This window comes from Faecalispora sporosphaeroides DSM 1294 (genome assembly GCA_000383295.1).
Lineage (GTDB): Bacteria > Bacillota > Clostridia > Oscillospirales > Acutalibacteraceae > Faecalispora > Faecalispora sporosphaeroides.
In genome coordinates, this window is the sequence record KB911067.1 from 57,672 (window position 1) to 115,342 (window position 57,671).

A 57,671-nucleotide genomic window follows, 5' to 3' on the forward strand; every position below is an offset into this window, starting at 1 on the left:
TTCTCAACGGTTCCAAGTGCTTTAACACCAACGGCCCGCTGGCCGACTATTACGTAATTTACGCGCTGACAGACCCTTCTGTGGGCACAAAGAGCATGACCTGCTTTGCAGTGGAGCGCAGCACGCCCGGCGTCTCCATCGGACATATTGAAAACAAGATGGGCATTCGTTCCGCGCAGGTTTCGGAAATTCTTCTGGAGAATGTGCGTGTGCCCGCCGCGAACATGCTGGCCCGGCCCGGCGAAGGCTTTAAGCTTGCCATGAAGACGCTGGACTGCGGGCGGATCGGCGTAGCCGCGCAGGGCCTTGGCATTGCGGAAGGCGCCTTTGAGATTGCGCGCAAATACATGACGGAGCGCGAACAGTTCGGCAAACCCATCAGCAAGCAGCAGTATCTCGCGTTTAAAATGGCGGAGCTTTACACCAAGATTCAGGCGGCGAAGCTGCTGGTGTACAGTGCGGCTCTGGCCCACGACACGGGCGCCCGCTTCACCGTAGACGCCGCAATGGCGAAGCTGACGGCGACCGACGTTGCGATGGAGGTTACGACCGAAGCGGTTCAGATGCTGGGCGGCAACGGCTACATGCGCGAGTATGAGGTGGAACGCATGATGCGCGACGCAAAAATCACCCAGATTTACGAAGGGACCAACGAGATTCAGCGCCTGGTGATCAGCGGCCAGATTTTCCGATAATATTTGCCTCAACGCAATTTCATTCGGCCTCCTGTTCTCCTACAAACAGCGTTTCCGGTATTGCAGCGGTACCGGAAGCGTTGTTTTGCAGCGTTTTGTGAACCGTTTTCAAACGAAGCTTCTCCTTTTTCGGGTATCCTGCCCGAAATGGCAAAATCAGTTGAAAAAGATCCTGCAAAACGGTATACTTTTCTCAATGAAATCTTCCTTTTTGGGGTAGCTTTCTACATTCGGCGGGCTTTTGAGGGAATTGCCGGGCTTGGCGTTGCTTTAAATCGACCGCCTAAAAACAGGAGGACATTCCGCTGCCATGAAATTTCAAAATTGCATCAACTATCTGCTGACCATCTCTCAGCACGAGGTTTTTCAAAACTTTTTCGCCCGTTTGTCGCCCATGGGCATTACCCCGGGGCAGTATGGCGTTCTGAATTATTTATGGGAAAAGGGCCCGACCACCCCGAAAGAGATCGCGCGCTACCTTCGCCTGGAAAACTCTACGATTTCCGGCGTTTTAGACAGAATGCAGCGCCGGGGTTTGATCGACCGGGTGGTGGACCCCAATAACCGCCGCAGTATTCTGGTGGTTGCCATGCCGGCCGCCCAGGCCATCAAAGACGATGTGCTCAAGACGGTGGACGAGCTGAACCTTGAGATTTTACAGGATTTCACACCGGAGGAAAAAGAGGTTTTGATGAAGGCTCTGTGCAGGATTGGCCGCATTGAGGACGAGGAGCCAAATGAGAACAGAGGACGGCCGTAACCGAAACATCATCGTCTGTGTAAAACTGGTGCCCGATTTCGGCAAAAACGACAGGGAGCCTTGCGGCCCGGCCATGAAAAGCCAGGCCGTTCAGCTGAACCCCTTCGACGGATATGCCCTGGAAGCCGCCGCCCGCCTGCGGGATGCGGACGAAGGGGTGCGCATTATCGCTTTGAGTGTGGGCCGGTCGGGGGAAGACGAGGCCCTGCGCCGCGCGCTCTCGATTGCGGCCGACCACGCCCTTCTGGCCGCAGTTCCGAATCCGGACGCTCTGGACGCTCTGTCCGTCAGCCGTGTGCTGGCCGCGGCAATCCGGCGGCTGGAGGAAACGTTCGGAACGGCAGACCTGATTTTCTGCGGACGGCAATCGACGGACGGCCAGTCCGCACAAGTGGGGCCTCAATTGGCGCAGTGCCTGCACTGCGCCTTTATTGGCCGGGGATTGGAGGCGGCGCTGAACAAAAACACACTGCGGGTAAAACAGGAAGCCCGCGGCGGAACTCAAATCGCAGCGGCGGAGCTTCCCTGTGTCGCCGCGTTCACAAGCCCCGGCTGGAGCCCGCGCCTTCCCACGATAAAAAGCAGCGTTTTGGCCAGTGCCGCGGTGATTCCCACACTGGAATTTCCACAGCCCCCTCCCCCCGCCCTGATGGTGCGGGCAATGCGGCCGGTTCCCAAAAGAAGCGGCGGGATCACGATTCGGGAAAGGGATGCGGAGAACTCCGCCCGCAGACTGTTCCGGCTTTTGAGCAGCTCCGGCGTGTTGTGAGGATGTGATCCAATGAAAAAAGACATCTGGGTTCTGATGGAGCCGGGTCAGGCCGACGGCTATCGGGAATCCTCTCTGGCCTTGCTGCACCCCTGCCGGGCCCTCGCCGACACGCTGGGGGGAACCCTTACCGCCGTGGCTCTGTTCGGCGGCGACGTGGCGAAAGGAGCCGCGATCGCCGGCGCATACGGCGCGGATCGCCTGCTGCTGGCGGATCGTGAGGCTTTGGACCCAGCGGCTGCTTTGGCCTCGCTGGCGGAAAAGGAACACCCCTGGGCCATTCTGGCGGTATCCGCCTGCGAAACACGGGAATACCTGCCCCGGGCCTGCGCCCGGATGGGAACCGGCTTTGCCGCCGACTGCAGCGGATTTGCGCTGGACGCAAAGGCCGACTGCCTTGTCTGGACCCGCCCCGCTTTCGGGGGGAGCGTTCTGTGCGACGTCGTGTGCCCGGTGCGCCGCCCGCAGATCGGTACGGTTCGTTCCGGTATTTATCAACAGAGATCGATTCCCCGCGCTTTGCCCGCCGCGGTCAGCCGTTTCACTCCCGCACAGGGCGATTCCCCCCGCGTGCGGGTTTTCAGACTGCTGCGAAATCTTGCGGAGGATGGAATCGATTTGGAAAACGCGGATATCATAGTGGCCGGCGGAAAAGGGGTGGGAGGGGCACAAGGCTTTCGGCCCCTGCGCGAGTTGGCTGCCGCTCTGGGCGGTGCTGTGGGGGCTTCGCGCTCTGCCGTTGACCGGGGATGGATCTCCGGCAGCCATCAGATTGGGCAGACGGGGCATACGGTTGCCCCAAAGCTGTACATCGCCTGCGGCATATCCGGTGCGATTCAACACCTCACCGGCATGCTGGGCTCCGGAACCATCGTGGCCGTTAACGTCGACCCGAACGCCGCCATTTTTCAGTATTCCGATTATTCAGTGGTCGGGGATTTGTTTGAAGTGCTCCCCGCCCTCACGCGAGAGATACTGCGTCACTGAGGCTCCTTTTCGGCCGGCTGATTTTTACAAGGCAAAAGCAAAGCGTTTTTATTTTTTTCAAAAAACGCTTGTAGTGTTCCCACACTTTGTTATACTGAAAATACGGTACCGTAAATATCAAATCAGACGAGGAGATTCTTTATGGAGTTAACAGTAAAACAAATCGGGATTGCCCGCGCAGACGAACACGGCTTTCGGATCGAACTGAACCCGGAGTACAGAGAGGCCATAATCGGGCTGGAGGGCTTTGCGTATCTGAACATTTTCTGGTGGTTCGACCGCTGCGACACCCCTCAAAGCAGATCGGTACTGACACAGGAGCGGCCTTATGCCAAAGGGCCGGCACTGCTGGGAACCTTTGCCACGCGTTCGCCGGAGCGCCCGAACCCCATTGCGCTCACCTGCGCGCAGGCGACGTATTTGGACCCGGAAAAGGGGGTCATCGGCCTTGCCTATTTCGACGCGCTGGATCAAAGCCCGATTCTGGACATTAAGCCCTACACGCCCAGCCTCGACCGTGTGGAGTACCCGGACGTTCCGGACTGGTGCGCTCACTGGCCGAAAAATGTAGAGACCAGCGGAGATTTCGACTGGTCTGCCGAATTCAATTTCTGAGAAAATCGGCAGCCGCACATCTCCTGAAAGGCTTTGTGTTCTCTTGCAGAACACAGCGGATTCCACCATTGCACTGCGTTCGGTGGAAAACCGTCTTGCCACAGCAAAAGGCCCGCGGAACTTCCGCGGGCCTTTTCGCGCTTATTTCTGCGCCGGAAGAGAGGGAGCGTGCGCTTTCCAGCGATCTTGTTTGAAAGGCTGCGTATTAGCGAAGGCCCTGCGGGAGCGCCGCAGGGCCTTCGCTGTTAGCAGAATCGAAACGGTTACCGAATGGTGAGGAGAACATCACCGGCACCGACGGAATGATTTTTCTCAATGTGGATTTTTTCCACAACGCCGCCCGCGGGGGCAAGCAGCTCGTTTTCCATTTTCATAACCTCCAGCAGGATCACCGGCTGGCCGGCCGTTATGCTGTCGCCCTCACGCACCATAATATCCAGAATCTTTCCGGGGAACTCTGCCTTCATCGTTGTTGCTTCTGCACTCATTGTCAAAACTCCTTTTCCAACTCTTATTTTTACTGCTGCAACAGAGATTTTTTATATTGGGAATCAATCTGCGCACACGGGGGCTTTCCATTCTCTGCCGTCTGAGGGGGGACGCCGCGGCAGGGGAAATCCCCAGATTTCGGAAAGCCGGGCCCGTATTCTGCACCGTGGTGAAAAAACCAAGCCAAGGCGCGGCTGCACTGTTCCTGCTTTGCCCCTCCCGCACCGCGGGGAGCCGTCAGGCGTTTACCGGGCGGCGGGCTCTGGCGAACGCCTGGAGTTTTTCATAAAACATCCGCAAAAGCTGCTGCGCCTCTTCCACACTGACCCGCTGGAAATGGATTTTGGTGCCGGCCTGCGCCTGCGCCAGCAGGGGCAGGTCCGCCGTTGCCACGGTGGCGATTTTGGTATACCCGCCGGTGGTCTGCCGATCCGCCATCAAAATAATGGGCTGGCCGCTGCTGGGCACCTGAACCGCACCCATCACAATGCCGTCAGACACAATATCCGCTCCCGCCTTATGGGTAATCTCCTCCCCCTCCAGGCGGTATCCCATCCGGTCGTTCGCCGGGGTGACGACATACTCGGCGCTGAAAAAGCTGGCGATGCCCGCTTCGGTAAACAAATCCTCCTGCGGCCCGAGAACGGCCCGCAGAGTGATCTGCGCGGGGAAGTTCGGAATCCATTCCTCACCGGCGGCCCACAGCCTTGCCTCTCCGGACGGCGCTTTGAGCGGCACCATGTCGTCCCGTTTGAGCATGCGCCCCTCAAATCCGCCCACCTGCGCTTTCAGGTTGGTGGATTTGCTGCCCATGATGACCGGAACATCCAGCCCACCGGCAAACGCGATATAGGCGCGGCACCCGCCCTGAATGCCGGCAAACGACAGACGGTCGCCCTCTTTTACCGGGATGGTCCGCCACATGGGAACCGGCTGGTCGTTGAGCTTGGGCTGCATCATGGCGCCGGTCACCGCAATCCGCGTGCTGCACTGAAATTCCAGCACCGGCCCCATCAGGGTTACTTCCAGCACCGCTTCCTCCTGCGGGTTATCCACCAGCAGGTTGGCGGCGCGGTGGCTGTAGCTGTCCATTACGCCGGACACCGAAATGCCCGACTGCAAAAACCCGAACCGGCCCGCGTCCTGAACGGTGGTTAGGGCGCCCGGTGAAATCACTTTTACTGCGTTCATTTCTTCGCCTCCTTTTTGGGGTACAAGCGATACTCGTACCTGCCCTGCGCCACCTGCTGTTCGATCTCGGCATATTCCTTTTCGCTGACGGGAACAAATTTCAGGTAATCCCCGGTGCGGTACAAAATGGGAGGATTGCGCTGCGGATCGTACAGCAGAATTGGCGTGCGGCCGATCAGCTGCCAGCCGCCGGGGCTGGCCAGCGGGTAAATGCCCGTCTGCTGCCCGGCGATCCCGACCGAGCCGCTGTTGATTTTGGTGCGGGGCGTTTTCAGGCGCGGCGTCGCGATGCGCTCATCCATCCCGCCCAAGTAGGGGAAGCCCGGGGCAAAGCCCAGCATGTAAATCAAATACTCCCGCGAGGAGTGAATCCGAATCACCTCGTCGCGGCCAAGGCCGCTGTGCCGGCATACAAAATCCAGATCGGGGCCGCAGTCCCCGCCGTAGAGCGTAGGGATTTCCATCACGTTGGGCTTTGGCAGCTCCATTTTTTCAAGGCTGCCCTCCAGCTTTTGAAGCGTCTCCAGCATGTCGCGGTACGGCACGGCCAGCGGATCGTACTGAACCAGCAGAGAGCGGTAAGTGGGGGTTAAAGACACAATTCCCGGAATGGCGGCCTTTTCAATCGCCAGATACATTCCGCGAACCCGTTCATTGATCTGCGGGGAGATTTCGCTGCCGAACTCAACGACCAGCGCCGAGTCCCCCGCAATGAGATATTTCGCCTGCGAATACATAACATTCCTCCTGTTCGATTCAGATTAAAACAGGCTGCCCAGCCCGACGATTGCGAAGTACGCGAACAGAATCGCCGAAGCAATGCCGGTTGCGGTGAGCCAGATGGGATGGCGATAGTTCTCGCCCACAATGTCCTTTCGGTACGCGGCGACGAGGCTGATCACCAGCGCCAGCGGCAGTATGAGCGCGTTGAGTGCGCCCGCGATGATCAGCAGCGTGGCCGGCTTACCGATCAGCAGCATGACCAGCGCGGCGCAGGTGATGAAGGCGATCGTCACGGCCTTGTTGTGATTCGACACCGTCTTGCTCAGCGATTTGACAAAGGAAAGCGAGGTATACGACGCGCCGATAATCGAGGTGATTCCGGCGAAGAACAGCAGCAGGCCGAAAACGCGGTAGCAGATTTCTCCGCCGCCCTGCAAAAAGGCGTCGGCCGCAGGGTTCGTGGGGTCGAGCGAAACGCCTTTGACTACCACGCCGAAAACCAGGAGAAACAGGAAGAACCGGCTGAAAGCCGCGATCCCCAGGCCGCCGCAAGCGCTCTTTACGATTCTTTTCTCGTTTTCCTGCCCCACAACGCCGCCGTCGATCAAACGGTGCGCGCCGGCAAAGGTGATATAGCCGCCCACCGTGCCGCCCACCAGAGTGAGGATGGAGGGGAACAGCGCCGGCACCCCTGTGCTGGGCGCAAGAGTCTCTTTTAGCGCCATGCCCACGGGGGGCTGAACGACAATCATGACTCCCAGAATGATGAGGATTTTCAGGATGCTGAGAATCTTTGCGATATTATCCACCGCGCTCTGCGCGTTTTTCACGGAAAATACGATGACGGCAATGACGCCCGCTGTGACGTAACCGGCCCGCAGATCGAGCCCCAGCATAGCGTTCAGGCCGAGAGCCGCGCCGCCGACGTTGCCGATGTTGAAAATCAGGCCGCCAACAAATACGAAAACGGCCAGAAAATACCCCAGACCCGGCAGCAGCTTGTTCGCCACATCCTGCGCGCGCATGTTGGCCACGCACAGAACGCGCCACACGTTGACCTGCACGATCAGGGACAAAAGCAGCGAAGCAATAATGACGAAGCCGAAGCTGCCGTGAAAATCATTGGTGAATTTTGCGGTCTGTGTCAAAAAGCCCGGCCCCATTGCCGAGGCTGCCATCAAAAATACGCCGCCGATGGCCTGACTGCGCTTGGTTTTGGTCTTGGTTTCACCGTCCATTAACAAATCCTCCTAAACCCGGTTATCATTCTGTACAGGCCCGCAGATCGGCAATCTCAATTCCCTCTTTGGTCAGGCTTTCACGAATATGTTTTACAAACTCGACCGCCTCGGCGTTGTCGCCGTGTACGCAGATCGACTGTGGTTTGAGTGAAATCTGCTCGCCGGTGATCGCCGTCACCACATTGTCCCTGGCCATGCCGATGATGCGCCGCACACACTCATCCACATCGTGAATCACCGCACCGGGGGTTCCTCTGGCGACAAGAGTGCCGTCTGCATTGTAGGCGCGGTCCGCAAACACCTCGCTGGCACAGGTCAGGCCCACCTGCTGTGCGGCCTCGAGCATTTTACTGCCGGAAAGGCCCAAAAAGATCAGCCTGGGGTTTACCTCGTAAACCGCTTCCGCCAGCGCCAGCGCGAGCTTCATGTCTTTGGCGGCCATATTGTACAGCGCGCCGTGCGGCTTCACATGGGCAAGCGGCACACCGCTCGAAACGCAGAAGGCGTTCAGCGCGCCGATCTGGTATTTCATATAAGCCTTGGCCTCCGCGGGGGTGACATTCATGCCGCGGCGGCCGAAGCCCATCAAATCGGGGAAGCCGGGGTGTGCCCCGATGCTGACGCCTTTTTCTTTCGCCAGGCGCACCGTGCGTTCCATCACGCAGGGGTCACCCGCATGGAAGCCGCACCCGACATTCGCGGAGGAAATAAAAGCGATGACTTCTTCGTCACGGCCGATGGTATAGGCGCCGAAGCTTTCTCCCAAATCGCAGTTCAAATCAATTCTGCTCATTTTTCTTTCTCCTTTTGAAAAATTTTATGTAATTCAAATATCTGCCGTTCAAATGTTATAGCAATAAATGTGCCAACCTGTTGTTTCGCGTATTTTTCTGTATTTTGCTGCAAATTCAGTTCTTTTTTCGCATCGAAAATAAAGAAGACCGTGCGAATTCGCACGGTCTGCCTGTTCAAAATCGCACATGGTGCGATTTTGAACACTTCTATTTCACTCATCTGAACGAATCTAATCAAAACGCAATCTGACTTTTTTAAAATAAAAGGACTACCGGACCGTTACATCCGATCGCGAATTTTCGGTTTCTTCCATGCCGCTCTATCACGAATGAATTTCTACTGCTCCAGCCGGCGGCGCAGAGAAAACCGGCTGTACCCCAAAAGCTTTGCCGCCTGAGAATAATTGTTCCCGGTCAGCCGCAGGGCTTTATCGATATAGGCCTTTTCGAGCCGCTCCAGTTCTTTCTGCAAATCGATCGGGCTGCTCAAATCCCGCATGGGCCAGAACTCTCCGCTTTGCGGCAGAGCTGCCTGCGGAGCGCCGCTTTCCTCCAGCAGCTGGCCGGTATGCTCCAGCACATCGCCGCCGCAGAACAGCACGGCGCGCTCGAGCACGTTGCGCAGCTCGCGCACGTTCCCTTTCCAGGAATACTCCTTGAGCTTGTGCAAAAAGGCGGGGGAAATCTGCCGGATATTTTTGCCCAGCTTCTGGTTAAAAAAATCCAGATAGTACCGGCACAGCGGCTCAATATCCTCGGGCCGCTCGCGCAGGGGCGCCAGATAAAGCTGAACGACGTTCAGCCGGAAAAACAGATCGGCCCGGAACGTTTTTTCTTCAATGGCCTGTTCCAGCGGGCGGTTCGTCGCGGCGATGACCCGCACATTTACCTCTACGTCGCTCAGCCCGCCGACCCGGCGGAATTTGCGATCCTCCAGAAAAGTGAGGAGTTTGGCCTGCATCGGGAGCGGCATATCTCCGATTTCATCCAGGAACACCGTTCCCTCGTTCGCCAGCTCAAACAATCCCTTTTTTCGGGCCAGCGCCCCGGTAAACGCGCCCTTCTCGTGCCCGAACAGCTCGCTTTCAAACAGGCTTTCCGGCACAGCGCTGCAATTGATTTTCACCAGCGGAAAATTCCGGCGCGCGCTTTTCTGGTGAATCTGCGCCACCACCACGCCCTTGCCGCTGCCGGTTTCGCCGCGCACGAGAAGGTCTACGTTGTCTTTGGCGCTGAGCAGCTCCACCTGCCTTTTGATCTGCCGCATCTGCGGGCTGACCCCGATCAAATCGGGCGGCCCGCCCGAAAAAAGCAGCTCCAGCTTGCGGCGGCTTTTCAGCTGATCGAGCGCGCGGCGAATGACAATATCGATGGCGTCGATATCGAACGGCTTCTGCACGTAATCGTACGCGCCGCGCCGAATGGCCTGCACCGCCTGCGAAACGGAGCTGTACGCTGTAATGATGATAATCTGAATGTCCTCGTCCAGCTTTTTGATGGTTTCGATGTATTCCATGCCCAGCACGTCCCCGAGCCGGTTGTCCAGCATCACGACGTCGGGCTTAAACTCCTCCGCCAGCCGAAGGCCCTCCCCGATGGTTTCGGCCTCCTGCGTCAGGTACCCCAGGTCTGTCAGACCCTCCCGCAGCGAGATGCGGATGAGGTATTCGTCGTCAATAATCAGTATTTTACTTTGCATCGGTTTGTTTCCTTTCTTCCGCACTGCGCTCTAACGGCGGAAGGTGATCTTCGCTTTTGTTCCCTGCCCAGGCGCGCTCTCCATGTGAAAGGCGGCGTCATTCTGCCGCAGAAGCTGCGACACGATCGAAAGGCCCATTCCGCCGTCGCGGTTTTCCCCGCCCGGGCGCTCCGCCGCCATCCCCGGCCCATCGTCGATGATCCACAGGCAGACGCGATCCTCCCGCATATCGGCCCTCATCAGAATCTCTCCCCCGCTTTTCATCGCCTTGATGCTGTTGTTGATCAGATTGATGAGCACCTGCTTCATGGCGCTTTTATCGGCATACAAAAGAATATCCTTCGGTACCTCGCACCGCAGATGAATGTGGCTGTTTTCCGCAATTTTGGAATACAGCAGCAAAATTTCCCCAAACAGCTCGTCCACGGGGATCAGGTCTTTTTTCAGCTCCCGCTTCCGGCCCAGACTGCACAAATTTTCTACCAGAAGATTAATGCGGTCAACCTCGCCGACGATGGTTTCGCACAGAACCCGGTCATTCTCCTGCGTTACATGGCGCTCCACAACCTGCACCCCCACGCGGATTCCAGCCAGCGGGTTGCGGATTTCGTGCGCAAGCTCCGCGGCCAGCTTTCCGGTATAGATCAGCTTTTCATCCTGCACCGCCTGCTCCTCCATCAGTTTGCGGTAGGTGATATCGTCCACCGTGCAGAGCACGCCCCATGATTTCTGATTTTCATCCATCAGCCGCCACACGCCGAGCTCCACATCCAGCCGGTGATTTTCTTCGTCCGTCAGCTGGATCGGATCGTAAAATACCTTTTGGTTTTCGAGGCATTCTTCTAAAAGGGCCGACAGCGGTTTTCCCTCATGCCGGTACTCGGTTTTTGCCAGCAGATTCTGTGCGCGGCTGTTGCTCAGCAGGATATTCTGATCCTGATCGTAAGCGATAACGGCGAGCGGCAGGCTTTCCACAATGGTTTGATTCAGATTCTTTTCCCGGCGCAGATCGGCCGTGTAGCGCTGAAGATTCCGCAGCATCCCCTGAAATGCGCGCGCCAGCTGGCCCAGCTCGTCGCCGCGTTTGGTGAATTCCACATCCACGTCCCACGGCTCCTGCGGCTGCTCGCTGACGGTGCGGCAGGCGTAGCTCAGCCGCCGAATGGGCGTTGAGATGTTGTCGGCGATCAGAATACTGGCTTGCAGCACCAGAATCAGCTGGGCGATGATTGCCAGAACGGTATACTTCTGCTCATGCAGCAGTTCTGTCGTGAACACCTGCGGGTCGACCGTGTACGATATCTTCCAGCCGAGCCGGTTGTCACTGCTGGAATACAGCACCTCACCCGTTCCGACCGGGGTTCCGCCGATAAAAGCGCCGTCCCGGTCTTCAATCAGAATGTGGAACTGCGGGAGCTCCCTGTATTTTTCCCGCAGCTGCTGCACCTGACCCATCCGCACGGAATAATCGATATCGAATTCCATCAGGGCAATGTTGTTCTCCGCCAGATTCCGCTCTTTTGCCAGCTTTGTGCTTCGGCTCGTATCGTACAGAATCACGCCGAATATGGCGGTGGAGACGATCCCCAGCAGGAGGAACGGGAGCAGTATTTTTCGCTCAATATCAAAGATCGGTCTGCGGCGCATCGGCGGCCCCCTCCTTCCAGGTCAAACGGGACGTAAGAAAGAATCCCAGCGAGGACAAAACGGTTCCCGGGAACGCCGGGTGAACCGGCAGAATCTGGCGGTAGTACAGCGGGTAAAACGCCGCGATCGCCAGCAGCCCGACCAAAAGCGCCGCCCAGGCGCCCTGACGCGTGGCCTTCGGGTATAAAAACGCGCCGTACAGCGCCGGAAAAAAGATCACGCCGAAAATCCCCCAGATGTCGCCGCCGTAAGACAGCAGGCTGGCCGGAGGGTGCGTGGAGAACAACAGCGACAAGGTGCCGCCGATCAGCACCCCAAGGCGCGTCAGCAGAATCGTCGTATACTCCCGCGGCGGCTTAGGGCACAGGGGACGGATCACATCGTAGGCAAACGAAGTGGAAAACAACAGAAGCTGTGAATTTGCGACGGAAACGCACGCCCCCAGAATCGCAAACAGGAACAGTGTATTGAGGGGCGTGAACAGACGGTCGTTCAGGACGTACACCACCACGTCGTCCGCGTTCGTCACAGCAGCCAGCGACGGGAACAGCACGCGCATCCCCAGCCCGATCGTGAGCAGGGCAAAATAGAAAACAGCCAGGTAGCACAGCGCGCTGCGCACGGTGCTGCGGGCGGAACGCTTGTCCTTCGCGGAAAGCATACGGATCATATACTGGGGATTGCTGGCCAGCCCCAGCCCCCACCCAAAGAACATGGTGGTGCTCATGCGCGGGGTAAACTTCTCCCCGTCGAACAAGCGGAACAGATCGCCCGGCTGGTTGACCGAAACGCTGCCGCCGTGCGCATAGCCGGAAACCTCCCCCGCCTTCTGGAACAGCTCGGAAAAGCCCCCGGCCTGCCCCACCACCAGCAGATACACCGAAACGGTGCCCACCGTCAGCAAAAGGATATGCGCCACATCGATCCGCGTCACCGCGCGGTACCCCCCAAAGGTGGAGTACAGGATGAACAGATAGATCATCAGCGTCGCCACGTTGTAGGGGATATTGAACAGACCGGACGCCACCAGGCCGAACCCCTTGATGTGGATGATGATGTACAGCGTATAGGTCACCATCATGACCAGCGCAAATAAAATCTGAAGCCATTTGGAACCGTATTTTTTGCCGACCAGCTCGGGGATCGTCAACACATCGCAGTCATATAGGCGGCCGCTGATCATTTGCAGCAGAAAGGCCCCGAAGAACCAGGGCACCACCGAATACAGCAGCGGGGCCAGCCCGCTTTCAAACACATTGCCCGTAAAGCCGAGGATCGTCGCGGCGGAAATCCATGTTCCGATAAAGGTCAGCGTGCTGCGGAACAGGCTCAGCTGCCGGTTCCCCAGGTAAAAGTGCCGCAGGGTATTCTGCTGCTGCGTTCTGCTTTTCCCCACGATCAACAGAACGATGGAGTACAGGGCAAAACACCCCAGATAAAGAATCTCCTTATCCAAATTCACCGCTTTTGTCTCCTTTCCTCTTGATGAGAAGCTCCGCGGAGGGCCCCGGACTCTCTGCCGAAAATCAACAGACGCTTTTATATTAGCATATTGTCCCAAAAAAGCAACGCGGGACTTTCGATCTTGTTCCAGAAAACGAAAGCGGTTTTAATCAGAAATCAATTCGCTGCGCCCGGTAGATCCGGTATCGCAACTGAGCCCAAAAACCGTTTTATTTTCCAGCTGTGATTCATGCGACGCTCTCTTGTGTTGCTCATTGATCGGAAACGGCAGCAAACCACCCCAAAGTTCACAGGGAAATACCGGTGGTTTTTATAATATTGGCACAGAAAAAAACAGTATCATTTTATAAAACGCAAGTTTTGACATGAAAGGCCGCGGGATACAAACCAATTTACAGATTTTTACCTGTGCTATACAATTAAAATCCCGTTTTACCTCTTGGCCTCCATATGATAAAATAAATTCAAATACAGGGCAAACCCTCCAATAAAAAACACAAACGGCAAGCAAAGAAGTTGGCTGAATCGGTCACCGCTTTGTCTGCCGTTTTCTTTTTTGCCCAAAAATAGAGGCCTGCACTGTACTTTTCGCAAATGTTACCGATTTTTGCCCCTCTCTGGCAGCAAAGGCCATACGGCGGATTTTCTCAATACTCTTCCGGTTTTCGACCTTCCCAAAGGAAAAACAGAATCATCCTTTTTTGCTTTGCACCCAAAAATGGCAGAAAGAGTTTCTTGACATCATTTCAAAAACGTAGTACCGTATTAAATAATCAATTCATATATGATTAGAATGAATAAAATCAGGTCAAACCCAACTCCAAAACCCTTTCTCTTCCCTATTTGAAAAATCCGCCGCTTTTCCTCTCTATGAGATGGCAAAACCGCGGCCCGCCGCGCAAAATTCCCTTTCGCTCCGCACGGCAAAACCCTATTCAGCCCCCAGCCGCGGTTTTCCTCAGTCATTTTAATTTTGAGAGAAAACGCCGGAAATTACAAGTAAATCGCTGTGGGTATCAGGGTAAAAACTGCTTGAATTCCCTGTGGTGTTTGTTAAAATGGGACTCATAAATTGGTAATCTATCCAATTTAGCCAACTTTGTATCGCCCGGAACAAAAAGCGGCAGACAAAGGCGTTGGCTGAACCAGCGATCTCTTTGTCTGCCGCGCTGTGATTTGCCAGTTAAAAAACATTCTGGCCAAGCTTTGCTTTCGCAATGGAGATAAACTGCTGCATGGAGCGCGACACAACCGCGCGGTCCAAATAACAGATGGCCAGACTGCGGCGGGTGTCTCTTTCATTGATGGGGTAAATCCCCGGCGGCTCTTCCGCCGAGGCCTGCCGCGTCAGGTCCTGCAGCATTCCCGTGGGCGACAGGGTGATCCCCATGCCGGCCCGGCAAAAGGCGATGGCCGTTTCCAAAAAATCCGTTTCGGTTACGATGCGGGGCGTGATCTGATGGAGGCGAAACAGCTCGTTGCAGGAGTCGCGCACACTGCCCGACCGCGGAAGGACAAAGGGACACTCTTTGAGCAGCTCGATCTCCGCAGAGCGGGAAAGCGAACGCGCAACCTCCTGCGCGTTCTCGCGGAACATATTTTCCAGAGACGCCATGGGCGCGTAAATGCTGATGGTTTCCTCCAGAACCGGCACAGCCACCGTGTTGTTCGGGTATGGCGGGCGGGTCATGATCATGTCTACCTTGTGCTTGTGCAGCAGCTCGCTTAAATCCGAAAAATTCCGCTCGTAAAGCTCCAGCTTTACATAAGGGCACTTCTTCATCAAATCCGGAAAGATTTGCGGCAGCAGCGTGCGGGCATAGGAGGACGCGATTCCGATGCGCAGGTTCTGGCATTCCCCTTCGGAGAAATTCCACATTTCCTGCTCCAGCTGGCGGTGCAGAAACAAAATCTCATCCGTGCGCTGGTACAGCTGTTCCCCGGCTGCCGTCAATGTAAGCGGGCGTGTTCGCTCGAACAGAACGACGCCCAAATCCGCTTCCATCTGCGCAATGTGGGCGCTCAGGGTCTGCTGCGAAATGTAAAGCTGCTTTGCCGCAGAAGAAAAACTGCGGGAATCGGCAACCACCATGAAATAGCGGAGCTGCAAAAAGCTGATCACAGTGCTCTCTCCCTTTTTGGATTGTTTAAGAATACCTCTGCCTCAATGGAAAACAAAAACCTCGGTGAAAGGCGGCTGCTTTTTCCCTGGCCACGGCAGAGGGAAGAAACCAACTGCATGATACCATAACTCCGGCACGTTTGACAACCCAAAGCCGCCGCCCGGACCGGCGGCATGAGTGATGAAACGCAGAGAACATTTTGGAGAAAGAAAGGTTGTTTGATCAATGGCTTGGACGAAACGCGATCGTTTTCGGGCTGTGATGAGCGGGGAGCTGGCCGACCGTGCGCCGGTTACGGCATACCGCCACCACACAGAATTTGAACACAGCGGGCCGCGCGTCATGGCGGACCGGCTGCTCGGGTTCCAGCGGGAATACGACTGGGACGTGATGAAGATCAACCCACGCGCCGTTTACTATTACGAGGCGTGGGGAAACGAGTACGATTATGAACACTACAACGACGTGGTTCCCACACGCACCAAAACGCTGATTCACGATTACCGTGACCTGGAAAAAGTTTCGGTGCTGCCGGGGGATCAGGGCGTCTTTGCGGAGCAGCTGGAGATGTGCAGAATGATCGTACAAGACAGCGGCGGTGACGTTCCCATTATTCAGTCGGCGTTCACGCCGATCGGCATTCTGCTCAACCTGTGCGGGATGCGCAGCGTCGGGCGCTACCGCCCCTCTCCCAGAGAGGAAAGCCCGCTGATCGATTTGTGCCTTGAGCACCCCGACGAAGTGAAGCGCGCACTGAAGAACATTGCCGAAACCATGGCCGATTACTGCTCAAAGCTGCTTGCCACCGGAATCGACGGCGTGTTTTACGCGTGTCTCGGTATGGCGCGCAGCGGCTACTTTACCATGGAAGAGTGGAAGGAGTTTGTCGAGCCGTATGACCTGATGGTTCTGGAGGCTTTGAAGGGCTCTCAGGTGATCATTCACACCTGCGGCATTTACGGCAACCCCGAGCGGTTTACCTCGTGGCCGATCAACATGATCCACTGGGCCTCCAGCGCAACCGGCTGCCCGCCCATTTGGGGCAGCAAAGCTTGGCTGAACGGCAAAATCGCGATGGGTGGTGTGGATGAGCGCCCCTTTGGCCAGAACAAGGCCGACGAGATTGGCCGGCTTGCCCGCGCCACTTTGCAGAAGATGCGGGAGGAGCCGTTCCTGCTGGCCCCGGACTGTTCCGTCTCTGTGCACACACAGGACGACGAGCTGCGCGCATTCCGCGCCAGCGTAGAAGAATCTCTGCGCTGACCGGCGCACAGCAAAGAAAAAGAGAGGATTGTGATTTAAAATGACCTATCTTCACGCCGGCAGAGCGATCATCGGCGACGGAAAAACCGTGTTGACCCCCGCGTGGATCGGCTTTGACGGAAAATATATCACTTACGTGGATTCCCGGCAGCCTGCGGACGCCACGCCGGAAAACACCCGGGAGTTTGACAAAGCCGTTACCCTGACCCCGGGCCTGCTGAATATTCACGACCATATCAGCCGCAAATCGCTGCGCTTCCCCACCCCCGGCAAAACCTTCGGCGAATGTGCGACCAAGCTGATGAGCAATGATCTGCCCTACCTGATTCTGCACAGCTATGTCAATATGCTGAGTTACTTGAAAGAGGAGGGCATCACCTATGTGCGCGACCAGGGTCTGACCGGCTACACCTGCATCAACCTGCGGCAGGCCATCGACGAGGGGCTCGTCATGGGGCCGTACATCAGCAGCTGCGGCATGTCCATCAGCATCACCGGCGGCCACTGCTACCGCCAGAGCATAGAGTGCGACGGCCCCGACGCGGTGCGCCGCGCCGTGCGCATTCAGTGCAGCAAGGGCGCCGACGTGATCAAATTCATGGGCAGCGGCGGGCTGGAGCATTTCCCACAGGAGGACCCGAGCATCCCGCAGTTCACGCTCGAGGAACTCCGCGCCGGTGCAGACGCCGCGCACGATCTGGGCCGCGACTGTGCGATCCATGCCTATTCCAACGAGGGAATCCGCCGCGCGGTGCTCGCCGGAATCGACCATATTGAGCACGGATGCATGATGACCGAAGACCTGATTGAAGAAATGGCCAAGCGCGGCACCCGCCTGAACCCGACCATGACGGGCATCCGCGGCGCGGCGAAGGCCGGCCCCAACGCAAAATACTGGGACATGCTGCAGGAGCGCGTGTTCAGCCGGCAGGAGCAGGGCATGCGCTGGGCAAAGGCGGCAGGCATCCTGATCGGCGCGGGCACCGACACCGCCGGAACGCTCCGCGACGAAATCGCCATGATCGCAGACACGCTCGGCGAGGGCCCGGTGGAGGCGATCGGCCGCGCGACCGGTACAAACGCAATCATTGCGAAGCGCGGCGACATGGGCCTCTTGGAGGTCGGGCGCCTCGCGAACATCGCGGCGTTCGACGGCGACCTGACAAAGAGTCTCGACGGCCTCGCCTGCGTGGTGCAGACCTGGAAGGACGGAACCCCCTGCAAATAACAGTACCCCTATGCCGGAGAGGATGAAGCAACAGCAATGATGCAGGAAGATCTGATCAAGCGGGCCGAACAGCGGGTTGACGAGCTGGCCCCGGAGATACGCTCAGTCAGCCATACTATTTTTGAAAATCCGGAACTGGCATTTCAGGAATTCCAGTCCGCGGAGCTTCTGGAAAACACCGTAAAGGCACATGGCTTTACGGCAGTCCGCGGAACCGGAGAGCTGCAAACGGCCATCCGCGCGGAGCACAAGCCGCGGAGCGACGCTTTGAACATTGGGTTCATCTCGGAATTCGACGCCCTGCCGAACGGCCACGCGTGCGGGCACAACCTGATTGCGGCCTCCGGCGTTTGGGCGGCCATTGTGTTCGACGAGCTGGTGCGCCAGTGCGATCTGCCCGCCAACAGCATCTTTCTCGGCACCCCCGCGGAAGAGGGCGGAGGCGGCAAAATCAGGATGCTCGATGCCGGGATGTTCGACGGGATCGATTACGCCATGATGATCCACCCCTGCGACTCCACCATGGTGGAGGACTGGTCGCTGGCCGGGCAGACAATCACCTTCCGCTTTCACGGGCGCAGCGCGCACTGTGCCGCCAGCCCATGGCTCGGCGCGAACGCGCTGGCTGCCGCGACGGAAACGGTGAACATGGTCAACGCCTGGCGCAGCCAGTTCCGCGATTACAGCCGGGTTTTCCCCAATATTACCCATGGCGGAGAAGCCACCAATGTGATACCGGACTTTGCCGAACTGAAATATAATATACGCAGCGACGACGTCACGTATCACCGGGAGCTGGTGGCCATTGTGGAAAACTGCGCCGGGTGCGCCGCAAAGGCGTTTGGCGTATCGGTAGAGAGTGAAAAAACCTTTGCCTACGAGCCGGTTCGCAACGACAAGACGCTCGAAACGCACATGGCGGCCGCATTTGCGCATCTGGGCGAAGCCGTCGTCCCACGTTACCGCGACCACGGAATCGGCAGTACGGATATGGGCAACGTCACCCAGCGTCTGCCGGCGATCCACGGGCACCTGTTCCTGGCAAGGGAGGCCACGCACACCGCCGCGTTCCGGGAGGCCGCGGGCGGCGCGCCGGGGGATACATATGTGGTCAAAGCAGTCAAGGCCATGGTGCTCACCGCAATCGGCCTGATCACCGACCGACAGGTTCTGAACCGTATGCAATAGCCCCGAACCCCATCCATCCTGTTTGCCGACGCTGTGCGGCAGCATGTGATATGAGCAAGAAAATAAAGGAGAAATGTTATGAAACGAATTTTAGCAATGCTCTTAACCTTTGCGATGCTCCTCGGCGCCACTGCCTGCGGCAGCTCTTCCGGCAGCGCGTCCGGCGCGGCAGCCGCATCGGAATCCGGCAAAGGAAAAACAGATCTGGTCATCGCCACGGCCGCCGAGGCGGTCACACTCGACCCTCAGGGCGGCTGGGACGGCAACTCCCTGAACGTCATGCGCCAGCTGTACAACGGCCTTGTCAAGCTGAACGACAAAATGGAGATCGTGGGCGATCTGGCGGAAAGCTGGGAATTCACCTCCGACACCTCGGTCACCTTCAAGCTCAGGCACGGCGTGAAGTTCCACAACGGCGATGAGATGAAGGCCAGCGACGTCGTTTACAGCATTGAGCGCGCCCAGAAGAGTGCAAAGGTAAAGACCTTTACCGCCAACATTGCCTCTGTGACGGCGGACGACGACTACACCGTCACCATTAAGACGAGCATTCCCTATGCGCCGCTGATGTCCAACCTGTGTCACACCGCCAACTCCATCGTCAGCCAGAAGGCGGCGGAAGCGGCGGGCGATAAGTTTTCCGCTTCTCCGATCGGCACCGGCCCGTTCAAGTTTGTGAAATGGGATTCCGGCGACAAGATTATTCTGGAGAAAAACGCGGATTATTTCGCGGGAACGGTAAAGCCCACCTCTCTCACCTTTAAGCTGATGAGCGAGGGTTCGGCCCGCACCATCGCGCTGGAAACCGGCGAGGTCGACCTGAACCTGACGGTGGCGGCCTCCGACGCAAAGAGGATCAGCGAGGAAGACAGCGTAAAGCTCGTGACCAGCATGAGCCCCAAGATCGAATATGTCTCTATGAACCAGAAGGAAAAGCCGTTTGACAACGCGCTTGTCCGCCAGGCAATCAACTACGCGATCGACCGCAAATCGCTCAACACAGTGGCAACCGCCGGCTACGGCGAGGTAACCGACTCGGTGATGAACAAGCAGATCAACGGTTACACCGACGACGTCGCCCATTACGACTACAACCCCGAAAAGGCGAAGGAGCTGCTTGGGCAGGCCGGCTATAAGAACGGCTTTGAAACCACCATCCTCGTTTCGGGCGATACCCGCAATACGGAGGCCCAGCTCATCCAGGCAAACCTGGCCGACGTGGGAATCAATGTCACCATCGACACGGCGGAATCCACCGCGATGCTCGAACAGATCAACAACGGCGACTACAAGATGTTTATCATGAGCTACAACAACACTACCGGCGACCCCGACACCAGCCTGTACATGCTCTTCAACTCCAAGGTTCCCGCTTCCTCGGGCAACCGTTCGTTCACCAATATTCCCGAAGTGGACCAGAAGCTGGAAGCCGCCCGTGTGGAAACAAACGCCGACGCCAGAATGAAGATTTACGCCGAGCTGCAGAAAACGCTGACCGAGCAGGCCGTTTGGGTTCCCCTGTACTGCGTGCCGAACCTTGTCGGCATCCGCAGCGGTCTTTCGGGCTACACGCCGCACCCGCTGGGCAACGACGTGTTTGATCAGCTTTCCTACGAATAAGGACTTTCCTCCTGATGCGAAGCTTTTGTAAAACAGACGAAAGGCGGCTCCTCCCCCGCCTGGAACGGGGAAAACCGGAAAAGCCATTCTCTTTGTTCGGCGGAGCATTCGTACAAGAAGTCCTGTTGAAATAGCAAGAGTCCGAGTGGGGCGCTGCTGCAAATTCTCTTGCCGGCAGCGCCTGCTCGGAAATCGGGCGCTGTGCGGCGATATGGTCAATCCACCTGAAAACCGCCCGGTTTTCAGGCTGCGATGCCCGCAGCGCGCCTTTTGGGTACTGATGACTGTGAACGGCGACAAACTGCCGGCTGTGCCGGCTGCAGTTCCCTGTGTGCTTCAAAACGGTTCCGTTTTGAAGCTTGTTCCGTATACAAAGCCGATCCGCATCAGTAGTACACGCCTGTGGATTCAAAACAAAAGTGAGGGAGTGCCGTGCATAAGTATATCTTCAAGCGCATCCTGATGATGATTCCCGTCGTCATCGGCGTATCGCTATTGGTTTTCATGGTTCTAAAGATGACGCCGGGTGACCCCGCGCGCGTTGTGGCCGGGGCGGAAGCGGACGAAGCGACCGTCGCGCAGATTCGGGAGGAGCTGGGGCTGAACAAGCCGGTATTGCAGCAGTATGTGGATTACATGGCCGGCATGCTGCACGGCGATATGGGCAACAGCTACACCACCGGCAAACCGGTATTTTCAGAAATTCTCTCCCGCATGCCCACCACCTTTACCCTGGCGTTTGCCGGCGTTCTGGTGGCTGTGCTCATCGGGATTCCGCTGGGGATCATCTCGGCGACAAAGCAGTATTCCATTCTGGACAACATCAGTACCCTGCTGGCTTTGACCGGCGTCGCCATGCCGAACTTCTGGCTGGGGCTGATGCTGATTCTGGTGTTCGCGCTGCAGCTCGGCTGGCTGCCCAGCGGCGGCGCCACCTCGTGGCAGGGCTACATTCTGCCCGCCGTCACCCTGGGCGTGGGGGCAACGGCAAACTTTATGCGCACCACGCGCTCAAGCATGCTGGAGGTGATCCGGCAGGACTATATCCGCACGGTGCGCGCCAAGGGCGCGAACGAGCAGCGGGTGATTCTGCGGCACGCCCTGCGCAACGCGCTGATCCCCGTCATCACGGTGATCGGCCTGCAGATCGGCACGCTGCTGGGCGGCGCGGTGGTCAACGAAACCGTGTTTTCGCTGCCGGGCGTCGGCATGCTGATGATCAATTCCATCAACAAAAAAGACGAACCCGTTGTGCTGGGGTGCCTGATCACCTTTGCCGTCGTGTTCAGCCTGGTGAACCTGTTCGTCGATATTCTGTACGCATACATCGATCCCCGGATCAAATCCCAGTACCGCTGAAAGGAGGGCCCAGCATGAAAAATTCCACTGCCGCGGCGACCGAAAAAGAGCAGCTTAAAAAGCGCAAGCGCAGCCAGATGACGGAAATCTGGCGCAGAATGCGCCGCAACCGGCTGGCGATGTTCGGCCTTGTCATTGTTTCGATTCTGATTATTGTCGCCGTCTTTGCAAACCAGATTGCCGATTACAACACCGTGGCCATCAAGCAAAATGTCGTCGAGCGCCTGCAGGGGCCCAGCGCAGAGCATTGGGCCGGAACCGACGAGTTTGGCCGCGACATCTTCGCCCGCCTGGTACACGGCGCCCGAATCAGCCTTCTGGTCGGGGTGGTCGCCGTTTGCATCGCGCTGGTGACGGGCGGAATTCTCGGGGCAATCGCCGGTTATTTCGGCGGCACGGTCGACAACGTCATCATGCGCATTATGGATATTTTCCTGTCGATCCCGATTTTGCTGCTGGCCATTATGATTGTGGCTGCGCTGGGCTCGAGCATGCTGAACCTGATGATCGCCATCGGCCTTGCCAGCATGCCCACCTTTGCCCGGATCGTACGCGCCTCTGTTCTGAGCGTGAAGGATCAGGAGTTTGTGGAGGCTGCGAGAGCGATCGGCGCCAAAAACGATCACATCATCCTCCGCCACATTATGCCGAACTGTCTTTCCCCCATCATCGTTCAGGCAACGCTGCGCGTGGCGACCGCGATTCTTTCCACCGCTTCGCTGAGCTTTATTTCGCTCGGCATTCAGGCCCCCGCCCCCGAATGGGGCGCCATGCTGGCCAGCGGGCGCGCCTACATCCGTGACGCGCCCCACATCGTCATCATCCCCGGCCTTCTGATCATGATCACGATCCTGTCGCTGAACCTTTTGGGGGACGGCCTGCGCGACGCACTGGATCCGAAGCTCAAACGTTAAAGAGGTATTGCCATGAACAACCACAACATATTACTGGACATTCAGAACCTGAGCGTTGAGTTCCGCACCGACGACGGCGTCGTAAAGGCGGTCAACGGCATGAGCTTACAGATTGAGCGCGGCAAAACGCTCGGCCTGGTGGGCGAAACCGGCGCCGGAAAAACGACCACCGCACTCTCCATCCTGCGCCTGATTCCGGACCCGCCCGGCGTAATCACCGACGGGAGCATCACGCTGGACGGCGAGGACATTCTCGCCGCGGGCAAGCACCAGCTGGAGAAAATGCGCGGCAGCCTTGTCAGCATGATCTTTCAGGACCCCATGACCAGCCTGGACCCCGTGCTGCCCGTGGGCGAACAGATTGCGGAGGTTTACATTCTGCATGAGCGCATCAGCCGGCAGGAGGCCGAGAAAAGAGCAGGAGAAATGCTCGAGCTGGTGGGTATTCCCGCTTTGCGCGGGCGCGATTACCCCCACCAGTTCTCCGGCGGGATGAAGCAGCGCGTCGTGATCGCGATGGCGCTGGCCTGCAACCCGAAGCTGCTGATTGCGGACGAGCCCACCACGGCGCTGGACGTGACCATTCAGGCCCAGGTGCTAAAGCTGATGAAGGAGCTCAAGTCAAAATACGACATGTCGATGCTGATGATCACGCACGACCTGGGCATCGTGGCCGAGGTGTGCGACGAGGTTTCCGTCATGTATGCCGGCCGGGTGGTGGAGCACGGCACGCTGGAGGATATTTACGAGCATACGGCGCATCCCTATACGGAGGGGCTGTTTCACTCAATTCCAAATATCGACGCCCGCGCCCGCCGGCTGATCCCGATCCCCGGCCTGATGCCCGACCCGACCGACCTGCCGCCCGGGTGTCCCTTTGCCCCCCGCTGCAGCTACGCGGTGGAGGAGTGCGGCAAAGCGCTGCCCGCCAGCATATCGCTGAGCGACACGCATTCCGTCGCCTGCATTCTGCGCCAAAAGGAGGAATAAAGCATGGCAGAAGAACATCCGATTCTTGAGGTGCGCAACCTGAAGAAATACTTTAAAACACCCAAGGGAATGCTGCATGCGGTGGACGACGTCTCCTTTTGCATCCAGCGCGGAAAAACGCTCGGCATTGTGGGCGAAAGCGGCTGCGGAAAATCCACCACCGGGCGCTCCATTCTGCGGCTGATCGAGCCCACCTCCGGCGAAGTGCTCTTTGAGGGCCGCGACATTCTGCGGCTGAGCAAAGACGAAATGCGCCGGATGCGCCAAAAGATGCAGATCATCTTTCAGGACCCCTACTCCTCGCTGAACCCGCGCATGACGATCAGCGATATCATCGCGGAGCCGCTCCGGCTGCACAGGCTCTGTTCCAGCTCGGCAGACTGCGAGAAGCGCGTGCAGCGTATCATGGAGACCGTGGGCCTTGCGGAACGCCTGGTCAACAGCTACCCGCACGAGCTGGACGGCGGCCGCCGGCAGCGCGTCGGCATTGCCCGCGCGCTCGTGCTGCAGCCCAGCTTCATCGTCTGCGACGAGCCGGTTTCAGCACTGGATGTCTCCATTCAGGCGCAGATTCTGAACCTGATGCAGGATTTGCAGGAGCAGCTGCACCTGACGTATATTTTCATCACCCACAACCTTTCGGTCGTCAACCATCTGGCGGATGAAATCGCGGTGATGTATCTGGGCCAGGTGGTGGAAAAAGCGCCCGCAATCGAGCTGTTTGAGCATCCGCAGCACCCTTACACCAAAGCGCTGCTGTCGGCGATCCCGGTGCCGAGCCTGAAAAAGCGCACCGAAATGCAGCCGCTCACAGGGGAGATCTCCTCCCCCATCAATCCGCCGCAGACATGCCGCTTCGCCCCCCGCTGCCCCTATGCCTGCGACCGCTGCACCGAGGGTGTGCCGGCGCTCAGGCATTTGGGCGGCGAACATTACGTGGCCTGCTGTTTATGCCAGCAGTGACCCGTGCACCACTGGAAAAGAGGGATGCATATGGATCCAGAATTATACGAAAACCACCTCGCCATTCTGAAAAGCGAGCTGATTGTCGCGCTGGGCTGTACCGAACCGATCGCCATCGCCTTTGCCGCGGCCAAAGCCCGGGAAGTGCTGGGCCAAATGCCGGAGCGCTGTGTGGTTCGGTGCAGCGGAAACATCATTAAAAACGTAAAGGGCGTCGTTGTGCCGAAGTCGCAGGGAATGCGCGGCATGGACGCCGCCGCGGCCCTCGGCATTGTGGGCGGCGACGCTTCGCAGGAGCTGGCCGTTCTGGAAAGCGTGACGGAGGAGGATGTGGAAACCGTGCGCCGCCTGCTGGCGCAGGACTTTTGCACCTGCGAGCTGGCGGAGGGCGTGGAGAACCTTTACATCCTCATCTCGGTGAGCGCACAGGGCCACAGCGCGGAGGTGGAGATTAAGGACTACCACAACCATATTACAAAAATAAAAAAGGACGGCGCGGTGCTGTACGCCAAGGACGAGCAAAGCGAGACCGAAACTGCCAAAAACGGCGACAAGAGCCTTCTAAGCCTGAAGAATATCCTCGAATTCGCGGACTGCGTTCGCATGGAGGACATTGAAGAAACGATCGGGCGGCAGATCGCCTACAACACCGCCATTTCGGAGGAAGGGCTGAAAGACCCGTGGGGGGCTCAGGTGGGCCGTACGCTCGTGGAAAACAGCCGCGAGGAGGACATTAAGGTGATCGCCGCCGCGGCCGCCGCCGCGGGAAGCGACGCCCGCATGAGCGGCTGTTCCCTGCCGGTGGTCATCAACAGCGGCAGCGGCAATCAGGGAATCACGATCACGATGCCCGTTGTCGCTTACGCCAGGCGATACCAGATTCCAAAAGAAAAAATGTACGCCGCTTTGTGCGTCGCGAATCTTGTCAGCATTCATCAGAAAAAGTATATCGGCAGCCTTTCCGCCTACTGCGGTGCAGTGAGCGCCGCCGCCGGGTCTGCCTGCGGGATTGCCTATATGAACGGCGGCGGCTACGATGAGATCAGCCAGACGATCACCAACACAATCTGCACCGCGGGCGGCATTGTCTGCGACGGGGCGAAATCGAGCTGCGCGGCGAAGATTGCGGCGTCGGTTACAGCCGCGCTCACCGGGTGGCAAATGGCCAGCAAGCGGCGGGGGTTCCAGCCCGGAGAAGGGCTGGTGGAGGAAAACGTGGAGGACACGATCGCCAATGTGGGCCGGATGGGACGCGAAGGGATGCGCTCCACAGACGTAGAGATTCTGAATATGATGCTCGGCAACTGATGCTGCCCCCGGAGCCCGCGTACCGCAGGCGGCATTTTAAAAATGACCGGCACTCAGGCAAAATGGCCGGTCGTTCCGCATAACGATCGATGTCGGCAATTCACTTAAAAACCGTTCGGGCTTTCGGCTGCGATTTTGGCGGCACCCTCCGGTACGCATTGGCGATCAGCGGCGGTTCTCCGTGCGCTACAAAACGATCTCGTAGTGCAAAAGCAAACACGGCAGAGACCCTTCCCACAGGATTCTCTGCCGTTTTTTCTGTTTGTCGAATGCATTGATCCCATGTTCATCCTGCCAAAAGCAGCCTCTCCATTTTTTACATACGCTTTTTTTCTTTGAAAACAACCGATGGCAACTTTTTACTTTAAAATCCATTTGACTTCCGGCCAAACTACTGTATAATAAAAATTGCAAAAAAAATTGTTGATTTTGTGTTTTTTTGTCGGATTAAGACAGGAAGGGGGGATCGATGTATGGACTTTGGCAATGAGCTTACACTGGAACAGCGGCAGATTCTTTCTCAAAAGCAGCTGCAATCCTTGCAGATATTGGCCTGCAATAATCAGGAGCTTGACGATCTGCTGGCAAACGAGTACGCGGAAAATCCCATGCTGGAGCATACCGGCTCCCAGCGGGATGACTTTTTCACCAATATCGATACGCTGTACGAAACCAGCTCCTCCTTCCCGCAGGGCACACCCTACGGAGAGGAGGAGGACGAGCCGCGCAGGAACGATATTCCCTCCGTGCCTGCCGACGTGCTGAAAAAAGAGATTTTGATGCAGCTGAGCCGCGACCGCTATTCCGCCGAGGAATGGCGCTTGTTCCCCCTGCTGATCGACTGCCTCGACGACTCCGGCTTTTTCCCGTGGGATACGGGCGAAATCGCGCTTTTGGCCCGCTGCTCCGAATCGACGATACAGCGCTGCCTGAAAGATTTAAAGCAGCTGGAGCCGATCGGCATTTTCTCGAAGGATCTTTCGGAATGCCTGCTGCGGCAGCTGGAGCACCAGGGCTGCGAGGACCCGATTTTGCTGACGATCGTGCGGGAGCACCTTCCCGATATTCTAAAGGGGCAAATCAGCAATGTGTCGCGCTCCTTGCATTTGAGCACCGCCGCCGTGCGCAAGTATCTGCTGCAAATCGGCAAGCTGAACCCCCGCCCCATTATGAACGCGCAGGAAACACAGACGGAATACATTGTCCCCGATATTCTGGTTCGGCGCAAGAACGACGAGTGGGAGGTTTCCATCAACGACAAATGGATGGGCCGGTATCAGCTGAACCAGTATTATATCCACATGATGAAAAGTTCCGCCGACAGCGAGCTGAACGCCTATTTTCGCAATCATCTGGAACGGGCGCGCTTTCTGCTGCGCTGTGTGGAGCAGCGCCGCACGACGATTCTGAATATCACCAAAGAGATCATCGCCCGGCAGCAGCCCTATTTTCTGAATCAGGGCGGGCTGACCTCTATGACGATGCAGCAGGTGGCCGAGGCGCTGCAGATTCACCCTTCGACCGTCAGCCGCGCCATCCGCGGAAAATACCTGCAGTTCCAGTACGGCTCCGTGCGGATGAAGGACTTGTTCGTGACGGGCGGCAGCGAGCAGAAAAAGGCCGGCGGGCCTTCTCTGGACGCCGTTCGGGAACAGATTCGGGATTTGATCGCGGAGGAGGATAAAACCGCGCCTTACAGCGACCTTTCTCTGGTCGCCGAGCTGGAAAAACGGGGAATCCATATTTCCCGCAGAACGATTGCAAAATACCGGGGGGAAATGGGCATCCCCAACTCCGATCAGCGCCGGTATTTCGGCTGATTGCAGCGGTACACGGAGCCCTTTGGGGAACAGGCTTTGCCCGCCTGGGCCGTCCGTTCCTCCTTCACAGCCGCACACCGTATCGTTACCGTCAAAAAAAACTCCCGCGCCTGGCGGGAGTTTTTTTTGTTGTTTGCGCCTGCTCCACACTCATCGGGCGCAGGGGAAGCGTTTCTGGCAGGAATTACCAGATCCCGTTGATTTCGGCCTGTCGGCGCAGCTCCTCGCGAAAATCGGGGTGCGCAATGTTGATCAGTGCTTCCGCGCGCCGTCTCACGTTCAATCCCCGCAGCCAGGCAACGCCGTATTCGGTCACCACATAGTCCGTGTCGTTGCGGGAGGTGGTGACAACCGCGCCCTCATGCAGAAACGGCACAATCTTGGAATGAAGTTCCTTTTTGCCGTCGGCGTCTGTTGTGGTATAGGTGGAATGCATGGCGATAATCGACTTGCCCCCGGGGGACATCTGGGCCCCCTGCACTGTTTCCGACTGCCCGCCCGTACCCGACCACTGGGTATGCCCAACGGTTTCGGAGGCGCACTGGCCGGTGAGGTCGACCTCCAGCGTGGCGTTTATGGAAACGAACCGGTTGTTTCTGCCAATGGTATACGGGTCGTTGGTGAAGGTGCAGGATTTGAACAGAACGGAAGGATTATTGTCGATGTAGTCGTACAGCCGCTGGCTGCCCATTGTGAAAGAGCAGACCGAGTATCCGTTAAGCAAACCCTTCTGCGAATTGTCTACCGCTCCGCACTCAATCAGATCCACCATTGTTTCCGTAAACATCTCGGTATGAATGCCCAAATGGCGCTTTGTCTTCAGCTCCGCCGCCACCGCATTGGGAATATTGCCGATGCCGAGCTGAATCGTGGAACCGTCCTCTATCAAAGAGGCGATCTGCCTGCCGATCGCGGCGTCCGTCTCGGTGTAGGGGGCAAGCTGGGCGATGGGGATGGGCCGGTCGGACTCTACGACCGCCGCCACTTCGGAAATGTGAACCTGGGTGTCGCCAAAAGTGCGCGGAAAATGGGGGTTCACCTCAACAATGGCGAGCGCCCCTTTGTTGATGAGGTCACGCTCGTAAATGGCGCTGACGGAAAGCGACATGTAGCCGTGCTGATCCATGGGGGATACGGTAGCCAGCACAACCGGCCGGCGGCCCTCGAAGGCAATGCGGTCAAGGGTTTTACGCAGAATGGAGGTAGAGCTCTGCGGCATGTGGCTCACCAGCTTTTTCTTTTGCGCGTCGCGCAGGCCGGCGCTGAAAAACCAGCCGTTATGTGACAGAATCCCCTGCAGTTCAGGGTCTTTGAACGCCTCGTAATATTTCAGGGGCAGGCATGTATTCAGAATGGTATCCTTCACGCCGGTTTCTTTCAGGTGCTGCAGGTTTTCGAGGAGGGCCTGGGGCTCACCGGCCGCCTGAGCGGAGAACATATAGTCGCCGTCCCGAATCAGCTCCAGTGCCTGATTGGCGGTCATCTTCTTTTCACGGTACAGTTGCTCGAATGCTTTCATAAGATAACTCCTTTCGGGCGGCGGACTGCGCAGTCACTCCCCGCAGCCGTCGCCGCCAGATAAATGCTTTTATTTTTTAGACGCACGGCCGGTTTCCGGCAGAAGGAACGAGCCGAGGAAGAAGGTTGCGCTCATCACCAGCGCGATGGTCAGTCCGGCGGAATAGCCGGATTTGTCGATCACGACGCCGATCAGATAATAGACCACCGATTCAATGATATAGGACAGCGCCCAGAACAGGCCCATAATGGTGGTCAGCTTGGCGGGGGTCATGTTCGGCAGCTCCTGCGGAATCATCACCAGAGAGGTGATCGGCAGGAACATAAACACACCGATGGCAAACGCGGCTACCATAGAGAGCGTGCCGTTGTCGGTATGGAACATCAGCACGCCGAACAGGGTCATGGCCAGGCCGCTCCAGCGGATTACGGGCAGGCGCCTGAAAAATACCCTGGCCAGCAGAATCGCCAGAATGGAGCCGGCTACGCCGCCGAACGCCACAAGCATGCTAAGCGTTTTGGAGTTGATTGCGGTTGTGCCGGAGATGGGAAAAATATTGAGCAGTACAATATAAAAGGTGAGCAGCCCGGAATAGGTGAGCGGAAAGAACCAATTGAACTTGTCCTTCAGCGCATCCCCCGCCGTGTACTTTTCGGCCACGGTGCCGGAAGAACGGTTCAGCTCAAAATCCTGCCCCACGGCGGGCCACGCAAGGAACAGCACGCCGCTGACCGCCGCGAAAAACGCCATGCTGTACTGCCAGGTTTCCAGCCAGCGGATGACCGGGCCGACGATCAGCATTGCGATGATTCCGCCTACGTTGTATGCCACACCGTTGAGTGCATTTACGGTCGGGCGCTTTTCAGGGGCAAAATAGTGGATGACCACCGGGCTGAAATACACCACATACAGCGCGCCGCCAAAGCCCATGAAAAAGCGGCCCAAAACAAAGATCCAATACTGCGGCGCCAGCACCGCCAGCACGCTGCCGGCGACGATAAGCCCGGAGCCCAGCCCGATCGCCTTTTTGGGGAACAGCTTGATCAGAATGCCGGCGGCCAGAAAGTTGCCGACGATTTTTGCAATGGTAATGGCGTTGGAGATAAACGTTGCCGAAGCAAATGTCTTGAGCTTAAAATAATCCATGATCTGCGGCGTAAGCGTACTGCCGGCGATCCAGTTGACCGCAAAAAACGCGTAAGTAAAAAACATAATCGTTTCAATCAGTACGGCCCTGCCTGAAGAGATTTTTATCCTTTGCTCTTCCATAAAGGATTCCCCTTTCGATTGTGTGCAGACACACAAGCTGTGAAATTATGTTACCCTCCTGCTTCGGCCAAAGCATTTTCCGCCGTTATCATAGCATGGGGGATGAGAAAAGAGAAATACATGTTTTTCATACCGCCATGAAACCGATTCATGCAACTATACATTTTCAGGTGTTTCTTGTGCAAAAGAACTATGAATTCCCACAAAAACGTCCTTTGGAGCGCAGGTTGGCAGCCGGCAGCGCTTTTTGTTCCCTAACCGAAAAAAGAATGGGATTGAAGCTGAACATTTTTACGGTATAATAGAGGCAGAGACCGATGAGTGAGGAGGAGATTCCCCAATGACTATGATCCAGCTGGCCTATTATGTCGAAGTGGTAAAGCAGCATCATTTTACAAAGGCGGCCGAAAAGCTTTTTGTCAGCCAATCTACTTTGAGCAAAGCCATTCGTGCATTGGAGAAGGAGTTTCAGGTAGAATTCATCAATCGCCGCACAAAAGACCTGCAGATCACAGAGGACGGCCTGGTATTTTACGAGTACGCAACCAAACTGCTGGAGTATTACCACACGCAGACGCAGGAGCTGTACCGGCACCTGCACTGCGCGAACAGCACGCTGACGCTGGGCCTTCCCCCCACGGCCGGGCTCATCTACTTTTCTTCCCTGCTGTATCAATTTCGGGAAGCCTATCCGGAAACCGATTTGAAGATTACGGAAATCACCTCCAAAGCGGTGCGCGACCTTGTGGACGAGGGATCGCTTGATCTGGGGGTGGTGATCGAGCCGTTTTCAGACAGCAAGTTCTTCCGCCAAACCGTTTATTCTTCGGAAGCCGTGCTGCTGGTTTCAAAGCAGCACCCGCTCGCCGCAAGGCGGTGTGTGGAGTTCCGGGAGCTGGAGCCGGAGCGTTTTCTCATGGTCACGCCGGATTATATGTATCACGACCTTGTGCTGGAGCGCTGCAAGACCGCGGGCTTTACCCCGAACATTGTTTTTGAAAGCTCCCAGTGGGATTTGCTGCTGGAAATGGTCGCAAACGATCAGGGCATCAGCATTTTGCCAAAGCCCCTTGTCGATAAGGTTTACAGCGACCGCGTACATCAGCTTCACCTGAAAAACCCGGAGTTTCCCTGGGCGCTCTCTGTCATTTACCGCACGAACAAATTTCTCACCGTTCCCATGCAGCGCTTTTTGAAGCTGTGCGGAAAAGAGCAGTGGCCCTCATAAAGGCCTGAAATCGCCCTTTGGAACCGCACCGCGCATGACCCGTGCCGGTATTCCCCCGCGGTAAACGCGGCCGCAGCACGCTCCGCTTCCCCAACCGTAAAAGAGCATCGATCGCCGCGGCAAAAATCGCCGGTGCAAAGTTCACCTGCCGAAAAACAGTACAAAAATGCGCCTTGATCCGTGTTCTGCCAGATCAAGGCGCATTCTCTTGTTTGTCGTAATGCGGTTGCTGTGCAATTTGCAACCGCAAATTTGTTTTGCGGTAAGTGATGGATGGGTGATCAGCAGCCGGAAGCCTTTCTCTTTTCCAGAAAATCCTCGTAATCCCGCAGGTTTTCTTCCAGCAGAGCCGGAGTATCCAGTTCATAGGGACAATGGCTGCGACAGCGGTTGCAGTGGATGCAGCTGTGAATGCGGGCCATCTTCCGCTGGTTCTCTTCATTGAGGTAAACCGAAAGCGGCGCGCGGCGAATCAGCAGCGACATTCTGGCGCAGGTTGGAATCTCAATTGCCTGTGGGCACGGCATGCAGTAGCCGCACCCGCGGCAGAAGTCCCCGGCCAGCTCCCTGCGGTCCTTTTCAATCACCGCAGAGAGTTCTTCATTCAAAACCGGAGGGGTATCAATATAAGAAAGAAATTCGTCCAGCTCCGATTCCTTCTGCACGCCCCAGATCGGCAGCACGTTGTCAAACTGCGCCAGAAACGCATAGGCTGCGGCGGAATTCGTAATCAGTCCGCCGGACAGCCCCTTCATCGCGATAAAGCCCATCCGGTGCTCCCGACACAGCCGCACCAGCTCCATCTCCTTTTCTGTGGAAAGGTAGCTGAACGGAAATTGCAGCGTTTCATAAAGGCCCGACTCAATCGCCTCGTGCGCCACGGAAAGCCGGTGGTTCGTAATGCCGATGTGGCGGATCAGCCCTTTCTCCCTGGCCTCGAGCATCGCTTCGTACAGCCCGCTGCCGTCACCGGGCCTGGGACAGAAGGCGGGATTGTGGAACTGGTACAAATCCAGATATTCCGTATTCAGATCATGCAGGCTGGCCCGCAGCTGATCCCAGAAATCCTGCGTCCGTTGACACATGGTCTTGGACGAAATAAAAACCTGCTCCCGAACATCGTGGAGCGCGCAGCCGATCTTCTCCTCGCTGTCTGTATAAAAACGGGCGGTATCGAAAAAACGAATCCCGTGGTCATACGCCTTTCGGAGCAAATGAACGGCTTCGTCTTTTGAAATGCGCTGGATCGGCAGGGCCCCGAATCCGTTTTTATTCACAGTGATTCCCGTTTTCCCCAGTGTGACAACATCCATTCTCAAACCTCCTGTCTGCTTTGCGGTCTTTGAAAAAGCCTCTTATCCTACAAGGGCAGATCCTGCTTTCAATGCTCTCTCATCCGCCCAAGGCTTTGCCTTGGCTTGCGGCGTGAGGTTATTATAACAGGATAACAGGCACAAAATCGCCCCAACCATATAAAGTCGTTCCCTCAACCATATCATCCTGTTTCAATGCTCTCTCAGCCGCCCAAGGCTTTGCCTTGGCTTGCGGCGTGAGGTTATTATAACAGGATAACAGGCACAAAATCGCCCCAACCATATAAAGTCGTTCCCTCAACCATATCATCCTGTTTCAATGCTCTCTCAGCCGCCCAAGGCTTTGCCTTGGCTTGCGGCGTGAGGTTATTATAACACACCCACCAACCTTCCGTCCGTAAAACCTGCTGAAATCTCCTGACAAGTATGTTTTCATTTCACACCCTTTATTTGGCAATTATTCATATTTTTCAGCCTATTTCCTTTCATATTGACATTCATTACTGACGAGAGTAAAATAAAGGAAAGCAGATTGATATTTTTCTGGCAAACCAAAATAAAGGAGGCTTTTTTATGGCAAATATTATCGGCAGCCCGGAACGTTACATTCAGGGCAGAGGAGTTTTAAAGGAGCTTTGCAAGCACGTGGAACGCGTTGGTAAGGCGCCTTTTATTCTGGTTAGCGCATCCGGAAAAAAGCGCGTGGAAGCACCGATTGCGGAAAGCGCAAAAGAGCATAATACCCCTCTGACCTACGAAGTATTCGGCGGAGAATGCAGCCGCACCGAGATCAACCGTTTGATCAAGTCCTATGAAGCGTCTGGAAGCGACGTGATCGTCGGCATCGGCGGCGGCAAAATTCACGACACGGCCAAGGCGGTTGCCCACTATACCGATTCCCCGGTTGTAATTGTTCCCACGATTGCCGCAACAGACGCCCCCTGCAGCGCGCTGTCTGTCATTTACACAGACGACGGCGTGTTCGAGGAATACCTGTTCCTGCCGAAAAGCCCCAACATTGTGCTGGTCGATATCGATATTATCAGCAAAGCGCCCGCAAGACTGCTTGTCTCCGGCATGGGCGACGCTTTGGCTACTTATTTCGAGGCCCGCGCCTGCAAGCAGTCCGACAGCCTGAACTTCCTAGGCGGAAAATCTACCGTCACCTCCATGGCGATTGCACGGCTGTGCTACGACACGCTGCTGGCAGACGGTCAGAAGGCCATGCTCTCCGTAAAAGCCGGCTCGTGCAGCAAGGCGCTGGAAACCATTGTGGAAGCAAACACCTACCTTTCCGGCATCGGGTTTGAAAGCTGCGGCATCGCCGCCGCCCACGCGATTCACAACGGCTTTACCGCGATTGAAGAAACCCATCATTACTACCACGGCGAGAAAGTCGCGATCGGCACGCTTTCTCAGCTGGTGCTGGAAAACGCGAGCAAAGCGGAGCTGGACGAGGTTTACGGCTTCTGCCTGGATATCGGCCTGCCGACCACGCTGTCTGACCTTGGGATTCAGAAGGTCGACCGCGATCAGCTGATGCAGGTGGCCGAGCTGGCCTGCGCGCCGAACGACACCATGGGCAACATGCCGTTTGCCGTCACCCCGCAGATGGTATGCGACGCGATTATCGGCGCGGACGCGTTTGGCCGCTACTACAAGGAGCAGCGCGCAAAGGCGTAACGGCGGCCCGTAACCCGGCGGAGGAAAGGCAGATGTATCAATCGGTGCGTCTGCCTTTTGGCTATATTCTATACCGGGCGAAAGCGGTGCCACCCCTCGGCGAACGGCATTTCTGTTTTGTGGAAGGGGGAAATCCAATGAATGTCAACGTTGTTTTTCACATTGATGAATCCGCCAAATGGGAGCTGATGCTCAAAAACGCCTCCCACCTGGTGCAAGTGGCGGACACACCGGGGTCTGATATCAGAATCGTAGCCAACGCGGAGGCGGTGCGCGAGTTGGTTCCCCAATCCGCGGGCTCCGCTCTGCCGGCGATGCAGGAGCTGGCGGAGCGAGGGGTTCATTTTGCGGCATGTAATCTTTCCCTGAACAGCTTCGGCATCCGCCCGCAGGAGCTTGTGCCGTTTGCCGAAGTGGTGCCCGCGGGTGTTCTGGAGCTGGCTCTGCGGCAGCGGGAGGGCTACGCCTATATTAAGCCGTGAGGTTCACCCTGCTGATGTGAAACAGGAAGGAGACAGTAAGTTTGGGCGTCCATTCGCCGGGCAAGGCCATCCGTTCACTTGAAAACGGCCCGATACCCGCGCAGCAGCCTCTTCCCTGCCTGCGCATCACCACTTGACCACGGGGCAGAGCAGTTGATATCATTAAAACACCAGGAACTCACGCCGGGGCCCGAAAGGCCCCTGCCCGGCTTTGAAGGGCCTGTGTATTCGACGCAAAAGGAAGCCGCGCCGTGTGTCAAATTCGCCCTTCGCAGTATGCGCGGAATCTTATGGAAGCATCGTAACTGAAGGTATGCCTTTTTAAGGCATGCCCTTTTTATTGGCAATTGAGGAGGAACCCTTTATGGATACGGAAAGAGACGTTCTGTCTCTGCTGAATCATGTAGCTGACGGAACCGTTCGGCCACAGGACGCTTTGCTTCAGCTCAAGCTCGCGCCCTTCGAGGATTTGGGCTATGCCAAGGTGGACCATCACCGCGGCCTGCGCCAGGGGGTGCCGGAGGTGATTTACGGGCAGTCGAAAACGCCGGAACAAATTGCCGGGATTCTGGCGGCGCTTCGGGCGCGTGGCCACAGAAACATCCTCGTCACCCGCGTCCCGCAGGAAACCGCGGATTTGATTGCGAAAGACGCGGAACTCACCTACGAGCCACTGGCAAAGCTGGCCGTTGCATTCCCCGAAGAAACAGAAAAACTCGGCTCCATCGTGGTGGCCACCGGCGGCACAAGCGACATTGGCGTAGCGGAGGAAGCCGCCCTTACGGCGGAAGCTCTGGGGAACTCCGTGACGCGGGTCTACGACGTGGGGGTGGCCGGGCTGCACCGGCTGCTCGGCAGCCTGGAGCCCCTGATGACCGCCCGGGTGGTAATTGCGGTGGCGGGCATGGAGGGAGCCCTCGCAAGCGTGATTGGCGGGCTGGTCGACTGCCCGGTGATCGCCGTGCCCACCAGCGTGGGGTACGGGGCAAGCTTCGGGGGAATCGCGGCACTGTTATCCATGCTGAACTCCTGCGCCTCCGGCGTGAGCGTGGTCAACATCGACAATGGCTTTGGGGCCGGGTATCTGGCCAGTCAAATCAATCATATGGGAGAACCTGCACGCAAAAGTACCCCTTGAACCCTGAAACTGATTCGACAATATTTCAGAATGCGCGGCAAAAGGGCCGCCGTTGCACAGGCTGGCGTTTTGGCGGTTCTTCCTTTTATCCGCGGAGCGATGTGAACGCCCGGCCCTTCAAGCTTCGAGAATCTACATGGTATTCATAAAAAGAGGCGAGAAGCATTTGAATGGCGGAAAACGCCTCCATTGAAAAGGAACCGCAGACCATTGGTCTGCGGTTCCTTTTCAATGGAAAAACATTTTAAATCCGTAAAGCATTTTCCCTTTACAGACCCAGCTTTTTCGCCTGCGTCATAATCGCCTTGGCGATCGGCCCGGCGGAGGTGCGCCCGTAGTTGCCCTCTTCCACCACAACGGCGAAGGCGTAGGGCGTTGCGGGGTCGGACGAAAAACCGATCATCCAGCCGTTCGGCTTCTTGCCGCCGCCAACCTCTGCCGTGCCGGTTTTGGCGCACACGCTCATGCCGGGGAACATGTTGTCGCCGTAGTCGCTGGTCACATTGTAGCGCATGAGCTGCCCGAGCGTTTGAGCGGTTGAAGGGGTGACAAGCTGGGTACCAGGCTGCGTTTTCCCTTGCTGCTGCACAATTCCCAGGCCGTTTTTAATCTGCTTGATGAAATAGGGCTGCACCGGCGTGCCGCCGTTTGCAATGGCGCCCATCAGCAGCATCATGTGGTAAGGGTTCGTCATGTCGGTGTGCTGGCCGATGCCCGACCAGGCCAGCGCCTGCTTCTCCGCCCCTTTGACGTCATACTTGCTTTTCGAGGTGTCGATTCCATCCACAGAAAAGCTGCGGTTAAAGCCCATGGTGTTGGCCTCGGCGGTCATTTTCTCCTCGCCAAGCTCCACGGCGAGCTGCGCAAACGCCACATTGCAGGATTTTGCCAGCGCCTGCTTGATATTCACCTTACCGTGAACGCCGTCGCAGGTGATCTTGTTGCCGTTGATCGTCGTGCTGCCTTTGCAGATAAAGGTTTTGGTGTCCCAATCCGAAAGGGTTTCAATTGCGGCGGCGGTCGTCACGATTTTGAAGATGGAGCCGGGCGTATAGCTTGCGGAAAGCACCTTGTTCAGGTACGCCCCCTCAAATTTGGAACTCGTGTCGATATCCTTGGGCACATTGGAGGGGTCAAAATCGGGCGTGCTGACCATCACCAGCATTTCACCCGTTTTGTAGTTGTACATCGCCACCGCGCCGCGGCGGCCGTCGAGCTTATTGTACGCGGTTTTGGAAAGCTCGCTGGAGAGCGTGAGCGTAATGTCGCTGCCCAGGCGCTTGCCCGTGGGCGAGGTCAGCCCCGTGATGGGATTGTATCCGCCAATCTCTGAACGGTAGCGGTACTGAACCCCGGTGGAGATATAGCCATTCGTGTCCCCCACGGCATGCAGCATCGCGCGGCGAATCGTTTCGTCGCTGCTGTACACCCGCTTGCCGCCTTCGCTTTTGGCCAGCACCACGCCGCTGCGGTCCAGCACGTCTCCGGCGGTGGTCAGCTGGCTGTCGCCCGACGCATATTTATTGAACGGCTGCATCGCCCACGCGCTGCCGTCCTTCCCATATCCATACAAAAACACACCCAGCCCCACAAAAAAGCCCAGAATCATCAAATAGAGGATGCCGGCTCTGCCTCCGGTTGTTTTCATGTGCTTTTCCTCCTTGCGGCATACGTCCGTTCATCCGACGCCTTAATGAACGCCAGCAGCCCCCACACGGAAACCATGCTCGAGCCGCCCGCGCTGAGGAACGGCAAGGTGACGCCGGTCAGCGGAAGAACGTCCGTCGCGCCGAAAATGTTCAGCGCCGCTTGAAACAGCAGCATGCCCGCCGCCGAGCAGGCCGCGATGGAATAAAAGGTGGAACGGCTGCGGGTCGCTTCCAGCTTAGTGTATAGCGCAAGCATCACGATGCAAAGCGTGACGACCACCGCCAGAACCGTCCCAAGCTCCTCGCAGATCATACCGAACATCAAATCGCTGGTGCCGGCAAAGACATTTTTCAAATAGCCCTCTCCCATCCCCGCGCCGAACAGTCCGCCGCTCGCGGCATAAGAAAGCACGCGGGTCTGCTGGTAGCCGGTGCCGCCCGAATACTCCCACACATGCCGCCACGCGGCGAAGCGGTCCTTAATATAGGGCTTGAACTGCAGGATCATGAACGCGCCCAGAGCGGCGGCCGAGCAGGCCAGAATCACCGTTCTGAGGCTGCCGGAACGCATGAAGGAAATGAGCAGAAACGTGATGAAGAAGATGGAAGCCGTACCGAAGTCCTTCATCAAAAACAGCGAGCCGATGCAGATGCCCGAAAACACCAGGAATTCCGTCAGGTTCTTGGCGGTCTGCAAGCGGTCGAGCGTAGAAGCGCCGGCGAACACAAACGCTATTTTGATAAATTCCGACGGCTGAACCGTGACCGGCCCAAGGCTGATCCAGTTCTTCGCCCCGTGGGACGCGACGCCGAACGCCAGGTTTACGGCAAACAGCGCCACCGCGAACAGGCCGATTGCAAGGCGCCATTTGGTCACGCGATCCAGATCGCCCATAAAGGAAATCAGCACGCAAAACAAAATGATCCCGCCCGCCATCGCGGCCAGCTGCGTATAGGCCAGCTTTACGTCTGCACCGGCGAGCAGCATAATTCCGATTCCGCTGAGCAGAAAGCCGATGGTCTCAAGCTCAAAGCTGACATGGTTGCGCACCCGCATCAAGTAGTAGTATAACCCCCATTCCAGAGCCGCCAGCGCACCGAACGGAATCAGTGGCTGCCAGGCAAACGCCTCCCCGCCAAAGCAGAGCTGCGCCGCGAGAAAAATCTGGATCAAAAACACCGTGCTCATCAACCCGAGCGGCGAAGGCAGACGGCGATTCGACTGGAACAGCGTGCGCTTCTTTTTAAAGTCGCCCTCGTTCGCCCGCTTGAGCATCAGGGCGGTCGAGCCCATGGCGATCACGTCCCCCGGCACCACAGACAAAGTCGGCGCCGCTTTTGTTCCGTTGACAAACGTCCCCGACTTGGAATTCGTATCCGTAATCAGCCAGCCGGCTTCCCGGCGCATCAGCACGGCGTGGTCGCGGCTGGCGGTATTGTCCGGCAGAACAATGTCGCAGCTGCGGCTGCGGCCCATCGAATTTTCCCAATACAGCACCGGAATTTTGACATGCGTCGTCATTTCTTCAAGCAGAATGACCGGATCCTCGCGCCGGCGGCCGCGGCGGAGCGACACAAAGCAGCGCCACAGCACCACCAGAGACAGCAGCGGTATCATCACCCGCAGCGCAAACAGGATGACGGTCAGCGCGGTCCCCAAAAACTCCATGATCTGAGCCAGCAAGCGAATCCCCCTTTCTTTTTTCCAATATGCCCGTCCCCTTTTTGCCGAATGGCCGGAAAGCGGAGGAAAGGCGCTCTGCCGCCTAAAAAGGCAGCGGATAAAGGCAGTGTAAGGTTATTATGCCACGGGCCTGCCCGATTTCAGTCCGTTGAGAAAAAACGAAACAGAAAGCCCAACGGCAGAAAAATCTTCCGGTGGGTACCTGCCGGAAGATTCCGCATGAATTGCCCAAAAGTCAGCCGTGAAAATCAAACAGATTCAGCCCTACTTTTTCGCTGAAGCTTCTGTCCACCCTGCCGTCGATTACGCGGATGACCAGTTCGCAGGTGGCGCTGACAACCGCCCGGTTCAGATGGCCGCCCACCACGCTGCCGTCTTCTCCCCCGGCGCTCATGTGCAGGTGGCAGTAAAATTCGTCCTTCATGGTATTGATCGTGCCCGTGAGCGACACAATCTCATAACAGCCGTTAAAATGGTTCGCTTTGTATTCCTTTTCGGCTGTTTTGAAAACGCCCACCGTAAAGCTGTTCACGGCGCCCAAACCGCTGACAGACGCCAGCTTGATTTCTTCTTTCAAAGCGATTTCGCGAACGGACGCCAGAATCTCCTCGCCGGGATCGAGTCTGGCTAGGATCGAATCGTTGAATCTTTTATATTCCATATATGCTTTGTCCTTTCACAATGCTGGTCTGCGGATGCGGCGCAGGTAGCACCCCGCTTTCCGCCGTGCCGCCGGATTGCAGGCCGGCAGTACATTGATCCTTATTATACTGCGAAAGCAGGGGAAAGTAAATGAACAAAGCTTTTACAAAAGTTAACGGTTTTGAAAGAAATGGAGGCAAAAACAGGAGCCGAACCAAGCCCGAGCACAATGATAGAAATTGCTCTCGACGTCCTCCTCAGCGCATACATGCTAAATATGGATTTGATTTTACAGAATTTTTTGTTATAATGGCCACAGAGATTTTCGTTTTCATCACAGCGTATTGTTTAGAAAAGCCGCCGATGAAAGGCCGGCGAATCACACCGCGGGAAAAACCGGCCCGATCAGCCGCGCCGGAGCAACATCCCGTCTGTCTGACAAAGGAGGACGTATGCAGCGAAATCCTGTGCATGTGCACAAAACGACAAACTTCCCGGATGCCATGAACACAACCGACGCCCTGATCGCCATTCTGGAAAGCTCCTTTGACGGGATCTACATCACCGACGGACGGGCCAATACCATCTGGATCAACCATTCTTACGAAGTGATTTCGGGTCTGAACGAAAAGGATGTACTCGGCAAAAACATGACGGAGCTGGAAAAACACGGGATTATCTCGCGCTCCGCTTCCCTGATGGCCCTCAAGGGCAGAAGCACCATCACCATCGATCAAACCTTCCGAACCGGGAAGCGCGCTATCGTCACCAGCACTCCCGTTTTCAACGAGCAGAACGAGATCATCATGGTGGTTACCAACGTGCGCGATATTTCAGAGCTGTACAATCTGAAGGAACAGCTGGCGCAAAAGCAGGAGCAGGCCCAGCGCTACGAAGGCGAAATCGAGGTCATCCGCAGGCAGCTGATGCAGACCAGCGACATGGTGGTGGCCGACGCAAAAATGCTGAACCTGCTGCGCATGGTGGGGCGGGCCGCCCTGCTGGACACGCCGGTTCTGCTGCTCGGGGAAACCGGCGTCGGCAAAGAGATGGTCGCCTCTTACCTGCATAAGAAAAGCCCCCGAAGAGACGGGCCGTTCATCAAGGTGAACTGCGGCGCCATACCGGAGGCTCTGGCCGAAAGCGAGCTGTTCGGCTACGAGCGCGGCGCTTTCACCGGCGCCAACAGAGAGGGAAAAGCCGGCCTGTTTGAGATTGCCGACAAGGGCACCATCTTCCTCGACGAGGTGGGCGAGCTGCCGACCAGCCTGCAGGTAAAGCTGCTGCGCGTTCTGCAGGAGCAGGAGATCGTGCGCGTGGGCGCCGGCAAGCCGGTAAAGGTGGATGTGCGGGTTGTGGCCGCCACCAACCGCGATATGGAGAGCATGGTCAAAAGCGGCAGGCTGCGGGAGGATTTGTACTACCGGCTGAATGTGTTCCCCGTTCACATTCCCCCGCTGCGCGAACGGCAGGACGACATTCCCAAGCTGGCGCAGCATATGCTGGAAAAACTGAATAAAAAATACAACCAGAACAAATTCCTCACGCAAAGCGCTTTCATCAGCCTTTTGGAATACAACTGGCCCGGCAATGTGCGCGAGCTGAAAAACGTGATGGAGCGTTCCTTCATCATCAGCGACGCGGACGAAATCGACAGCGCGCACCTGATGCTGCAAAACGCGGGTCTGTGTCCCACCCCCAGCGGCGGCAGCGAGGACTTTGATTTGAAGGCGTATCTTGAAAAAATTGAAAAAGAGTACATCGATAAAGCATACGAAAACAGGAAAAATGTTCGCGCGGCCGCACAGAGCCTTCGCATGGACCCGGCCACCTATGTGCGCAAGCGAAAAAAATACAATAGAAAAGCTTAAAAGAAACGGATTTTAGAATTCCGGCTTTCCCCCATGTTATTGATAATGGAAAAAACCGATTCCCTTTTCCAATGCTGCTGCAATTCAATCAAAAATAAAACAGAGCCAGATTCCGGTTCTGACACACAAAACCAGCGCCGACACAGGCTTCGTTCTGTCGGCGCTGGTTTGTTTCATATCAGCATCGGTGTTTTAATAATAAAACAACAATGCGCAATCAATCGTATTAAATTTATAAAAAACAGCAGAGAACATTTTATTTATTATATTATTTTTGCAATTGGTCTTTGTTCAGAATGCAAGACTCCCTTCTATTCTCAAAATTCAATTGACGAAAGTCCAAAAAAGGCCGATCTAAAATTGTCGGATTCGTAGAATCGGACGATCATCTCACACCAATCAGCGCATATGGCACAGAACTTGCTTTAACTCTTTTACAACCGGCTTTCCACAAGAGCCAACTCAAATTATAAGGAGGAACCCAAATGAAACTGTACATCCTGAACACCGGTTATCTGGAGACAGACAAAAACAATGTAGTCGCCTGTTCCACCATCGGAACCTACAGCCAGCCGCAGGTCACCAACAAATGGATTAAACTGCCCGTCATGGCTTTTCTGATCGATACCGGGGACGGATACATCCTCTATGACACCGGCAGCAACCCGGAGGCCATGAACGGCTACTGGCCAAAGAATCTGCAGGAAGTGTACCCCCTCTACCAGAAAGAGGAAGAGCGCCTCGAAAACCAGCTTGCTCTGGTCGGCGTAAAGCCCGAGGATATCAAGACGGTCGTTGTTTCTCACATGCACCTTGACCATGCCGGCAACCTGCATCTGTTCCCCCATGCAGACGTGTATGTGCCGAAGGCAGACTTCCTCAATGCGCAGGCACAGGTACACCTGAATCCCGACCCGACCACGCACGGCGGCTATGTTAAGGGTGATATGGACGTTTCCGTAAAGCAGTATCATCTGATCGACAGCGACTTCGAGCTGGTTCCCGGTGTGGATGTTGTCAACCTGCCCGGCCATACCCCCGGACTGCTTGGCCTTGTGGTACATATGGAGAACAGCACCTTCATTCTGCCGCAGGACGCCGTATACACCTCCGAGATTTACGGGCCGCCCGCCAAAATGTCCGGCCTGCTGTATGACAGCCTGGCGCACTTCCAGTCTGTTCAGAAGGTTCACGATTTAGAAGAAAAGTATAACGGTAAGGTGATCTTTGCCCACGATTATGAGTTCTTCCAGACCTTAAAGACCGCCCCCCATTATTACGACTGATTTACCCGCAGAGCATTTTACAGCTTGAATCCATTTGAATTATTCACATTGGGAATTCATTCGACCCATTCACTCAGAAAGAAGGAATTTTACCATGGCACTTATGACCGGAGAACAATACATCGAAAGCATCCGCAGGCTGAACCTGCAGATTTACATGTTCGGCGAGAAAATTGAGAGCCCGGTAGATCACCCGATTCTGCGCCCGTCGCTGAATTCGGTGCGCATGACCTATGACCTGGCGCAGGACCCGCAGTACGAGGATTTGATGACCGCCACCTCTGCGATCACCGGGAACAAAATCAACCGCTTCTGTCATATCCACCACAGCACGCAGGATCTGGTAAACAAGGTGAAAATGCAGCGTCTGCTCGGCCAGAAAACCGCTTCCTGTTTTCAGCGCTGCGTAGGCCTGGACGCGTTCAACGCGCTCTATTCCACCACCTTCGAGACCGACCGGCAGTACAAAACCAATTATTTTGAGAACTTCAAAAAATTTGCGATCGCCACCGAAGAAAATGACTGGACGGTGGACGGCGCGATGACCGACCCCAAGGGCGACCGTTCGCTGGCCCCCCACGCACAGCCTGACGCCGACATGTACCTGCATGTGGTGGAGCGCCGCCCCGACGGCATTGTGGTGCGCGGCGCAAAGGCGCACCAGACCGGCATCATCAACTCCCACGAGGTGATCGTCATGCCCACCATCGCCATGGGCCCGGACGACAAGGATTATGCCGTTTCGTTTGCCGTACCGACCGACGCTGAGGGCATTTTCATGATCATCGGCCGCCAGAGCTGCGACACCCGCAAACTGGAAGGCAGCGAGATGGACGTGGGCAACAGTGAGTTTGGCGGCGTAGAGGCCCTGGTGGTGTTCGACAACGTGTTTGTTCCGAACGACCGCATCTTCCTCAACGGCGAGGTCGAGTTTGCCGGAATGCTGGTCGAGCGCTTTGCCGGTTACCACAGACAGAGCTACGGCGGCTGTAAGGTGGGCGTGGGCGACGTTCTGATCGGTGCGGCGGCGCTGGCCGCCGAGTACAACGGCGTGGAGCGCGCTTCCGCCGTGAAGGATAAGCTGATTGAGATGGTGCACCTGAACGAAACCCTGTTTGCCTGCGGCATCGCGTGCTCCGCAGAGGGCAAGCCCACCCCGTCCGGCAACTACCTGATCGATCTGCTGCTCGCCAACGTATGCAAGCAGAACGTGACCCGCTTCCCCTATGAAATCGTGCGGCTGGCCGAGGATATCGCCGGCGGCCTGATGGTGACCGCTCCGTCTGAAAAAGACCTGCGCGACCCGGTGGTAGGCCCCTATGTGGACAAATACCTGCGCGGCGTCAACGCCGTTTCCACCGAGAACCGTCTGCGCGTCCTGCGCCTGATCGAAAACATGTCTCTCGGCACGGCGGCCGTCGGCTACCGCACCGAATCCATGCACGGCGCGGGCTCCCCGCAGGCGCAGCGCATCATGATCGCCCGCCAGGGCAATATCGGCGCGAAAAAGAAGCTGGCCAAGGCCATCGCCCATATCGACTAATTCGCCCGTGCTTTCCGGTTTCGTACCCGCCGCCTGTGCTACTCCCGGGCGGCGGGGAATCGGAATTAACCAACCGAGGTGTTTTTTTATGACTCAACTGACTGAAATCGAACGCCTGCTGGAAGAACAGGTTCGTCCGCAGCTTGCCCTGCACCAGGGGAACCTCAGCATCGTCGGCCTGACCGACGACGTGCTGACCATTCGCCTGCTGGGCGCCTGCGCCAACTGCCCGTCCGCTTCCCTGACCACCGAGGAGCTGATCGCCTCCGCCGTGCAAAGCCGTTTCCCGCAGATCCGGCGCGTCGTGCTCGATACCGGCGTCAGCGATTCCCTTTTGCGGCAGGCGCGGGAGTTTCTGACCAGCCGGCATACCGGCACAAAAAAACAACAAGGAGTGACGTAACATGTCCTGGCAGGAACTGTATCAGCAAAAGCGGATGACGGCGGAGCAGGCCGCTTCTCATATCAAATCCGGCGACCGCGTGGTTGTGGCGCACGCCACCGGTGAACCCGGCGCACTGATCGACGCGATGGTAAAAAACGCCAAAGCGTACCGCAATGTGGAGATTGTTCACATGGTGGCGATGGGCAAAGGCGAATACTGCCTGCCCGAATACGCGGAGAACTTCCGCCACAACAGTTTGTTTTTAGGGGCGTCTACCAGAGACGCCATCGCGAAAGGGCGCGGGGATTTCACCCCGGTATATTTCTCGCAGATTCCCGACCTTCTGCGCGAAGAGCTGCATCCCAACGTGGCGCTGCTTCACCTTTCCCCGCCGGATGAGCATGGCTACTGCAGCTACGGCGTTTCGGTAGACTACACCAAGCCCGCGGCGGAAATCGCGGATCTGCGCATCGCCCAGATCAACCCCAATATGCCCCGCACCCTCGGCGACAGCTTCATCCACGTGAGCGAGCTGGACTGCATTGTAGAGGCGGATGAGCCCATCATCGAGCTGGGGCAGGCAAAAATCGGCGAAACCGAGCGCGCCATCGGGGAGCACTGCGCCTCGCTCATTCAAGACGGAGACTGTTTGCAGCTCGGCATCGGCGCGATTCCGGACGCGGTTTTGCTGTTCCTCAAGGAAAAGAAAGACTTGGGCATTCATTCCGAAATGTTTTCGGACGGCGTGGTCGAGCTGGTGGAAGCCGGCGTGATTACCAACCGCCGCAAGACCCTGCACAAGGGCCAGTGCGTCGTCACCTTCCTGATGGGAAGCCGCCGCCTGTACGATTATGTCAACAACAATCCATCCGTCGCGATGTATCCGGTGGATTATGTCAACAACCCCGCGGTCATCGCGAAGAACGACAATCTGGTTTCCATCAATTCCTGCATTCAGGTTGACCTGATGGGCCAGGTCGTTTCCGACAGCATCGGCCCGCGGCAGTTTTCCGGCGTGGGCGGCCAGGTCGATTTCGTGCGCGGCGCAAACCTGAGCCGCGGCGGCAAGAGCATTATGGCCATGCCGTCATCCTTAGTGAAAAAGGACGGCACGCGCGTTTCCAAAATTGCGGTGCAAATCGATGCGGGCGCGGCGGTGACTACCTCCCGCTACGACGTGAACTATATCGTAACGGAATTCGGCGTAGCCAAGCTGAAGGGCAAAACCCTGCGCGACCGCGCGAAAGCGCTTATTGAAATCGCTCACCCGGATTTCCGGGAGGAGCTGATGGAAGAATTCCATCGCCGTTTCGGAGGATAACCTCTTTCAACAATACACTCTCCCACACCAAAGGCACCGGAGAGGCTCCGGCCTCTCCGGTGCGCTTTCTACCAATACGCAGGCCGCCGAAGCAGGCGGCAGGCGCCACTGCCACTCTCTGGAGGAAATTGACACCATGACTCATTTGGAACAATACAATCAGGTATTTATGAAGCTGTTCGGCGTTGCGGAGGAAGACCTCCCCGCACTGATTTATCTGCGCGGCAACTGGGATTCCCTGCAGCATATCGAGATGATCACCATGATGGAGGACACCTTTAATATTTCCATCAACTCCACCGACGTCATCCTGTTTAACAGCTATGAAAAAGGAAAAGAGATTTTGAGGAAATACGGCGTGGAGGTCTGACCATGTTTTTTTCATTGGAACAGCATCCGCCGGAGCATCCCGCGCTGGTGGAACCGAACGGAGCCGCGCTGACCTATTCTCAGCTCGCAGCCGCCGTAAACCGTGTGGCGCAGTGGCCGGTGCGGCGCACTTTGATCTTCTGCCTGACCAGCAGTACCATCGGCTTTACCGCAGGATATGTGGGCTTTTTGTCCACGCAGGCGGTGCCCCTGCTGCTGGACAGCGAGCTGACCCCGGAGCTTCTAAGCCGCCTGATTACACTGTACCGCCCCAGCTTTTTGTGGGTTCCGCAGAAAAAATCCGGCGCGTTTTCCCAATACACGCCAGTACAGACACTGTATGATTACACCCTGCTGCAAACGGACTGTACCGACTGCCCGCAGCTGCACCCTGAGCTCTCGCTGCTGCTGACCACCTCCGGCTCAACGGGCAGCCCCAAGCTGGTGCGCCAGAGCGCGCGCAATCTTCTATCCAACGCCGAGGCAATCGCGCAGTATCTGGAGCTCAACTCCACCTCTGAGCGCCCGATCCTGACCTTGCCGCTGCATTACACCTTTGGCCTTTCAATTCTGCACAGCCACCTGCTGACAGGCGGGACCGTGCTGCTCAGCGAGTACAGTGTGATTCAGCAGGAGTTTTGGGATTATTTTGAGCGCGAAAAAGCCACCAGCATCAGTGGGGTACCCATGACCTACACCCTGCTGGAGCGCGCCGGATTCTTTGAGCGTGAGCTGCCGAGTCTGCGGTATTTCACTCAGGCCGGGGGCAAGCTGCCGCACCGGATGCACCGGCGCTGTGCCGAATTCGCCCGGGAACGCGGGCTGCGTTTTTACGCGATGTACGGCCAAACGGAGGCCACCGCCCGCATGAGCTACCTTCCTTACCAAATGGCGGAGGAAAAATGCGGTTCCATCGGAATCCCCATACCCGGCGGGGCCTTTCGCCTGGTCGGCGAAAGCGGAGAAACAATCGCGGAGCCGTACCGGGAGGGCGAGCTGGTGTACGAGGGGCCGAACGTGGCCCTCGGCTATGCGCAGGGCCCGCTCGATCTGGCGCGGGGCGATGATTTTGACGGCATGCTGTTTACCGGGGACCTCGCCATGCGGGATACGGACGGTTGCTATACCGTTACCGGGCGCAAAAAGCGGATGGTAAAGCTGTTCGGCAGCCGCGTAAGTCTGGACGAATGCGAGCGCCTGCTGCGCGAGCGGTTCGGCGGCGCGGATTTCGCGTGCCTGGGGCGCGACGATCATATCGATCTGTTCGTCGCAGAGTCCCCGCACTGCACCGCGCAGGACGCGCTTTCTGATCTGGCCGGAACGCTTCGTTTCCCCGCGTGGGCCTTTGCCGCACATCCCGTCGCGGAAATCCCCAGAAACGAGGCCGGTAAAATCCAATACCCGCGCCTGGAGGAGCTGCTATGACAAAGGATGTTGCGCAGCTGCTGGAAATACCGCCGTTTTCTCTGCCGCAGGCGGCAAAGGAGGCCCTGTTCTTCCCCGCAGCACTGGAGCTGACCCGTTACCACAGCGTCCACTGCGAGCCGTATGCCAATATTCTGCGCGCGCTGGAATTTGACCCCGAAGCTACCCACAGAACGCGGGAGCTGCCCTTTCTCCCCAGCGGCCTGTTCAAAGCCATGCGGCTGAGCAGTGTTCCCTCCGAGCAGGAATACGCCCGATCCCTTACCTCCTCCGGTACCACAGGAAGCCAGACCGTTCATGTGGAGCTGGACCGGGAGACTGCCGCCGACCAGCAGCGCGCGCTGGCGCACATTGCCGCGGATTTCATTGGCGCAGCGCGCCTGCCGATGCTGATTCTGGATCAGCCGTCCATCCTCGCGCACGGCAGCGGGCTTTCCGCGCGGGCCGCCGGAATCCTGGGCTTTTCTCTTTTTGCCCGGCGGCGCGTATTTGCCCTGCGGGAGGATTTCACGCTCGATCTGCCGGCCATCCGCATGTTTCTGGAGCAGGCAAACGGCGGGCCGTTTCTTCTGTTCGGCTTCACCTTTATGGTGTGGAAATACTTTTGTCAGGCGCTGCGCAAATCCCCGGAACATCTGGATTTCTCTGGCGGAATTCTCATTCACGGGGGCGGCTGGAAGAAGCTGCTCGATCAGGCAGTGCCGCCGGAGGAATTCCGGCGCGCCCTGAACGAATGCTGCGGTCTGCACCGCATTTACAATTACTACGGCATGGCAGAGCAGGCCGGCTCCGTCTTTTTTCAGTGCGGGGCCGGGCGGTTTCACGCCAGCGAGCTTTCCGAGGTATTCGTGCGCAGGGCGGAGGATTTCTCCCTGTGCGAGCCGGGAGAACCGGGCATTCTGCAGGTGCTTTCCCTGCTGCCGCGCTCTTACCCCGGCCACAGCATCTTAACGGAGGACGAGGGCGTTTTTCTGGGGGCGGACGACTGCCCCTGCGGCAGGCTGGGGAAAAGCTTTTGGGTCACCGGCCGTCTGCGGCAGGCGCAGCCAAGGGGGTGCAGCGATGTTTACGCAGGATGAGAAGCTGATGCCGCTCACGGGGGAGCTGTCTTCTCTGGAGCAGGTTATGCCGCCTTTCTCCATTTTTGAGAAACCGGTGCTTCGGTTCCTGAACGCATTGAGCATTCGGCTGCGCCAGAACCCCGAGGCACACTCCTTTCCCGATCTTTCCGCCTTCGCGTTTTGGTGCCGGAGCAATCATCTTCGGCGGCTCGCGAAGGACTGGGATACGGAAAGCCTCCGTTTTGGCCGCGGACTGGCGTTTCATGTGTGCCCCGGCAACGTTCCGCTGAACTTTGCGTACTCGCTGGCGGCGGGCCTGCTGGCGGGGTGCGCCTGCGCGGTGCGCCTTTCCTCGCAGGATTTTCCGCAGGCAAGGCTGCTGTGCCGCGAAATGGACGCGCTGCTGCACTCGGAATTTCGGGAGCTTCTGCCCTACATCACTTGTTTTCAGTGCGAGCACGATCACCCGGTTCTGGCGCGGCTGTCGGAACGCTGCGGCGTGCGCGTTCTGTGGGGCGGCGACGAGGCGATCCGGCAAATCCGGCGGCTGCCGCTTTCTCCGCGCGCGGTGGAGCTTTCCTTTGCAAGCCGCTATTCCGTGTGCGTCATCGACGCAGGGACATTCCTGAGCGCCCCCGACCCGGAGCAGCTTTCGGAACGCTTTTATGCGGACGCCTACTTTGCCGGGCAATGGGCCTGCACCTCTCCCCGCGCTCTGCTCTGGCTGGGGGAATACGCACGGGTCGAAGCAGCCCAGCGCCTTTTGTGGCAAGAGGTGGAACGCCTGTGCCAAAGCCGGGCAGATTTTCTGCCGGTTCACGCGGTCAAAAAACGGGAGCGTTTCTGCCTTATGGCGGCCCAAAACCCGCAAATCCGCCTGTGCGCACAAAGCAACCACGCTGTGCGGGTGCTGACACCTCACCTGACGCCGGAGCTGCTGGAGCTTTGGACCGGCGACGGCTTGTTTCTGGAAACCCATGCGCAGACACTCGACGCGCTGCTTCCTATCTTAGGGGAGCGCTGCCAAACGCTTTGTTATTACAGAATTCAAACGGCAGAGCTGCGGGAATTTCTGCGCCGCGCCCGTCCCGCGGGAATTGACCGTGTGGTACCGCTCGGCGGCAGCACGCAGTTTTCTCTGGTATGGGACGGAATCGATTTGATCCGCGCCATGAGCCGCGCCATCCATTTTTCATAGGATTTACCAACGGAACACCTCCTTCTCTCAAGGGGAGGGTTCTCCCCTCTTTGGCGGAGGAAAATCGGCCGCTTTCAGAAAGCAGCGTTCCTATAGGCATTAACCGGAAAGGAAGCAAGACGATGACATCTTTATCCGTTGGAGATTGTGCAGAGCGCACCAGAAGCTTTTCGCCGCGGGATCTGGAGGACTACATGCGGCTGACGGGCGATCAGAATCCCCTGCACACCCTGGAATCGGGAGAAAGCCGTTTCGGCGCGCCCATTGTTCACGGCATGCTGCTGGCCGGGATGGTCTCCGCATTGATCGGCACACAGCTCCCCGGGCCAGGCTCCGTTTACGTCAGTCAGGAGCTGCGTTTTGTGCGCCCGGTGTTTTGCGGTGACACCATCACCGCCTCCTGCCGGGTGGTTCAGATTTACCCGGAAAACGGGCAGGTGCGCCTGCGGGTACAGATCCGCAGCCAAAAGCAGGAGCTGGTGCTTTCCGGATACGCGGTGGTGCTGCCGCCCTGAACACATGAAAATGGAGGAAACCAAAGCGATCTCCCCAGCCTGTGGCCGGGGAGGTCGCTTTGTTTTCCCTATTTCAAAAAAGGATCAGCCCTTTGCAAAAAAGCGGGCAAACAGTTCGTCCTGTTCGGGCAGATGCGTTACAAAGCCGATCGCAATTTTCCCGTGCGTCAGCGCAATCAGCTCTTTGGCCTTTTCCTCGCCGAACGCGCCGCAGAGCTCCACGGCCCCAAAGCCCTCCTGCTCCAGCTTCGTCAGCTTTCGGCATGCCTGCTCGTAGCTCTTCACCGTAAAAATACCGGTAATCTGCTTTTCCGTTTCAAAGCGGGCCTGGTGCTGTTCCGGCGCATAATGTTCCCCCATCAAAACAAATGCAAACTTCTTTTTCATGGCAATTGCTCCTATCTGAAATTTATTTTTCTCTCGATTCAGGCTACCGCCCAACGGCAAGCGACGGCTATTCGTTCCAGTAGCGCGCCCTCTGCTCCGGGGTCAGCGACTGGGCAAAGGTGCTTTTCAGCAGCAAAAAATGCTCCAGCTCGTTAAAAATGTGCAGCAGGGCGGCGCGGTCTTCAAATTCCTCGCGGGTGCGGGGCAGCTCGCTGGCGCGGAATTCCGCACGGATTCTGTTCGCGTCGTCGAGCAGCGCCGCCGCATTGTTCGATTCCCCAAAGGTGGAAGAAATCCTGTGCAGGAACACGGCGATCGGCTCCGCCTGAGACGGCGCTCCGCCAAGCCGGAGAAGGCCGATCTGAATGCGCTGAAGAACCAGAAACTGGTTCATGCGCATGTCGATGTATTCCCGGTAATAATTCAGGTCCAGCGTCAGCGCGTTGTCGGCAGCCCGGTTTGCCTGCGCACGCGCCTGCTCCAGCAGACGCTCCAGCTCCAAAAATTGGGGAAGATGAGTAACCGTGTGGCCCTGAATCGAATCCGCGATCTGATCCAGCGCCCGGCAGATGGCAGAATCGATCTCCCCCTGCGCTTTGCGGATGGCGTGGAGCCCGACCGGCAAAAACAGATTGAGCAAAATGCCGATGCCCGCGCCGATTACAAGGAGCAGAAGCTCGTTGACGATCAGCCCCGGCGCCGTGGAGCGCTCTACCCAATAATGGGTGACCAGCACCGAGCACATGGCGATATCCGCAGCGGCGGAAACGGTATGGCACAGCGTGACGAACACCAGCAGATAGACCCCGAGGGCCGCAACCGTATAGCCCAGCAACTGAAAGCTGAAAAACGCGATGGCCGTCGCCGCCAGAAAAATCGGGATGCGCCGCCCCGCGGTGATCAGCGTTTCCCGCTTCGTTTCCTGCAGGCTGAGCAGCGTGATGATGCCTGCCGCCGTGGGGTATTGCAGCCCCAGCGCAAGGGCCAGAGCAATGGCGGCGCAGGCCCCGGCCGCCGCCTTTACCGCCTTGATTCCCGCGGATTTGAGCAAAGTCTTCAAGCGCATCCCCCTCCATATGCCGGAGGCGGCCTGCCGTGCTCTGTGCCGCGCTCCCAATCTTTGACTTTATTATATTGGGTTCTCCACACAATTTCAACTCCGGGCAGTAGCAACAGGAAATTTCCCGCATATGATAGACAAAACACAGCCGAAAACCGGACAAGCATGGGGTGACGACTCCCCATAAAGCTCGCCCGGCCACATAATGGATTGCAAAAGCAGAACCGCCCATATGAAAAACCTCTGTTACCAAGACAGCGGGCCGTACCTTGCCGCTGACCAGGTGATCTGCTACTGACCATACAGAGAAAGAAGGGATGTTGTGCTTTTGGGGCAAGAGGTTTCGTTGGAGCAAATGCTGGACTGCCGGGAACAGCGCGCCGCCGTTCAGGCCCGGTACCGGTTAACACACGGTGGAGGAAATGCAGCGGAAAATCGATCGGATGCTCGCGCCGTATATTGCGCGCTGACCCGTTCCACAGAAGCTCCCAAAGAAGACCGGATACCGCCCGCCGCTTTGGGAAAGCTTCCCTTTGGCGATTTCTAATCTGCCAATAACCTTCTCTGAACAAAATCAGCGTATTCTTAACGTAAGAGGCGATGAGAATGGCGAAGGCCCGGAGCATACGGCTGAACAAAGAAAACAGGCACACAAACCGGCCTGTTCCAAACACGCGGCAAGGCATAGAGGCGCCAGGCCCTTTCCCGAATCTGCGGGAGGGGCAATTTTCGCCCTGCAAACGTGCGGATCTTCCAAACTCTGTCGATTTCTCCGCTCCCGCGGCCAACTGCGCGCCAAAGCGGCACCACACAGCCTGATGTGGTGCCGCTTTGTTTTTGATATCGTCCATGGACTTGAAAGCCATCCGGTTTTCAATCTGCAAGCCCCGCGGCGCCCATTGACGATGAACGGCGGCAAACCGCCGGCCATACCAGCGCCGCACAGTTCCCTGTGCGCTTGGAAGCGGCGTCGTTTTATAGTTTTTCAAGGAAGAAACCCAAACGCCTTTCTCCAGAATCCCCATCCGCTTTGCAACACAAAATGATCATTTGGGAGGTAAGTTAATGCAGCAGAAAAATGGAGTCAGAAAAAATTATATTCTCGACACAAACGTATTACTGCACGACCCGGGATGCATCTGCAATTTTAAGGGGAACAACGTGATTCTGCCCATGGTGGTTCTGGAAGAGCTGGATTCCCTGAAATCCCGCGAGGGCCTGTGCGGCTGCCAGGCGCGGCAGGCGGTGCGGGAGCTTTCCAAAATTGTGGAGGGAAGATCGCAGCAGAGCATTCAGGCGGGAATCCCCTATGAAAAAAATATTCTGTTTCGGGTGGAACCGAACGGTTATCATAATATGCCGGAATACGCCGACGAGCTGGATTTGAAGAAAAACGACAACCGCATCCTTCTCACCACGCTCAGCATTCAGAAAAAGGAACCGGAAACAACCACCGTCCTCGTGTCCAAAGACATCTGCATGCGCCTGAAAGCGGAGGTGCTCGGCCTGAAATCGGAGGACTACGAAACCGACCGCGTGATTCTCGACGACCTGTACCAGGGCTATACGACCACGGTTTTGTCCTCCAAAGAGATCGACAAGCTGTACGAATCCGGATTAAAGTGCCCCAAAAAGCTTTCGCTCTGCCCAAACCAGTTTGTGCTGATCCACGCAAGGGATAACCCGGATCACACGGCGGTCGCCCGTTTTGACGGGGAGAAGCTCGTACCCATGCGGTACGAAAACCGGATGGCCTGGGGGCTGACTCCCCTCAATTTGGAGCAGAAAATGGCCTTTGAGCTCATGATGGACGATAGCGTAAAGTTCGTCTCGGTAACGGGCGGCGCGGGCTCGGGAAAAACCATTCTGGCAACGGCCGTCGCGCTGGAAAATGTGGTGGAGCAGCGCGCTTACCGAAAAATCGTGTTTGTGCGCCCGGTTGTTCCGGCGGGGGACGACATCGGCTTTCTCCCCGGGGATGAAGAGGAAAAGCTCCGCCCGTGGATGGGGAGCTTCTATGACGCCATTGAAAGCCTGATGTACCGCGAACGAAGCCGCAAGCCCAGAAAGAACTGTACGGAGGACAACATAACGGTGGATTCTTTGATCGAGCATTTTAAAAATACCGGCGTCATCGATATGAAGACCTTCACTTACATGCGGGGAAGAACTCTGTCCGACGCAATCGTGATTGTGGACGAGGCGCAGGAAACCACCCCGCACATCGCAAAGCTGATGCTGACCCGAGCAGGACAGAATTCCAAATTTATTTTTATCGGCGACCCCACCGACAACCAGATCGACAATTCTCTGGTGGATTCTCGTTCCAACGGCCTGGTTTATCTGGTGGAGCGGCTGAAGGACTCGAACCTGACCGGCCACGTCACGCTGAGTGAGGTAGAACGGAGCCCGCTTGCAAAGCTGGCCGAGCGAACGCTTTGAGAATCCCCGCCGCGCCGATTCGCTCTTTGGATGAAACGCGGGCCCGGCGTAGGTAGCCCGCAAAGCGACCTCCTGCATCCATATGAAAAAACCTGATCACAGCTTTTCCGGGCTGCGATCAGGTTTTTCGTATTCTCAAAGCTTTTTGACGCCGGTTGATCCCCACCGGCGGCCTGCCGCTGAAAACGAGGCGGGCCGCCGGCATGCGGCGCATGGCTTTTACTATTCCCGTGCGGGCTCCGCCAAGGCTGCGGCTTCGTCCTCGCCGAGGATTCTCCCGGGGTGAACCAGCAGGACGATTTTATCCTGTTGGCCCTCCACCGCCTCCAGCCGGGCAATCCCAGTCAAATAGGTCTCTAGGGTTTCCTTCGTCATTTTGGGCGGCGGGGAAATCCGCTCCGGCAATATGTCGGTGACCTCATCCACCTCGTCCGCAATCAGGCCGAAATCGCGGCCGGACACGCGGGTGATGATGATACAGGTTCGGTCCGTATACTCCGCCTCCCGTTTCCCGAACCGAATGCGCACATCGACGACGGGAATGATCTGCCCGCGCAGGCTGATGACCCCTTTGGCGTAGTCCGGCTGGTCCGGCAGCTCGGTAATCTCCTGTATTCCCACGATCTGAACCACCTGCGCAATGGGCATGCCGAACAGCTGATGCTCGATCTGGAAGGTCAGGTACCGTTTTTTGATCTCCTCCCCCTGCTGATGCCGCGAATCCAATCGTTCCTGCAGCTTCATATCGACAGCTCCTTTTCGCGCGGGAGCGCCCATTCGCTGCCGCCGGCCAGCTTGAATCTGGAAACCTCGCTCTGAAGCGCCTGCGCCTGGGCGGCCAGCTCTTCGCTGGAAGCGGAGCTCTCTTCGGCGGTGGCGGCGTTCGTCTGTATGACGGCGGACACCTGCGAAATGCCCTGATTGATCTGCTCGATGGCCGCCGCCTGCTCTGAGGAGGCGGACTCGATCTCGCGCACCGCATGATCCACCATCTGCGCTTTTTCCGAAACGGTTTCCAACAACTTCAGCGTTTCATCGGCAAGCCGTTCGCCCTCAGATACCGTCAATACGGATTTTTGGATCAGCTCGGAGGTCTGCTTGGCAGCCTCCGCGGATTTGGCGGCCAAATTGCGCACTTCGTCGGCGACGACCGCAAAGCCCTTTCCGGCGCTTCCGGCCCGGGCCGCCTCCACCGCGGCGTTGAGCGCAAGGATGTTGGTCTGGAACGCAATGTCCTCCACCAGCTTGCTGATTCTGGAGATTTCCTGCGAGGAGGTTCCGATTTCACGCATGGCGGTATTCAGATTCTGCATATGCTGATTGCTCTGCGCAACGCCCCGGCCGGCCTGTTCCACATAGTCCATCGCCTTCTTCACGCTGACGGCATTCTGTTCCGCCTGCTGCGCAACGCTCACCGCGGAGGCGTTGAGCTCCTCCACCGTGGCCGCCTGCTCTGTGGCGCCGGAGGACAGCGCCTGCGCGCCTGCGGATACCTGCTCCGACCCCGTGTTGACCTGCTCCGCCGCCACGCTGATCGTTTTCAGGGTGGCGCTGAGGTCGTCCTCAATTTTCTGCAGAGAAAGCCCCATCGCGTCTACGTCCGAGCGCAGGGGAACCTGCTGGGTAAAATCGCCGTTGCTGATCCGCTCCGCAACCTGCACCTGCCTGCGAAGCCCCTCCAGCATCCTGGTAAATTCCGCCGCCAGAGCGCCGATTTCATCCTTGGAATCCACATCGCTCAGGTCAACATCCACCCGGCCGAGCGCGATCTGTCCGGCGGCTTCCGTCACGCGCCCGATGGGCTTGCTGATGATGTCGGAGATCCGGTTTCCAAAGAAAATAGCGCCTCCCGCACTGATCAGAACAGCGGCAATCAGCGCCCCGATCAGCAGGTTTGCTGTGGTGCCGTTGGAATCACTGGTCTCCTTGGCCGCCTCCATGCGGTTGGTCAGCAGTGTCTCCAAATTATTGTATATGGTGGTCATTTCATCAGAGATGTTGAGGATCGCGTTCATTGCGCCGTCCCTATCCCCCGCTTTTGACTTTTTAAAGGATTCTTCCAGAGCAGGAATATATGTATTTTCAATCAACCTGGAGGTTTCTTCGTACAGCGCAATCGAATCGGGGCGGTACATCGTCTTGCGGTACGTCTGTATCGCAGTATCGTAGTCCTTTTTTTCCTGCAGATATTTCTGATAATACTCGTCTACCTTCTGCGCGTCGCCCGCATAGATCATTCCGCCGCGAACTTCTGTTCGGATCAGCAAAAGGTTGCTGGAAGCCTCGTAAATATTTTGAATGGGGGCTGTCTGCTCTTCATACAGATAGATATCTCTGTTATGCATTTGAAC

The 57,671-nt window shown here is 57.1% G+C and carries 52 protein-coding genes (2 of these 52 cut by a window edge); 32 read left to right on the forward strand and 20 right to left on the reverse strand.

What is annotated here, in order from left to right; all coding sequences use genetic code 11:
* The 5 genes from G340_RS0103860 to G340_RS0103885 form a co-directional block, all read left to right on the forward strand.
* Positions 1–695, forward strand: partial view of an acyl-CoA dehydrogenase family protein gene (locus G340_RS0103860; RefSeq protein WP_020072342.1) — the 3' portion only. Its footprint begins 448 nt before the window's first position; the window shows 695 of its 1,143 coding nt (coding positions 449–1,143); the start codon falls outside the window, past its left edge; its stop codon occupies positions 693–695.
* 310 nt (positions 696–1,005) lie between these two features.
* Positions 1,006–1,455: a MarR family winged helix-turn-helix transcriptional regulator gene (locus G340_RS0103870; RefSeq protein WP_020072344.1), complete on the forward strand. Its 450-nt coding sequence runs from the start codon at positions 1,006–1,008 to the stop codon at positions 1,453–1,455.
* A complete protein-coding gene (locus tag G340_RS0103875; RefSeq protein ID WP_020072345.1) occupies positions 1,433–2,224 on the forward strand; it encodes an electron transfer flavoprotein subunit beta/FixA family protein in 792 nt (263 codons plus the stop codon). Before G340_RS0103870 ends, G340_RS0103875 begins: the two co-directional genes overlap by 23 nt.
* Before the next feature lie 12 nt (positions 2,225–2,236).
* The gene (locus G340_RS0103880; RefSeq protein WP_020072346.1) at positions 2,237–3,211 is read left to right on the forward strand and encodes an electron transfer flavoprotein subunit alpha/FixB family protein; all 975 of its coding nucleotides are present in this window, start codon (positions 2,237–2,239) and stop codon (positions 3,209–3,211) included.
* A gap of 141 nt (positions 3,212–3,352) precedes the next feature.
* Positions 3,353–3,826, forward strand: coding sequence for an SAM-dependent methyltransferase (locus G340_RS0103885; RefSeq protein WP_020072347.1), 474 nt, complete (start codon positions 3,353–3,355; stop codon positions 3,824–3,826).
* Between the two features lie 263 nt (positions 3,827–4,089).
* Here G340_RS0103885 and G340_RS16340 read toward each other — a convergent pair whose 3' ends face one another.
* From G340_RS16340 to G340_RS0103945, 10 genes are all read right to left on the reverse strand, one after another.
* Entirely contained in the window at positions 4,090–4,314 is a 225-nt protein-coding gene (locus G340_RS16340; protein WP_020072349.1) for a biotin/lipoyl-containing protein, read from the reverse strand.
* Between the two features lie 238 nt (positions 4,315–4,552).
* Positions 4,553–5,506 carry a 5-oxoprolinase subunit C family protein gene (locus G340_RS0103905; protein WP_020072351.1) on the reverse strand — a complete coding sequence of 318 codons (954 nt, stop codon included), beginning with the start codon at positions 5,504–5,506 and terminating at the stop codon, positions 4,553–4,555.
* On the reverse strand, positions 5,503–6,243 hold the full coding sequence (pxpB, locus tag G340_RS0103910) for a 5-oxoprolinase subunit PxpB (RefSeq protein ID WP_020072352.1): 741 nt from the start codon (positions 6,241–6,243) through the stop codon (positions 5,503–5,505). The genes G340_RS0103905 and pxpB overlap by 4 nt, the downstream gene beginning before the upstream one ends.
* A 24-nt stretch (positions 6,244–6,267) precedes the next feature.
* Positions 6,268–7,467 (reverse strand): NRAMP family divalent metal transporter, encoded by a 1,200-nt coding sequence (locus tag G340_RS0103915; protein ID WP_020072353.1) that lies wholly within the window; start codon positions 7,465–7,467, stop codon positions 6,268–6,270.
* A 25-nt stretch (positions 7,468–7,492) separates the two neighbouring features.
* Positions 7,493–8,263 (reverse strand): LamB/YcsF family protein, encoded by a 771-nt coding sequence (locus tag G340_RS0103920; RefSeq protein ID WP_020072354.1) that lies wholly within the window; start codon positions 8,261–8,263, stop codon positions 7,493–7,495.
* A complete protein-coding gene (locus tag G340_RS0103925) occupies positions 8,260–8,484 on the reverse strand; it encodes a hypothetical protein (RefSeq protein WP_154653088.1) in 225 nt (74 codons plus the stop codon). Before G340_RS0103925 ends, G340_RS0103920 begins: the two co-directional genes overlap by 4 nt.
* A gap of 117 nt (positions 8,485–8,601) precedes the next feature.
* Complete coding sequence (locus G340_RS0103930) at positions 8,602–9,963, reverse strand: sigma-54-dependent transcriptional regulator (RefSeq protein WP_020072356.1); 1,362 nt, start codon at positions 9,961–9,963, stop codon at positions 8,602–8,604.
* 30 nt (positions 9,964–9,993) lie between these two features.
* A complete protein-coding gene (locus tag G340_RS0103935; RefSeq protein ID WP_020072357.1) occupies positions 9,994–11,610 on the reverse strand; it encodes a sensor histidine kinase in 1,617 nt (538 codons plus the stop codon).
* On the reverse strand, positions 11,588–13,072 hold the full coding sequence (locus G340_RS0103940; protein WP_020072358.1) for a sodium:solute symporter family protein: 1,485 nt from the start codon (positions 13,070–13,072) through the stop codon (positions 11,588–11,590). The genes G340_RS0103935 and G340_RS0103940 overlap by 23 nt, the downstream gene beginning before the upstream one ends.
* A gap of 1,185 nt (positions 13,073–14,257) precedes the next feature.
* The gene (locus G340_RS0103945) at positions 14,258–15,196 is read right to left on the reverse strand and encodes a LysR family transcriptional regulator (RefSeq protein WP_020072359.1); all 939 of its coding nucleotides are present in this window, start codon (positions 15,194–15,196) and stop codon (positions 14,258–14,260) included.
* Positions 15,197–15,422: 226 nt separating this feature from the next.
* On the opposite strand from G340_RS0103945, the gene G340_RS0103950 reads away from it, so the two are divergent.
* From G340_RS0103950 to rpoN, 10 genes are all read left to right on the forward strand, one after another.
* Complete coding sequence (locus tag G340_RS0103950) at positions 15,423–16,460, forward strand: uroporphyrinogen decarboxylase family protein (protein ID WP_020072360.1); 1,038 nt, start codon at positions 15,423–15,425, stop codon at positions 16,458–16,460.
* Between the two features lie 40 nt (positions 16,461–16,500).
* Positions 16,501–17,688: an amidohydrolase family protein gene (locus G340_RS0103955; protein ID WP_020072361.1), complete on the forward strand. Its 1,188-nt coding sequence runs from the start codon at positions 16,501–16,503 to the stop codon at positions 17,686–17,688.
* A gap of 36 nt (positions 17,689–17,724) precedes the next feature.
* Entirely contained in the window at positions 17,725–18,876 is a 1,152-nt protein-coding gene (locus G340_RS0103960; protein ID WP_020072362.1) for a M20 family metallopeptidase, read from the forward strand.
* 78 nt (positions 18,877–18,954) lie between these two features.
* Positions 18,955–20,496: an ABC transporter substrate-binding protein gene (locus G340_RS0103965; RefSeq protein WP_020072363.1), complete on the forward strand. Its 1,542-nt coding sequence runs from the start codon at positions 18,955–18,957 to the stop codon at positions 20,494–20,496.
* 432 nt (positions 20,497–20,928) lie between these two features.
* Positions 20,929–21,855 (forward strand): nickel ABC transporter permease, encoded by a 927-nt coding sequence (gene nikB, locus G340_RS0103970; RefSeq protein WP_020072364.1) that lies wholly within the window; start codon positions 20,929–20,931, stop codon positions 21,853–21,855.
* Positions 21,856–21,869: 14 nt separating this feature from the next.
* Positions 21,870–22,769, forward strand: coding sequence for an ABC transporter permease (locus G340_RS0103975; RefSeq protein WP_020072365.1), 900 nt, complete (start codon positions 21,870–21,872; stop codon positions 22,767–22,769).
* A gap of 12 nt (positions 22,770–22,781) precedes the next feature.
* Positions 22,782–23,759, forward strand: coding sequence for an ABC transporter ATP-binding protein (locus G340_RS0103980; RefSeq protein WP_020072366.1), 978 nt, complete (start codon positions 22,782–22,784; stop codon positions 23,757–23,759).
* Positions 23,760–23,762: 3 nt separating this feature from the next.
* The gene (locus G340_RS0103985; RefSeq protein ID WP_020072367.1) at positions 23,763–24,722 is read left to right on the forward strand and encodes an ABC transporter ATP-binding protein; all 960 of its coding nucleotides are present in this window, start codon (positions 23,763–23,765) and stop codon (positions 24,720–24,722) included.
* A gap of 30 nt (positions 24,723–24,752) precedes the next feature.
* The gene (locus G340_RS0103990) at positions 24,753–26,030 is read left to right on the forward strand and encodes an L-cysteine desulfidase family protein (protein WP_020072368.1); all 1,278 of its coding nucleotides are present in this window, start codon (positions 24,753–24,755) and stop codon (positions 26,028–26,030) included.
* Positions 26,031–26,503: 473 nt separating this feature from the next.
* Positions 26,504–27,850 carry an RNA polymerase factor sigma-54 gene (gene rpoN, locus G340_RS0103995; RefSeq protein WP_020072369.1) on the forward strand — a complete coding sequence of 449 codons (1,347 nt, stop codon included), beginning with the start codon at positions 26,504–26,506 and terminating at the stop codon, positions 27,848–27,850.
* 184 nt (positions 27,851–28,034) lie between these two features.
* On the opposite strand, the gene G340_RS0104000 is transcribed toward rpoN, so the two are convergent.
* Positions 28,035–29,369 (reverse strand): acetyl-CoA hydrolase/transferase family protein, encoded by a 1,335-nt coding sequence (locus G340_RS0104000; protein ID WP_020072370.1) that lies wholly within the window; start codon positions 29,367–29,369, stop codon positions 28,035–28,037.
* Positions 29,370–29,438: 69 nt separating this feature from the next.
* On the reverse strand, positions 29,439–30,638 hold the full coding sequence (locus tag G340_RS0104005; protein WP_020072371.1) for an MFS transporter: 1,200 nt from the start codon (positions 30,636–30,638) through the stop codon (positions 29,439–29,441).
* A gap of 137 nt (positions 30,639–30,775) precedes the next feature.
* On the opposite strand from G340_RS0104005, the gene G340_RS17780 reads away from it, so the two are divergent.
* Positions 30,776–30,940 (forward strand): hypothetical protein, encoded by a 165-nt coding sequence (locus tag G340_RS17780; RefSeq protein ID WP_154653089.1) that lies wholly within the window; start codon positions 30,776–30,778, stop codon positions 30,938–30,940.
* A 38-nt stretch (positions 30,941–30,978) separates the two neighbouring features.
* Positions 30,979–31,866: a LysR substrate-binding domain-containing protein gene (locus G340_RS0104010; RefSeq protein ID WP_020072372.1), complete on the forward strand. Its 888-nt coding sequence runs from the start codon at positions 30,979–30,981 to the stop codon at positions 31,864–31,866.
* Positions 31,867–32,147: 281 nt separating this feature from the next.
* Here the strand turns inward: G340_RS0104010 and G340_RS0104015 are convergent, their stop codons facing one another.
* Complete coding sequence (locus G340_RS0104015) at positions 32,148–33,179, reverse strand: aldo/keto reductase (RefSeq protein WP_020072373.1); 1,032 nt, start codon at positions 33,177–33,179, stop codon at positions 32,148–32,150.
* 573 nt (positions 33,180–33,752) lie between these two features.
* Between G340_RS0104015 and G340_RS0104025 the strand changes: the two genes are divergently transcribed.
* From G340_RS0104025 to larB, 3 genes are all read left to right on the forward strand, one after another.
* Entirely contained in the window at positions 33,753–34,862 is a 1,110-nt protein-coding gene (locus G340_RS0104025; protein ID WP_020072375.1) for a glycerol dehydrogenase, read from the forward strand.
* A 137-nt stretch (positions 34,863–34,999) separates the two neighbouring features.
* A complete protein-coding gene (locus G340_RS0104030) occupies positions 35,000–35,344 on the forward strand; it encodes a DsrE family protein (protein ID WP_027103854.1) in 345 nt (114 codons plus the stop codon).
* Positions 35,345–35,708: 364 nt separating this feature from the next.
* Complete coding sequence (gene larB / locus G340_RS0104040; protein ID WP_020072378.1) at positions 35,709–36,482, forward strand: nickel pincer cofactor biosynthesis protein LarB; 774 nt, start codon at positions 35,709–35,711, stop codon at positions 36,480–36,482.
* A gap of 268 nt (positions 36,483–36,750) precedes the next feature.
* On the opposite strand, the gene G340_RS0104050 is transcribed toward larB, so the two are convergent.
* The 3 genes from G340_RS0104050 to G340_RS0104060 all read right to left on the reverse strand — a co-directional run bounded on the left by G340_RS0104050 (position 36,751) and on the right by G340_RS0104060 (position 40,476).
* The gene (locus tag G340_RS0104050; RefSeq protein WP_020072380.1) at positions 36,751–38,130 is read right to left on the reverse strand and encodes a penicillin-binding transpeptidase domain-containing protein; all 1,380 of its coding nucleotides are present in this window, start codon (positions 38,128–38,130) and stop codon (positions 36,751–36,753) included.
* A complete protein-coding gene (locus G340_RS0104055) occupies positions 38,127–39,800 on the reverse strand; it encodes an FtsW/RodA/SpoVE family cell cycle protein (RefSeq protein WP_326522317.1) in 1,674 nt (557 codons plus the stop codon). The genes G340_RS0104050 and G340_RS0104055 overlap by 4 nt, the downstream gene beginning before the upstream one ends.
* A 250-nt stretch (positions 39,801–40,050) precedes the next feature.
* Positions 40,051–40,476 (reverse strand): PPC domain-containing DNA-binding protein, encoded by a 426-nt coding sequence (locus G340_RS0104060; RefSeq protein WP_020072382.1) that lies wholly within the window; start codon positions 40,474–40,476, stop codon positions 40,051–40,053.
* Between the two features lie 433 nt (positions 40,477–40,909).
* On the opposite strand from G340_RS0104060, the gene G340_RS0104070 reads away from it, so the two are divergent.
* The 10 genes from G340_RS0104070 (at position 40,910) to G340_RS0104115 (ending at position 51,431) form a co-directional block, all read left to right on the forward strand.
* Positions 40,910–42,328, forward strand: coding sequence for a sigma-54 interaction domain-containing protein (locus G340_RS0104070; protein ID WP_020072383.1), 1,419 nt, complete (start codon positions 40,910–40,912; stop codon positions 42,326–42,328).
* A gap of 485 nt (positions 42,329–42,813) precedes the next feature.
* Complete coding sequence (locus G340_RS0104075; protein WP_020072384.1) at positions 42,814–43,614, forward strand: N-acyl homoserine lactonase family protein; 801 nt, start codon at positions 42,814–42,816, stop codon at positions 43,612–43,614.
* Between the two features lie 94 nt (positions 43,615–43,708).
* The gene (locus G340_RS0104080; RefSeq protein ID WP_020072385.1) at positions 43,709–45,157 is read left to right on the forward strand and encodes a 4-hydroxyphenylacetate 3-hydroxylase family protein; all 1,449 of its coding nucleotides are present in this window, start codon (positions 43,709–43,711) and stop codon (positions 45,155–45,157) included.
* An 88-nt stretch (positions 45,158–45,245) separates the two neighbouring features.
* Complete coding sequence (locus G340_RS0104085; protein ID WP_020072386.1) at positions 45,246–45,560, forward strand: NifU family protein; 315 nt, start codon at positions 45,246–45,248, stop codon at positions 45,558–45,560.
* Position 45,561: 1 nt separating this feature from the next.
* A complete protein-coding gene (locus G340_RS0104090; protein WP_020072387.1) occupies positions 45,562–46,863 on the forward strand; it encodes an acetyl-CoA hydrolase/transferase family protein in 1,302 nt (433 codons plus the stop codon).
* Between the two features lie 136 nt (positions 46,864–46,999).
* The gene (locus tag G340_RS0104095) at positions 47,000–47,233 is read left to right on the forward strand and encodes a hypothetical protein (protein ID WP_020072388.1); all 234 of its coding nucleotides are present in this window, start codon (positions 47,000–47,002) and stop codon (positions 47,231–47,233) included.
* Between the two features lie 2 nt (positions 47,234–47,235).
* Complete coding sequence (locus tag G340_RS0104100) at positions 47,236–48,657, forward strand: AMP-binding protein (protein WP_020072389.1); 1,422 nt, start codon at positions 47,236–47,238, stop codon at positions 48,655–48,657.
* A complete protein-coding gene (locus G340_RS0104105) occupies positions 48,654–49,736 on the forward strand; it encodes a LuxE/PaaK family acyltransferase (protein ID WP_020072390.1) in 1,083 nt (360 codons plus the stop codon). The genes G340_RS0104100 and G340_RS0104105 overlap by 4 nt, the downstream gene beginning before the upstream one ends.
* Entirely contained in the window at positions 49,720–50,916 is a 1,197-nt protein-coding gene (locus G340_RS0104110) for an acyl-CoA reductase (protein WP_020072391.1), read from the forward strand. Before G340_RS0104105 ends, G340_RS0104110 begins: the two co-directional genes overlap by 17 nt.
* A gap of 122 nt (positions 50,917–51,038) precedes the next feature.
* The gene (locus tag G340_RS0104115; protein WP_020072392.1) at positions 51,039–51,431 is read left to right on the forward strand and encodes a MaoC family dehydratase; all 393 of its coding nucleotides are present in this window, start codon (positions 51,039–51,041) and stop codon (positions 51,429–51,431) included.
* Positions 51,432–51,515: 84 nt separating this feature from the next.
* Here G340_RS0104115 and G340_RS0104120 read toward each other — a convergent pair whose 3' ends face one another.
* Positions 51,516–51,818, reverse strand: coding sequence for a DUF6506 family protein (locus G340_RS0104120; RefSeq protein ID WP_020072393.1), 303 nt, complete (start codon positions 51,816–51,818; stop codon positions 51,516–51,518).
* 67 nt (positions 51,819–51,885) lie between these two features.
* On the reverse strand, positions 51,886–52,884 hold the full coding sequence (locus tag G340_RS0104125; protein WP_033402159.1) for an aromatic acid exporter family protein: 999 nt from the start codon (positions 52,882–52,884) through the stop codon (positions 51,886–51,888).
* 316 nt (positions 52,885–53,200) lie between these two features.
* On the opposite strand from G340_RS0104125, the gene G340_RS18190 reads away from it, so the two are divergent.
* Both G340_RS18190 and G340_RS0104135 read left to right on the forward strand, forming a co-directional pair.
* Positions 53,201–53,425 (forward strand): hypothetical protein, encoded by a 225-nt coding sequence (locus tag G340_RS18190; RefSeq protein ID WP_020072395.1) that lies wholly within the window; start codon positions 53,201–53,203, stop codon positions 53,423–53,425.
* Between the two features lie 518 nt (positions 53,426–53,943).
* Positions 53,944–55,320, forward strand: coding sequence for a PhoH family protein (locus tag G340_RS0104135; RefSeq protein ID WP_020072396.1), 1,377 nt, complete (start codon positions 53,944–53,946; stop codon positions 55,318–55,320).
* 222 nt (positions 55,321–55,542) lie between these two features.
* Here G340_RS0104135 and G340_RS0104140 read toward each other — a convergent pair whose 3' ends face one another.
* Entirely contained in the window at positions 55,543–56,064 is a 522-nt protein-coding gene (locus G340_RS0104140) for a chemotaxis protein CheW (protein WP_020072397.1), read from the reverse strand.
* Positions 56,061–57,671, reverse strand: the 3' portion of a protein-coding gene (locus G340_RS0104145; protein WP_020072398.1) for a methyl-accepting chemotaxis protein. 105 nt of this gene lie beyond the right edge of the window; the window shows 1,611 of its 1,716 coding nt (coding positions 106–1,716); the start codon falls outside the window, past its right edge; its stop codon occupies positions 56,061–56,063. The genes G340_RS0104140 and G340_RS0104145 overlap by 4 nt, the downstream gene beginning before the upstream one ends.

Bases quoted from the DNA above. Each gene is read 5' to 3' on its own strand.
- G340_RS0103870 (WP_020072344.1), top strand. From the start codon at position 1,006: ATGAAATTTCAAAATTGCATCAACTATCTGCTGACCATCTCTCAGCAC.
- G340_RS0103875 (WP_020072345.1), top strand. From the start codon at position 1,433: ATGAGAACAGAGGACGGCCGTAACCGAAACATCATCGTCTGTGTAAAA.
- G340_RS0103880 (WP_020072346.1), top strand. From the start codon at position 2,237: ATGAAAAAAGACATCTGGGTTCTGATGGAGCCGGGTCAGGCCGACGGC.
- G340_RS0103885 (WP_020072347.1), top strand. From the start codon at position 3,353: ATGGAGTTAACAGTAAAACAAATCGGGATTGCCCGCGCAGACGAACAC.
- G340_RS16340 (WP_020072349.1), bottom strand. From the start codon at position 4,314: ATGAGTGCAGAAGCAACAACGATGAAGGCAGAGTTCCCCGGAAAGATT.
- G340_RS0103905 (WP_020072351.1), bottom strand. From the start codon at position 5,506: ATGAACGCAGTAAAAGTGATTTCACCGGGCGCCCTAACCACCGTTCAG.
- pxpB (WP_020072352.1), bottom strand. From the start codon at position 6,243: ATGTATTCGCAGGCGAAATATCTCATTGCGGGGGACTCGGCGCTGGTC.
- G340_RS0103915 (WP_020072353.1), bottom strand. From the start codon at position 7,467: ATGGACGGTGAAACCAAGACCAAAACCAAGCGCAGTCAGGCCATCGGC.
- G340_RS0103920 (WP_020072354.1), bottom strand. From the start codon at position 8,263: ATGAGCAGAATTGATTTGAACTGCGATTTGGGAGAAAGCTTCGGCGCC.
- G340_RS0103925 (WP_154653088.1), bottom strand. From the start codon at position 8,484: ATGAGTGAAATAGAAGTGTTCAAAATCGCACCATGTGCGATTTTGAAC.
- G340_RS0103930 (WP_020072356.1), bottom strand. From the start codon at position 9,963: ATGCAAAGTAAAATACTGATTATTGACGACGAATACCTCATCCGCATC.
- G340_RS0103935 (WP_020072357.1), bottom strand. From the start codon at position 11,610: ATGCGCCGCAGACCGATCTTTGATATTGAGCGAAAAATACTGCTCCCG.
- G340_RS0103950 (WP_020072360.1), top strand. From the start codon at position 15,423: ATGGCTTGGACGAAACGCGATCGTTTTCGGGCTGTGATGAGCGGGGAG.
- G340_RS0103955 (WP_020072361.1), top strand. From the start codon at position 16,501: ATGACCTATCTTCACGCCGGCAGAGCGATCATCGGCGACGGAAAAACC.
- G340_RS0103960 (WP_020072362.1), top strand. From the start codon at position 17,725: ATGATGCAGGAAGATCTGATCAAGCGGGCCGAACAGCGGGTTGACGAG.
- G340_RS0103965 (WP_020072363.1), top strand. From the start codon at position 18,955: ATGAAACGAATTTTAGCAATGCTCTTAACCTTTGCGATGCTCCTCGGC.
- G340_RS0103975 (WP_020072365.1), top strand. From the start codon at position 21,870: ATGAAAAATTCCACTGCCGCGGCGACCGAAAAAGAGCAGCTTAAAAAG.
- G340_RS0103980 (WP_020072366.1), top strand. From the start codon at position 22,782: ATGAACAACCACAACATATTACTGGACATTCAGAACCTGAGCGTTGAG.
- G340_RS0103985 (WP_020072367.1), top strand. From the start codon at position 23,763: ATGGCAGAAGAACATCCGATTCTTGAGGTGCGCAACCTGAAGAAATAC.
- G340_RS0103990 (WP_020072368.1), top strand. From the start codon at position 24,753: ATGGATCCAGAATTATACGAAAACCACCTCGCCATTCTGAAAAGCGAG.
- rpoN (WP_020072369.1), top strand. From the start codon at position 26,504: ATGGACTTTGGCAATGAGCTTACACTGGAACAGCGGCAGATTCTTTCT.
- G340_RS0104000 (WP_020072370.1), bottom strand. From the start codon at position 29,369: ATGAAAGCATTCGAGCAACTGTACCGTGAAAAGAAGATGACCGCCAAT.
- G340_RS0104005 (WP_020072371.1), bottom strand. From the start codon at position 30,638: ATGGAAGAGCAAAGGATAAAAATCTCTTCAGGCAGGGCCGTACTGATT.
- G340_RS17780 (WP_154653089.1), top strand. From the start codon at position 30,776: ATGAAACCGATTCATGCAACTATACATTTTCAGGTGTTTCTTGTGCAA.
- G340_RS0104010 (WP_020072372.1), top strand. From the start codon at position 30,979: ATGACTATGATCCAGCTGGCCTATTATGTCGAAGTGGTAAAGCAGCAT.
- G340_RS0104015 (WP_020072373.1), bottom strand. From the start codon at position 33,179: ATGGATGTTGTCACACTGGGGAAAACGGGAATCACTGTGAATAAAAAC.
- G340_RS0104025 (WP_020072375.1), top strand. From the start codon at position 33,753: ATGGCAAATATTATCGGCAGCCCGGAACGTTACATTCAGGGCAGAGGA.
- G340_RS0104030 (WP_027103854.1), top strand. From the start codon at position 35,000: ATGAATGTCAACGTTGTTTTTCACATTGATGAATCCGCCAAATGGGAG.
- larB (WP_020072378.1), top strand. From the start codon at position 35,709: ATGGATACGGAAAGAGACGTTCTGTCTCTGCTGAATCATGTAGCTGAC.
- G340_RS0104050 (WP_020072380.1), bottom strand. From the start codon at position 38,130: ATGAAAACAACCGGAGGCAGAGCCGGCATCCTCTATTTGATGATTCTG.
- G340_RS0104055 (WP_326522317.1), bottom strand. From the start codon at position 39,800: ATGGAGTTTTTGGGGACCGCGCTGACCGTCATCCTGTTTGCGCTGCGG.
- G340_RS0104060 (WP_020072382.1), bottom strand. From the start codon at position 40,476: ATGGAATATAAAAGATTCAACGATTCGATCCTAGCCAGACTCGATCCC.
- G340_RS0104070 (WP_020072383.1), top strand. From the start codon at position 40,910: ATGCAGCGAAATCCTGTGCATGTGCACAAAACGACAAACTTCCCGGAT.
- G340_RS0104075 (WP_020072384.1), top strand. From the start codon at position 42,814: ATGAAACTGTACATCCTGAACACCGGTTATCTGGAGACAGACAAAAAC.
- G340_RS0104080 (WP_020072385.1), top strand. From the start codon at position 43,709: ATGGCACTTATGACCGGAGAACAATACATCGAAAGCATCCGCAGGCTG.
- G340_RS0104085 (WP_020072386.1), top strand. From the start codon at position 45,246: ATGACTCAACTGACTGAAATCGAACGCCTGCTGGAAGAACAGGTTCGT.
- G340_RS0104090 (WP_020072387.1), top strand. From the start codon at position 45,562: ATGTCCTGGCAGGAACTGTATCAGCAAAAGCGGATGACGGCGGAGCAG.
- G340_RS0104095 (WP_020072388.1), top strand. From the start codon at position 47,000: ATGACTCATTTGGAACAATACAATCAGGTATTTATGAAGCTGTTCGGC.
- G340_RS0104100 (WP_020072389.1), top strand. From the start codon at position 47,236: ATGTTTTTTTCATTGGAACAGCATCCGCCGGAGCATCCCGCGCTGGTG.
- G340_RS0104105 (WP_020072390.1), top strand. From the start codon at position 48,654: ATGACAAAGGATGTTGCGCAGCTGCTGGAAATACCGCCGTTTTCTCTG.
- G340_RS0104110 (WP_020072391.1), top strand. From the start codon at position 49,720: ATGTTTACGCAGGATGAGAAGCTGATGCCGCTCACGGGGGAGCTGTCT.
- G340_RS0104115 (WP_020072392.1), top strand. From the start codon at position 51,039: ATGACATCTTTATCCGTTGGAGATTGTGCAGAGCGCACCAGAAGCTTT.
- G340_RS0104120 (WP_020072393.1), bottom strand. From the start codon at position 51,818: ATGAAAAAGAAGTTTGCATTTGTTTTGATGGGGGAACATTATGCGCCG.
- G340_RS0104125 (WP_033402159.1), bottom strand. From the start codon at position 52,884: ATGCGCTTGAAGACTTTGCTCAAATCCGCGGGAATCAAGGCGGTAAAG.
- G340_RS0104135 (WP_020072396.1), top strand. From the start codon at position 53,944: ATGCAGCAGAAAAATGGAGTCAGAAAAAATTATATTCTCGACACAAAC.
- G340_RS0104140 (WP_020072397.1), bottom strand. From the start codon at position 56,064: ATGAAGCTGCAGGAACGATTGGATTCGCGGCATCAGCAGGGGGAGGAG.